A 56,272-nucleotide genomic window follows, 5' to 3' on the forward strand; every position below is an offset into this window, starting at 1 on the left:
TGAAATCGCCTGCCGTGCCCTGGGCCTGAACCCGACCATCATCAAGCTCTCCGCGTTCACCCTGGGTGCCGCGTTCGCTGGTTTTGCCGGTAGTTTCTTCGCCGCCCGCCAAGGCCTGGTGACCCCCGAGTCGTTCACCTTCATCGAGTCGGCGATCATTCTCGCCATCGTGGTGCTCGGTGGCATGGGCTCGCAATTGGGCGTGATCCTGGCGGCGATCGTGATGATCCTGCTGCCGGAAATGATGCGTGAGTTCAGCGAATACCGCATGTTGATGTTCGGCGCCTTGATGGTGCTGATGATGATCTGGCGCCCTCAAGGCCTGCTGCCCATGCAACGTCCACACATGGAGCTGCGCAAATGAGCCGCGAGATCCTGAAAGTCGAAAACTTGAGCATGCGCTTCGGCGGCTTGCTGGCGGTCAACGGCGTAGCCCTGACCGTGAAAGAGAAACAGGTTGTAGCACTGATCGGCCCCAACGGCGCCGGCAAGACCACAGTGTTCAACTGCCTTACCGGCTTCTACAAGCCGAGCGGCGGCAGCATCCTGCTGGACGGCCAACCGATCCAGGGCCTGGCGGGTCACGAGATCGCTCGCAAGGGCGTGGTGCGTACCTTCCAGAACGTGCGGTTGTTCAAGGACATGACCGCAGTCGAGAACCTGTTGATCGCCCAGCACCGCCATTTGAACACCAACTTCTTCGCAGGCCTGTTCAAGACCCCGGCGTTCCGCAAGAGCGAGCGCGAGGCCATGGAGTACGCGGCGTACTGGCTGGACAAGGTCAACCTGACGGAATTTGCCAACCGCCCGGCCGGCACCCTGGCCTATGGTCAGCAGCGTCGCCTGGAAATCGCTCGTTGCATGATGACCCGCCCGCGGATCCTCATGCTCGACGAACCCGCCGCCGGCCTGAACCCCAAGGAAACCGAAGACCTCAAGGCGCTGATCAGCGTGCTGCGTGAGGAGAACGACGCCACGGTGCTGTTGATTGAACACGACATGAAACTGGTCATGAGCATTTCCGACCATATTGTGGTGATCAACCAGGGCACGCCGCTGGCCGACGGCACGCCGGAGCAGATCCGCGACAATCCTGAAGTGATCAAAGCCTATCTGGGGGAAGCGTAAAATGCTGCAGTTCGAAAACGTTTCCACGTTCTACGGCAAGATCCAGGCCCTGCACGACGTCAATGTCGAAGTGCGCCAGGGTGAGATCGTCACCCTGATCGGCGCCAACGGCGCCGGCAAATCGACCCTGCTGATGACCCTGTGCGGTTCGCCCCAGGCCCACGGCGGCAGCATCCGTTACATGGGTGAGGAACTGGTGGGCAAGCACTCCGCCGAGATCATGCGCAAGAGCATTGCCGTGGTACCGGAGGGTCGTCGGGTGTTCTCGCGCCTGACCGTGGAAGAGAACCTGGCCATGGGTGGGTTCTTCACCGACAAGGGCGACTACCAGGAGCAAATGGACAAGGTGCTGCACCTGTTCCCGCGCCTCAAGGAACGCTTCAGCCAGCGCGGCGGCACCATGTCCGGCGGCGAGCAGCAAATGCTCGCCATCGGCCGGGCGCTGATGAGCAAGCCCAAGCTGCTTCTGTTGGACGAACCGTCCCTGGGACTGGCACCGATCATCATCCAGCAGATCTTCGACATCATCGAACAGCTGCGCAAGGATGGTGTAACGGTGTTCCTGGTGGAGCAGAACGCCAACCAGGCGCTGAAAATTGCTGACCGTGCCTATGTGCTGGAAAACGGTCGGGTGGTGATGCAGGGGACTGGCGAGCAACTGCTGACGGACCCGAAGGTGCGGGAGGCGTACCTCGGCGGCTAAGACCCGGTAACTGAGTAAACCGGATCTAAATGTGGGAGGGGGCTTGCCCCCGATGGCAGGCTGACAGTCACTGCATCTGGTGACTGAACCACCGCTATCGGGGGCAAGCCCCCTCCCACATTTTTTGTGTGAACCGAAAGATTCTCGAATTAATTTCGAACTCTTTGTAACGAACTCACCCCCTCCTCTCTCTAGTGGTGCAAGCAGGCAATCAAGCCCGCTCATTCAACCCACTGCTGGAGTTATACCCATGACCACCAAACTGTCCGCCGCCTCCCTCATCCTGGCCCTGGGCTCGGCCCTGAGCCTGTCCGCCCTGAGTACCACCGCCCACGCGGCCGACGAGATGCAGAAATGCTTCGGCGTGGCTGAAGCCGGCAAGAACGACTGCGCCGCGGGTGCTGGCACTTCCTGCGCTGGCACCTCCAAAACTAAAGACCAGGCCAACGCCTGGAAACTGGTGCCCGCCGGCACCTGCACCAAGACCCCAAGCACCACATCGCCGACCGGCTTCGGCCAGGAAGCCCCCTTCACCGCCAAGTCCTGATCCCCCGCAAGCCTGAGTACTGATGATGACGCCAACACCCGACTACACGGTCTCACTGGATCAGGCGCCTGGCCTGCCCTTGCGGGCCGGGCTGGGGCTGAAGGCCGAGCACTTTACCCAGGTGCTTGAGACCCGCCCCGACATCGGTTTTTTCGAAGTGCACGCCGAAAACTACATGGTGGCCGGCGGCCCCTTTCATCACTACCTGGGCTTGATCCGCGCACAGTACCCACTGTCACTGCACGGCGTGGGCCTGTCCATCGGCGGCGAAGGTCCACTGGACCTTGAGCACCTGGCACGCCTGGTCACGCTGATCGAACGCTATCAACCCCAGTCTTTTTCCGAACACCTGGCCTGGTCCAGCCACGGCCCGGTGTTTCTCAACGACTTGCTGCCCCTGGCCTACGACGCCAGCACCCTGAGCCGGGTATGCGACCACGTCGATCAGGTACAAAGCACACTCAAGCGGCCGATGCTGCTGGAGAATCCCTCGACCTACTTGCAGTTCCAGCGCTCTACCCTGGATGAAACCGACTTCATCAGCGAGGTCATCCGCCGTACCGGTTGCGGCCTGCTGCTCGACGTCAACAACGTCTACGTATCCTGCATCAACCACCAGCGCGATCCATCGGCCTACATCGACGCCCTGCCCTTGCACGCTGTGGGGGAGATTCATCTGGCCGGCTTTGCCGAAGACACAGACAGCCTGGGCGACCGCCTGCTGATCGATGACCACGGCGCGCCTATCGATAACGCTGTGTGGCAATTGTACGAACAGGTACTGACACGGACCGGCCCGGTAGCCACCTTGATCGAACGGGATAATCAGGTGCCGGCATTCAGCGTGCTGCAGGCCGAGGCCCGGCAAGCCCAATGGTATTTGTCGCAGGTGGCCAGATGAGTATTCAACACGAATTTGCCCAGGCTTTGCTGGCGCCCGACGCAGTCTGTCCCGAGGGTGTGTTCAGCAGCAATGGTGCCGACCCGGCAAGCCGCTTCGCGGTGTATCGCAATAACGTTCACAGCTCGTTGAACGATGGGCTGGCGGCCGCTTATCCGGTAGTGCGGCGATTGGTAGGCGATGAGTTTTTCCGTGCCATGGCCGGCCTGTACGTCCAGGCTTATCCGCCCACTACCCCGTTGATCAGCGAATACGGCAACTCTTTGGCTGACTTTATCCAAGGGTTTGAGCCGGCTTCGAGCGTGCCTTACCTGGCAGATATAGCGCGATTGGAACGCCTGCGGGTTCGCGCCTATCACGCGGCGGATCGCCAGGCGCTGGACCAGCCCAGCGTTCTTCAACAACTGCAAGGCGCAGAGCAACTGGGACACCTGCGTGTGCAACTGCACCCATCGCTCGCCACGCTGAACTCCCCCTACGCAATCGTCGCGGTATGGGCCGCGCACCAGACCGAGGACGCTATCGCCACGTTGAACCCCTGGCATGCCCAGGGCGCTCTGGTCTTGCGCCAAGGGTTGGCGGTCAAGGTATTTGCCATCGACAGTGGCTCGGTCATCTTTATCAACCGCCTCAAGCAAGGTGCCGGGCTGGAGGCGGCCGTTGCCAATGCGCTTGAAGCCTCGGCCGAATTCGACCTGCACCAATGTCTCAAGCTGCTGATCAGCCACGACGCCATCACTCATTTGCATCTGGAAAGAAAGGTATCGCCATGAACGCGCCCGCCCCCTGCCTGGTAAAACGGGCCATCGCCCTGTTCGAAAACATCCCCTACAGCCTGATCGCGTTTATTGCGCGCTTCTCCATTGCAGCAGTGTTCTGGAAATCCGGGCAAACCAAAGTCGAAGGCTTTGCCATCGATCTGGTCAGCGGCACATTCCAATGGGGCGAGCCCAAGCTTGCTGCGTCGGCGTTGTGGTTATTTCGCAGCGAGTACCACGTGCCGTTGCTGGCGCCGGAAGTGGCCGCGCATATGGCGACCTTTGCCGAGCATTTTTTCCCGGTGCTGATCCTGCTGGGATTGGCTACGCGCTTCACGGCCCTGGCCCTGATCGGCATGACCTTGACCATCCAGTTGTTCGTCTACCCTGATGCCTATCCGACCCACGGCACCTGGATTGCGCTGCTGTTGCTGTTGCTCGCCAAGGGGCCGGGCAGCCTGTCCATCGACCACTGGATTGCCCGTCGCTTGCGTTAAAGCCGATCCAACGCCTCGCCGCTGCGCCTGAACCAGTCCACCAGGTAATCGGCCAATACCTGGGTACGCCGCGGCAGGCCACCCTGGTAGGGGTGCACCAGGTACATCGGCATGCTGCGCGTCTGGTAGTCGCGCAGGAGCCAGCATAACCGGCCTTCGGCCAGTTCCTTCGGTAATACGTAGGACGGCAGCCGCGCGATACCGGCGCCCACCAGCGCGGCTTTTTTCAGCAGGTTGTAGTGGTTGGAGGCAAACGTGCCGCTTACCCGTACCCGCAGCAATTCGTGTTGCTGGTGATACAACCATTCCTCGCGTCCGCTGTAGTGACTGTTGAGCAAACAGATGTGTGTCGCCAGGTCCGCCGGGGTCAGTGGTTCGCCATGCTGTTCCAGATAGGCCGGGCTGGCGCAGGTCATCTCGCGCCACGCCAGCAGAGGCTTGGCCACCAGGCGTTCATGTTCGATGGCACCCGAGCGTACGCCCAAGTCAAAACCATCCCGGGCCAAGTCGCGGTAGCTGTTGTTAAGCTCCAGCTCGATCTGTACCTGCGGATATTGTTTGGAGAACTCCAGCAATAAGCCATCGAAGAAGGTCTCACCTAACGAAACCGGAACGGTCATGCGCACAGGACCGGTCAAATCATCTTTGAGCCGCGCCAATGCCTGGCGCGCGCGCTCCACCTGCACCACCAGCGCTTGTGCCTGGGGCAGCAACGCCGCGCCGGCGGCGGTGAGGCTCAGTTTGCGCGTCGTACGGTGCAACAGCACCACGGCAAACTGCGCTTCCAACTGGCTGATGCGCTTGGACAGCTGCCCCTTGCTGCAACCCAGTTGCTCGGCAGCCAGGGTAAAGCTGCCAGCTTCGATCAGCACCGCGAAGGCCGCCAGGTCATCCATTTCGCTCATGGATTGTTTCCATTTGAAAACCAAAGGTTGCCTATTAGCGCGTTTATCCACTGAAAAAGCCACACTAGACTGAACCTTCACTATCTCTGGAGGAACAGCACGATGAAAATCCTATTGATTGGTGCCAGCGGCACAGTCGGTTCGGCGGTGAAGGCGGAACTGAGCGAGCGTCACGAAGTGATCAGCATCGGTCGCACCAGCGGCGACTTCCAGGTGGACATCAGCGACAGCGCCTCGATCCATAGGCTGTTTGAACAAACCGGCAAGTTCGATGCGCTGGTCTGTGCAGCGGGCAACGTCAACTTCGTAGCCTTGGGCGAGATGAGCGAAAGCGACTTTGAACTGGGCCTGCGTGACAAACTGATGGGCCAGGTCAACCTGCTGCTGATCGGTCGGGAGTATGCCAACGACGGCGCTTCGTTCACCTTCACCAGCGGCATCCTGAACCGTGATCCGATCCGCACCGGCGCCTCGGCAGCGTTGGTCAACGGTGCACTGGACGCATTCGTCAAAGCGGCCGCCATTGAATTGCCACGCGGCCTGCGTATCAATGCTGTGAGCCCGACCGTTCTACTGGAAGCCATGGGCAGCTATGCACCGTATTTCCGTGGCTACAAACCAGCTCCAGCTGCCGATGTGGCGCTGGCTTACGCAAAAAGCGTCGAGGGCCTACAAACCGGTCAGACCTTTATCGTAGGCTGAATTTGATGTCTGTCAGAAACACCTGAAGCCGGCGAGCGGGCTTGTGATGCGGCGCCAGCCTGCGTAACGTGGCGGCACTTGTTTGGAGACCCAATATGCGCGCCGCCCGTACCCTCGCCCTGTTTGCCTTGCTTCCCCTGTTCGCCGCTTGCCAGCTGTTCGAAAGCGAGCCGGCCAAGCCGTCTACCGTCGGGCTGACCCGGATGCAGGGTGAATTGACCGCGGCGGACGGCAAGCTGTTGTTCCAGCCGTGCGGCGACCAACGTAACTACGTGGTCAAGGATACCGGCGGCACCAGCATCCTGCAGGAAGCGGCCTCCCTGGCCGGCCAGCAAGGCGCACTGTTTGCCGACCTGCGCGGCAAGTTTTCCGGGGTTGCCACCGGTACCCAGGGCGAAGTGGAGCTGCAACAGCTGTACCGCGTCGAACGCTCGACCTCTGCCTGTACCGACCCGGACTTCAAGCGCATGATCCTGCGCGCCAACGGCCATAAACCGGCCTGGGCGATGAACGTCACGGCCAAGGGCATGGTGCTGGAACGCGAGGGCCAACCGCCGTTGGCAGTGCCGTACGTCGAAGAACAGCTGGGCGACGGCCGCTTCAACCTGATGACCGAAGCCAATAACCAGCACATCGAACTGTGGGTGGCGCCCCAGCGCTGCGTCGACAGTGTGAGCGGCAGCTTGCAACACATGAGCGCCGAGTTGCGGGTTAACGGCCAGGTGCAGCGTGGTTGCGCAGCCTTTGGCGGCTCGCGGGACGACTGATTCGACCCTGCGCTGTTTTAACCTGACGGAAAGTCGCCATTGGGGCTTATAATCGCCGGTTTGCAAAACAGCCGGCCTTCTCGCCCGCCGCCTACCGGATCCTGTCATGTTACGAATCACCGAACTCAAGCTGCCCATCGACCATCCCGAAGAAGACCTGCGGCCAGCCATCGTGCAGCGCCTGGGCATCGCCAGTGATGACCTGCTCGATTTCACCCTGTTCAAACGCAGCTACGATGCACGTAAAAAATCGTCGGAGCTGTGCTTCATCTACACCATCGACTTGAACGTGAAGGGCGAAGCCGCCCTGCTGCTCAAGTTTGCCGACGACCGCAACGTCAACCCGGCCCCCGACGTCAGCTACAAGGTGGTGGGCCAGGCGCCGGCAGACCTGGTCGAGCGGCCGATCGTGGTGGGGTTTGGGCCCTGCGGGATCTTCGCCGGGCTGCTGCTGGCACAGATGGGCTTCAAGCCGATCATCCTCGAGCGCGGCAAGGAAGTGCGTCAACGTACCAAGGACACCTGGGGCCTGTGGCGTAAAAGCGTGCTCAACCCCGAGTCCAACGTGCAATTCGGTGAAGGCGGCGCCGGCACCTTCTCCGACGGCAAGCTCTACAGCCAGATCAAGGACCCGAAATTCCACGGCCGCAAGGTGCTGCACGAGTTCGTCAAGGCCGGCGCGCCGGAAGAGATCCTCTACGTCAGCAAGCCCCATATCGGCACCTTCCGCCTGACCGGCGTGGTGGAAAACATGCGCGAGCAGATCATCGCCCTCGGCGGTGAAGTGCGCTTCGAGCAACGCGTCACCGACGTATTGATCGAAGAGGGGCAGTTGAACGGTGTGGTCGTCGACGGCGGCGAGCAGATTCTCTCAAGGCATGTGATTCTTGCCCTGGGCCACAGCGCCCGCGACACCTTCCGCATGCTCCATGGCCGCGGCGTTTACATGGAGGCCAAGCCGTTCTCGGTGGGTTTCCGTATCGAACACCCGCAGTCGCTGATCGACGCCGCACGCCTGGGCAAGTACGCCGGCCACCCGAAACTGGGCGCGGCCGACTACAAGCTGGTGCACCACGCCAAGAACGGCCGTTCGGTCTATAGCTTCTGCATGTGCCCGGGCGGCACTGTGGTGGCCGCGACCTCGGAACCCAATCGCGTCGTGACCAACGGCATGAGCCAGTACTCGCGCAACGAGCGCAACGCCAACTCCGGCATTGTGGTCGGCATCACGCCCGAAGTGGATTACCCGGGTGGCCCGTTGGCCGGTATCGAGTTGCAGGAACGCCTGGAGTCCCACGCCTACATCCTCGGCGGCAGCAACTACGAGGCACCGGCGCAGTTGGTGGGCGACTTTATCGCCGGCAAACCGTCCACCGCCTTAGGCAGTGTGGAACCTTCCTACAAGCCCGGCGTATCCCTGGGCGACCTGGCCCTGGCCTTGCCGGACTTCGCCATCGAGGCCATCCGCGAAGCCTTGCCGGCGTTCGAGAAGCAGATCAAAGGTTATTCGCTGCACGATGCAGTGTTGACGGGGATCGAGACCCGCACGTCATCACCGTTGCGCATTACCCGCGATGAGTCGATGCAGAGCCTGAACGTAAAAGGCCTGTTTCCGGCCGGGGAAGGTGCGGGTTATGCCGGCGGGATCCTGTCGGCGGGTGTTGACGGGATTCGGATTGCCGAGGCGTTGGCGCGGGATATGCTCGGCATCAAGGCCTGAGCACACCGCAATACGATGGTGGGAGGGGGCTTGCTCCCCCCTGACGGCCTCATAATCCACAGATATCTACGTGACACACCTCGGTCAAATGTGGGAGGGGGCTTGCCCCCGATGGCGGCCTCACAGCCGACCAGCATGTTGGACTTTGATCGAGTACATATCCGTTATTTAGGTTACGGCCACTATTGGTTCCGCTTTTACAGCGGGTCACTTTTGAAAGAGCCCAAAAGTAACCAAAAGGCTCTTGCCCCACCACTCGGCACCTCGCTTAGGCTCGGTGTGCCCGCAATCCGACAGGGATTTGGGGGGCCGCCGCCACGCGCCATCCATGGCGCGGGGCGGCTAAACCGGCATCCCTGCCGGTTTACCCCCAAATCCCTGTCGAATTCCGGCCAGCGTGGTTTAACGGGGCGCCTAAGATCAAAAGCCAGATCAAGATCAAGAGCGGCTCGCTACGCATCGTGGTTACCGTCGGCTGCTACACAGTTGTGTAGATACCTATGGCTATCGGGGGCAAGCCCCCTCCCACATTTTGATTTGCGCCCGGTCAGATATTGGCGCGCAGGATGCTGGTCGGTAGAGACTCGCCCTGCTCTACGCTCGCAGCCACTGCCGTAACCAACCCATCCAACTCATAGCCCTGCCCCACCAACCACTCCTGATCATAATAGGTCGTGGCATAGCGCTCGCCGCCATCACACAAGATCGCCACGATCGACCCCGACTCTCCCGCCGCTTTCATCTGTTGCGCGGCTATCAAGGCGCCGATCAGGTTGGTCCCGCTGGAACCGCCGACCCGTCGTCCCAAACGCCCAGCCAGGTAATGCATGGCCGCCAATGACAAGGCGTCTGGCACCTTGACCATCGCATCAATCACCGCCGGCAGAAACGATGCCTCGACCCGCGGGCGACCAATCCCTTCGATCCGTGAGCCACACTCCAGGCGCAGGTTGGCGTCGCCGCTCTGGTAGAAGTCGAAGAACACCGAACGTTCGGCATCGGCACACAGCACGCGGGTGCAATGCTGGCGATAACGCACATAACGGCCCAGCGTGGCGGTGGTACCGCCGGTGCCGGGGCTGGAAATCAACCAGCTGGGCTCCGGGTGCTGTTCAAAGCGCATCTGCTGGAAGATCGACTCGGCGATGTTGTTGTTCGCCCGCCAGTCGGTAGCACGTTCGGCATAGGTGAACTGGTCCATGAAATGACCACCACCCTCCTTGGCCAGGCGCTCGGATTCCGCGTAGATCTGCGTCGGATCCTGGGCCAGATGACTCTTGCCACCATAAAAGGCGATCTGGGCGATTTTCTCCTGGGACGTGGAAGCAGGCATGACCGCAATAAACGGCAAGCCCAGCAGGCGGGCGAAGTAGGCCTCGGAAATCGCCGTGGAACCACTCGATGCTTCAACCACCGGGGCGCCCGGCTTGAGCCAGCCATTGCACAGTGCGTACAGGAACAGTGAACGGGCCAGGCGATGTTTCAGGCTGCCGGTGGGGTGGCTGGACTCGTCCTTGAAGTACAACTCGATGCCTGGCAACCCCGGCAGCGGCAACGGAATCAGGTGGGTGTCGGCGCTCCGCTGGAAGTCCGCTTCAATGATGCGAATGGCTTCGCGGGCCCAGGTACGGTGGTCGCTCATGATGGGTTCTCTAAAGGTTTTCAGTCTCGATCTTAGGATGTTTCCTACACTCCACACAGATACAGTAACGACTCAATTGGACACACAATTGCTAGTCTTTGGCGCGTCGACAACCCGGCCAGTTTCTTATAACAAATAAGAATATAACTTTTGTTTTAACAACTAACAGTACGGGTTAGGGTACCCACCTATTGAACCTGGAATGGAGAGCATCCCTTGCCTCTGCGTAGCACTTTCACCCGTTTTTTCCAGCTGGAAGCTGCCAGTGGCCTGTTGTTGATCGCCGCTGCCGCCTTGGCGCTGATCATTAACAACTCGCCGTTGTCGCATCTGTACAACGCCTTCCTCGAGACCCCGGTGGTCACACAGGTGGGAGCGCTGAGCATCGCCAAGCCGGCGCTGCTGTGGATCAACGACGGCCTGATGGCCCTGTTCTTCCTGTTGATCGGCCTGGAGGTCAAGCGCGAACTCCTCGATGGCCATCTGTCCAAGCCCTCCCAAGTGGTACTGCCCGGCGCAGCAGCCATCGGCGGCATGGTGGTGCCGGCACTGATCTACTGGGCGCTGAACAAGGACAACCCCGCCGCCCTCGCCGGCTGGGCGATCCCCATGGCCACGGATATTGCGTTCGCCCTGGGCGTGCTGGCCCTGCTGGGCAAGCGCGTACCGGTGTCGCTGAAGCTGTTCCTGATGACCCTGGCAATCATTGACGACCTCGGTGCCATCATCGTCATTGCGTTGTTTTACTCCGCCGACTTGTCCGGCGCGTCCCTGGCGGGCGCGGGGGCTTGCTTGATTGCCTTGATTGCGATGAACCGTCTGGGCGTGATCAAGCTTGGGCCGTACCTCATCGTTGGCTTGATCCTGTGGGTGTGCGTACTCAAGAGCGGTGTGCATGCCACGCTGGCCGGCGTGACCCTGGCGTTCTGCATTCCACTGCGTACCAAAAATGCCGAAACCTCACCGCTGCTGACCCTGGAACACGCCCTGCACCCGTGGGTGGCCTACGCCATCCTGCCGCTCTTCGCATTCGCCAATGCCGGGGTTTCCTTAACCGGCGTCAGCCTGGAAAGCTTCACCCACCACGTGCCCATGGGCATCGCGGCCGGCCTGTTGATCGGCAAGACCGTCGGTGTGTTCGGCCTGACCTGGCTGGCGATCAAGACCGGTATCGCCTCACTGCCCAGCGGCGCCAACTGGGGCCAGGTGCTTGGCGTGGCGATCCTGTGCGGCATCGGCTTTACCATGAGCCTGTTTGTCGGCTCACTGGCGTTTGTGCCGGGCGCCAGTGAGTTTGCCGGTGAAGACCGCATGGGCATTCTGACCGGGTCGATCCTGGCGGCCTTTATCGGGTACGCGGTGACGGCAATGGCGAGTCGCAAGAAAGCCTGACCCTCTGGGAAAACAGCATAAAAAAACCCCAACCGGTCACCCGGCTGGGGTTTTTCTTTGCCTGCTCGCTAGCGCTTAGCGGGTAACGCGGCTGGTACCGTCAACGGTCATGATGCGTACGCGGTCGCCGATGCGGAAGATTTCATTTTCCTGCACGGCTTGTACGTAGGCACGCATGCTGCCGTCGTCTTCGCGAACGGTGATTTCCACGCCCTGGGTACGGGTCAGGCCTTCTTCGGTGGCGGAGCCCAACAGGCCACCAGCGACCGCGCCGATCACCGCGGTGACGATGCTGCCACGGCCGCCACCGATGGCGCTGCCGCCAACGCCGCCGATGACTGCGCCTGCAGCGCCGCCGATTGGGGTCTTGGTACCTTCGATTTTCACCGGACGCAGGGATTCGATGGTGCCCATGCGCACGGTCTGTACACGACGCGCCTCATCGCGAGAGTACGAGTCGCCGGTCAGACTCGAGGCGCAGCCACCCAAGAGCAACGACAGGGTGGTAAAGCAGGCAACTAGTAAAACGGACTTACGCATAGCATCAACTCCAAAGGACAGGTATTCATTAAACGCTCTGGCTTGGCGCCTGTCACGGCAAGCCAGGCAAAAAATTGTTTTCATTCAGCCTGAGTACAGACTGCCAGCACCAGAAAACTCGACGAACGGTAACCAAGGGTATGGCGCCGAACGATGCCATAACCTGTTTGACCAGTGTAGCCGCGCAGCCGAACGCGCCGAGGTCTCTTGATCAGGGACTCCAGCGCAATAGCTTTGATTCAGGCGGGATGACGAAAGGCGACGCTCAGGGCGCCAGGCGCTCGCGGGACCATTGAGCCTCTTGCAGGCGATAGTTGAGGCGGTCATGCAGGCGGCTGGCGCGGCCTTGCCAGAACTCGATGCGCTCGGGCAACAAACGGTACCCACCCCAATGCTCAGGGCAGTCGGGCTGGGTATCGCTGAAACGCTGTTCAGTGGCCTTGAGCAGTTCCTGCAGTTCTTCGCGGTCACGGATGACCTTGCTCTGCGGGGAAGCCCAAGCCCCAAGGCGGCTGCCCAAAGGACGCACTTGGTAATAAGCGTCCGACTCTTCTGGGGTGACCTTGACCACGCGCCCTTCAATGCGCACCTGGCGTTCCAGGGTCGGCCAGAAGAAGGTCATGGCCGCGAACGGCCGCGCCGCGAGCTGTTCACCCTTGGCGCTTTGATAGTTGGTGAAGAAGGTAAAGCCCTGTGCATCCAGGCCCTTGAGCAACAGGATGCGACAATGCGGGCGACCGTCCTGGTCGACCGTCGCCAGGGTCATGGCATTGGCCTCCACCGGCGGCTGCTCGGTTTTCACCGCGTCGGCAAACCATTGGTGGAACAATGCAAACGGTTCATCCGGGGCCTGGGCCTCGCTCAAACCGTCCCGTGTATAGTCACGGCGCATATCAGCCAGTGCCTGGGTCATGCGGCTTTATCCTTGTGGTTCAACGGCTCAGTTTTTCGCCTGGTCGTTCGAAGCGGGTGCCGCAGCCTTGGCTTTGGCGGCAGCGGGTTTCTTCGCTGCCGGTTTGGCCGCAGCCTTTTTAGCCGCGGGCTTGGCGGCAGCTTTCTTGGCCGGGGCCTTTTTGGCTGGCGCTTTTGCCGCCGGTGCCGGGGCTGGAACGTCCTGCACGGCCACCATTTCAGCAACAGGCGGGGTCTTGCCCGAGTTGTACTTGCTCAGCAGTGCCAACATCGTTGTACGCTGAATGAACATGATTTCCATGCGGCGATTCAGCGCACGGCCTTGATTGCTGTCGTTGGCGGCGCGTGGCATAAGGTCACCCATGCCACGCAGCATCAGGCGGTCCTGCTTCAAACCACTGAGGCTGAAAATCGACGCAATCGACTGCGCACGTTCCTTGCTCAACGCCTGGCTCGCCGGCGCGCTGCCGGTGGCGTCGACGTGGCCCAGGACCAGTACGGCAGTCTTTGGATCAGCTTCGACGGCCTTGGCCACACGGGTGAACGGGCCCAGGGTCACGGGCAGCAACATCGCCGGGCGCTTCGGGTTGTAGGAACCGTCGACCGGGGCAATCACCACCAGCACGTTGTCGCGACGCTCCAGTTGCAGGTTGCTGCCCTTGATGGCCTCGCGCAGGCGTGGCTCGTAGTCGTCCAGCCAGGCCTGGGTGATTTTCGGGTCAGGCATCTGCACGTTGGTCACGTCGACCTTGGCCAAGGGCTTTGGCTTGCTTTCGAACGGCCACCACCAGTGGGGCTCGGTGTCGGTCTTGGCGACCACAGGTGCCGCGTCCGACGTCGGGGTGGCGGCCTTGAGGTCGGCTTTCAGGTCAGCCTTGGCATCAGCGGCCTTTTCTTCAGCACTCTTGGTGGAGAACGGCCACCAGCTGTAACCGGTGTCAGCCTTGGCGGCCGGAGCCGGTGCAGCAGCAGCGGCGACGGGCTCAACAGGCTTGGCGCCTGCAGCAGGCTTGGCATCGGGCTTGGCGTCGGTTTGGGTCACTGCGTCCTTGGTCGCAGCCTTGTCCGATCCGAATGACCACCAATGCCCACCTTCGGCATCATTTTGTGGAGTTTGTGCGCAACCCGTAATAGTGAGGCACAGCGCCAGTGCCAAGGACTTGTTCGATAACATGAGATATCCACAAAATGAGAAAAAACCAGGGGGTCTCGTGACCCGTTAAACCGACGCTTAAAGAACATTTAAGTTACAACGTGTCGTTCAGCATCTTTCTTATACTTGCCTTTGTAACAAAAAATTGTGAAACAGCAAGAGGTTTATAGACAACCGGCCAATATTCCGACCAACTTCTGCGCACGCGGGTCCATAAGTACGTAAGGCCCCAGGGTATTAGTCACAAAACCGAATGCGACATCATGTTCAGGGTCGGCAAACCCGACTGAGCCGCCTGCCCCGGGATGCCCGAATGCGCGTGGCCCCAGGCCGAACGTGGCATTGGGCAACTGCGGTTGATCCAACATGCAGCCCAGGCCGAAGCGGGTTTGGGTCAATAAGGTTTTGTCCAGCCCGATACTGTGTTCACGAGTCAATTGTTCGAGCATGTCGCTTTCCAGCAAACTACCGTCCAACAACCCACTATAAAACCCGGCCAGGCTACGTGCATTACCGTGACCATTAGCCGCGGGCTGCTGCATGCGTCGCCATTCGGGCTTGTTAGTGCTGGTCAGAATAGACGGTGGATTGGCAAATGCACGTGTGGTCATTGCTGCGGGTTCGCGCATCATTACTTGAAGTAACCGCTGTGCCGCTTCATCGCCCATATTGCCTTTACTGCGGGCTACATGGGCAACACGATAAAACTCTTCGTCCGCAAGGCCCACATGAAAATCCAGCCCCAAGGGCCGTGCGACCCGCGCCACGATGGACTCCCCCGGCCCGCGCCCATCGGCACGGCGCAGCAATTCGCCGACCAGCCAACCATAGGTAATCGCCTCATAGCCATGCCCCTCGCCCGGTGTCCACCAGGGAGCCTCGGCCGCCAGGGTATCGACCATCAATTGCCAGTCGTAGAGGGCCTCGGTAGGCAGCATTTCGCGGATGGCCGGCAGCCCGGCCTGGTGACAGAGCAACTGGCGCAGGGTAATCGCTTCTTTGCCCGCCGCGGCAAATGCCGGCCAGTAATCGGCCACAGGCGCATCGAGCTTGAGCTTGCCTTCGGCCACCAGTTGCAGGGCGGTAACGGCCGTGAAGGTCTTGGTGCAGGAGAACAGGTTGACGATAGTGTCGCTATGCCAGGCTTCGGCCCCGTCCTTGTCGGCAGTACCGGCCCACAGGTCGACGACGGTTTGCCCGCCGATCTGGATGCACAACCCGGCACCACGTTCCTGGGGGTCATCGAACAGTGCGGCGAAGGCTTCGCGTACCGCTTCGAACTGGAGCTCGTAATGACCCTGAATCTGCACCTAAGCCGCCTTGAAAATACTGTAGGAAATGGTCGACATTGTTCCAGTCATTGTCGGTTTTGTGAACCCGTCAACGATGAATCAATGACCATTTCCAGAGTGCCCACCGGCCTGACCGGCGCCCTGCCCCGCGCCTTTGCCCGCTTGGGCTGATCGGCCACCTTCGTGCTCTCGCACGGCACCGGCCGCCTTGGCTTTCTCGGCCTCCTTGCCCAATTGGTCGACTGCCGCAAGATTACTTTTACGTACGCTGTCGACGAAACCCTGGAACGGCACATCGGTGATACCGACAAGGCCGAAGTGGCCGTTTTCACCATCCAGCAGGCGCCCGGTCACCGGCTGGTCGAGGTACTGGAACCAATGCACGCCGACAATCGACGGCTCGGCCATGGCCTGCTTGAGAAAGGCGCTGTACGCCGCGCCGCGGTCTTCTTCGCGGGCCAGTTGCGTCACGCCGCCCCAAAACGGGCCACGGTCGGCGGAGCCAAAGTTGAATTCGGTGATCAGTACCGGTTTGTCCAATGCGCGCAGGGCGGCGAAGTCATAACCGTCCTGGGGTTTGAGGGTGTACATGTTGAAGCTCAACACGTCGCAATACTGTGCGCACGACGCCACCGCTTCCGGGGTGCTCACTGCAAAACGGCCGCCCAGCAAGAGTTGGTTGGGCGCGTGCCACTTCAGCGAGTCAGAGATGGTCTTGAAGTAGGCATCGGCAAACGTCTTCTGGAAATACTTGAAGTCGGCTTCGATTTCCGGGTGTTCCGGGTTGGGCATCGGTGGCTCGAAGCCAGGGTCTTCCATCAGCTCCCAGCCCGCCAAATGAATGCCCCAAGCTTTGGACAGGCCTTCTTCGTTGCGGTATTTGTCGCGCAGTTGCTTGAGGAAGGCGCGTTTGGCCGGCACATCGGTGGTCATGCGCAAGGTGCCATAGGCCAGGGCGTAGCGGGACTTCGGATCGTCACCGGGACCTGCCCAGGCCAGTTCGTTGTCGGCAAAGAAGCCGATCAACCACGGGTCATCGCGGTGATCGCGCGCGGCGATAGCCACGGCGCGTTCGGTGGCCATGGCAAAGCGTGGGTCGAACGGGTCGGGCATGCCGCCCCACCAGTCGGTGCCGGTGCTGATGCTGGCGTAGTCACCCACAATCGACAGCGGCAAGGTGTACGGCACGCGGTCGGCCGTGGCCAGGTCCGCATCGCTCCAGTTGCCCACGGTGTTGAAACCCCAGGCTTGCAGGCGGTCGAGGGTGTGGGTAACCCAGCGCTTCTGGTCCAGACCTTCACCGCCATAAGTGCGTTGCAGGTTGGCGCCATAGAAATCGTACCAGCGGCCCGAGCCAAAGCCACGTCCTTCGCCGGCACCGTTGCCGGTGCGGTTGTCGCCGCTGCCGTAATACTTGTCGAAAGGTTCGCCGGCCTTGGGCAGCGCCGCGAACATCCATTCACGCCCCGCCACGTAGGTCTGGCTGTTGTCCGGCGCCACGGTATTGACGCCCAGGGAATAGAACGGATGGCCGTCGGGGGTCACCAGGTACCAGCGGCCATCGCGCTTCTCGGTGCGAAAAAAGCCGCTGGCGTCGAATGCCGGGCCTTTGTTCCAGCCGCCATATGGGTCCAGGGAGGATTTGTCTCGCTCGGCCAGCCAGGTCTTGAGCTGCTGCTGCTCCTTGGCGGCCAAAGCCTTGAGCTGGTCATCGCTGCTGACCTTTTCCGGCCAGCGCGCGCGTGTGGACTGCCCATAGGCGTCGACCAATTCGCTGTAGGCGGCTTTCAACACCGGCTCGCTGTCCTGCACGCCGAAGCGCTCCAGCAGGATGCTTTGGGCGGCGTTGGGCTTGATCATCGACAGGGTCACCGAGACCACTTGGCTGCGGTCGATTTCCCCGGCACTACCGGCCAGCAACACCCGCTGGCCCTCCACGGTGATAGGCATAGGCGGGCCGGCCTTCATGCCCTGGCTCAGTGGCGAGTTGACTTGCAGCGGCACCAGCAGGGTCTGGGCCGGGCCGGCCGGCAGGTCGACGCGGCTGACCAGGGTCTTGCCGTCGGCGCTCTGCACCTTGATGTAGAGAGTCAGCGCCCAGTTCATGGCGCTTTGGATACGCAGGCTCATGGCGCTGGATTGCGACCAGTCCCACACGCCGGTTTGCGGGCTGAGCACCAGGCTCGGCTCGGCCGCCGGGTTGAAGGTGATGCGGCGCAGCACCTCGCCTTCGGGCGTTTGTTCGGCGTTGTATTGCGGCAGGCTGGCGTCCTGGGTCGCCACCTTGACCACATCGGCAGGCCGGACAAAGTTGAACAGCGTTTGTTGCCCCGCTGGTGCGGCCATCAGTGGCGCAGCGAACAGCAAGGCAAACAGGGCGGGCAGCGTGCGAATCATACGAACAAGGTTCTCCCAGACGGCCGATGAATGGCCTGATGATAGTGATGAGATAGACCACGAAGTGGGCGAATTCGCCCACGGTGGCTTAAGAAATTTCGCGCCTGAACGGCGGCAAGGCATTGAGGATAGCCTTGCCATAGCGCTGGGTGACCAGGCGGCGGTCGAGCAAGGTGATGGTGCCCCGGTCTTCCTCGGTACGCAGCAAGCGCCCGCAGGCCTGCACCAGCTTCAGTGAAGCATCCGGCACCGAGATTTCCATGAACGGGTTGCCGCCCCGGGCTTCGATCCATTCGGCCAACGCGGCCTCGACCGGGTCATCAGGCACCGAGAACGGGATCTTGGCGATTACCACGTGTTCGCAGTAGGCCCCGGGCAAGTCCACGCCTTCGGCAAAACTCGCCAGGCCAAACAGCACGCTGGAATCACCGCCATCGACCCGCGCCTTGTGCTTGTTCAGGGTTTCCTGCTTGGACAGGTTGCCCTGGATAAACACCTGCTTGCGCCAGTCGCGATCAAGGCCATCGAACACGTCCTGCATCTGTTTGCGCGACGAGAACAGCACCAGGGTGCCGCGGGAGCCTTCGACCAACGATGGCAGGTCGCGAATGATCGCCGCGGTGTGCGCCGCCGCATCCCGAGGATCGGCCTTGAGGTCCGGAACCCGCAGCACACCGGCGTCGGCGTGATGAAAGGGGCTGGGCACCACGGCGGTTACGGCCTTTTTCGGCAGGCCGGCGCGCATGCGGAAACGGTCGAAGGTGCCCAGGGCGGTCAGCGTGGCCGAGGTCACCAGGCAGCCGTAGGCCACGTTCCACAGGTTGCGGCGCAGCATTTCGGCGGCGAGGATCGGGCTGGCGTTGACCTCGATATCAAACAGCGCACCGCTTTCCGACAGCGTCAGCCAACGGGCCATCGGCGGGTTGTCTTCCGGGTCTTCGACGGTGAAAGCGGTCCACAGCTCCCAGTTGCCCTGGGAGCGGGACAGCAGGCTGCCGAACAGCGGGTACCATTCTTCGGCCTGGTTGCTGGCGATGCCGATATTAACCTCGCCATCCATGCCTTCCTTGAGCAAGTCGGTCAGGCGGGTGAACAGGTCGGTCAGGCGTGAAAAGCCCTTCTTCAACTCGATGCCCATTTCGCGCATGTGCTCGGGAATCATCCCACCGACAAAGCGGTGGCGCGGGCGCTCACGGCCCTCGACGTCTTCACCGGGCTTGAAGTCTGCGACCTGTTCGCAGGCGCTGAACATGAACTGCTGCTGGGTCTTGATCTCGCGCGCCAGTTCCGGCACCTGCTCGATCAGCTTGCCCAGGTCACCGGGCAGCGGATGCTGGGCCAGCAACTTGGTAAGGTTCTTGGCGGTGGTTTCCAGCCAGTCGGCGGTGGAACGCAGGCGTGTGTAATGGGCGAAGTGGCCGATGGCCTTGTCCGGCAGGTGGTGACCTTCATCGAATACGTAGAGGGTGTCGCGCGGATCGGGCAACACGGCGCCGCCGCCCAAGGCCAGGTCGGCCAGCACCATGTCGTGGTTGGTGACGATGACGTCAACCTTGCCCATGCCTTCGCGTGCCTTGTAGAAGGCGCACTGGCCAAAGTTGGGGCAATGGCGGTTGGTGCACTGGCTGTGGTCGGTGGTCAGGCGCGCCCAGTCGGCATCTTCCAGGGCGGTGGGCCAGCTGTCACGGTCGCCGTCCCATTTATTCCCCGCCAGCTTCTCGATCATGCTGGTAAACAGCTTCTGGCTGGCCTCATCGACCTCGATCTTGAAGCCTTCTTCTTCGAACAATGAGGCGGTGGCGGTTTGCGCGTGGCCTTCCTGCAGCAGGACGTCGAGCTTGGACAGGCACATGTAGCGGCCACGGCCCTTGGCCAGGGCAAAAGTAAAGCTCAAGCCGCTGTTACGCATCAGGTCAGGCAAGTCTTTGTAGACAATCTGCTCTTGCAGGGCGACGGTGGCGGTGGCGATCACCAGGCGCTTGCCGGCGGCCTTGGCGGTGGGGATCGCGGCAAGGCTGTAGGCCACGGTCTTGCCGGTACCGGTACCGGCCTCGACGGCCACGACCGCGGGTTCGCCTTCGCGGCGGCCTTCGTCGTCGGTGTCGATATCCCCGAGGACTTTCGCCACTTCGGCGATCATCAGGCGTTGGCCGTAGCGCGGTTTCAAGCTCTTGGCTTCGAGAAAACGCGAATAGGCGCCCTGGATCGTGGTTTTGAGTTCAGTGCTGATCATGGATAGTCGGGCGCAAAAAACGCTGGATAAATTTTCAGTGGTTCGGATCGGCCGCTATCATACCCCGCTAATTAATCCCGCGCAGAACGGAGTACCACAATGACCGCGTTTAGCTTCGCTTACACCCTGCATGTACTGGCTGCCCTGATCTGGGTCGGCGGTATGTTTTTCGCCTGGATGATCCTGCGCCCCGCCGCCATGGCGGCCCTTGAGGGCCCTGCCCGGCTCAAGCTGTGGGCGAATGTGTTTCAACGTTTTTTTGTATGGGTGTGGGTGACGGTGCTGGTTTTGCCGATCAGCGGCATAGGCCTTTTGCACCTGCGCTTCAACGGTTTTGAGACTGCACCGCGCTATGTGCAGGTGATGATGGGTTTGTATCTAATAATGACGGCGCTGTTTATCCGCATCCAGGCGTTGAAGTTCCCGGAGCTTCGCAAGGCGGTGGCGGCCGAGGATTGGCCAGCGGGCGCGGCTGCGCTGGGGCAGATTCGCAGGTTGGTGGGGATTAATCTCATCGTGGGGTTGGTAGTGGTGGCGATCGCTTCGGCTCGGCCGATGTTCTGAGGCGCGCTTATATCGCTATCTGGCTTAGGCACCTACACCACTTTATAGCAGTCAACGGTAACCACGATGCGCAGCGAACCGCTCTTGATCTTGATCTTGATCTTGATCTTGATCTTGATCTGCTTTTGATCTTAGGCGCCCCGTCAAACCACGCTGGCCGGAATTCGACAGGGATTTGGGGGGTAAACCGGCAGGGATGCCGGTTTAGCCGCCCCGCGCCATGGATGGCGCGTGGCGGCGGCCCCCCAAATCCCTGTCGGATTACGGGCACACCGAGCCTAAGCGAGGTGCCGAGTGGTGGGGCAAGAGCCTTTTGGTTACTTTTGGGCTCTTTTCAAAAGTGACCCGCTGTAAAAGCGGAACCAATAGTGGCCGTAACCTAAATAACGGATATGTACTCGATCAAAGTCCAACATGCTGGTCGGCTGTGAGGCCGCCATCGGGGGCAAGCCCCCTCCCACATTTTGGAATGCATTCCAAAATGAGGGAGGGCGGTGCGACGATTGGACTTGCCCCCGATAGCGTCAGACCAGGCGACTCAGAGCCGCTGAATGGTCACAGACCCTGCAGGCCCAGCCGGCCCCGGCTGCCCTTCCAACCCGGCCCGGCCCTTGTCGCCGCCATCAGCACGGTACACCAGGCACCCCTTCGACTGCCCACCCTTCCCGGGTTTGCCCGCTATACCGGCCAAACCGCCGGCGCCACCATCAACCCAGACCTTGATTTTGTCGCCAGGAAAGTCTTGCGGCAACTCCAGCCTTACACTCGCCCCCGAAGCACCCGGCAGGCCGTCGCCGCCGTTGTCACCGTTGGCCCCGCGCCCAGCCGAACCCCACGTACACCCCGGGTCCTCGCCGTTGGCACCATCGAGCCCCGCATACCCCTGGGCACCGGCACCGCCGCGGGCGTCCACAGACAATTCTTCAGCGCTAAGGTCGTTGATCCGCAAGATCAGGTCACGGCCAGCCTTGGCTGGTTTTTCATGGGTGCCAGGGGCCCCGCGTGAAGTGATCTGGCTACCGTGCTCCAGTTGCGCCTGGCGCACTTGCATTTGCAGCGCAGTATTGCCGGGGACAATGGCGATGCGTGCGTCGCGCCCCAGGTGCAGCTCCTCCACCGTGACCTGGCTGATAGTGGACGGAATCAGCAAAGTGCCGTAGTCCGCTACCTCCAGGCGCTCCAGTTGCAGCACGCTGGTACTGCTGGGCAGGCGCATCAACGAGTTGGTTTCGACACTGACGCTCTGGGCCAGGGCAACGGGGCTGACCAACAGGGCCAGCAAAAAAACCTTACGCATCATGGGGCTCCTGAGTGTTTTCAAATTTTTCTTTGGATGCACAGTAACGACTTCTACAGGCGATTTGCCAGTGAAGGATCAAAAAACTTCCGATGAGACGGTTACTGGCAGATAGGTATCGACCGCCGCGCTAGGCCCACGCGCTCAGCCGCGCTAGTCTCTACGGTCTTGATGTGAGGATTTGCAATGACCGCTGGAATTTCTTCCCGTACGCCCCAGCAAGCCTTGGCTGCCTTGCTTGATCTTCAAGGGCCAAAGCGCTTGCTGCTAGTGGGTGCCAGCCAATTCCCGGCGCTGGATGCCTTTGAGCAGGCCCACCCTGACACCCAGGTTTTCCGGGCAGCGCCAGGGCCGTTACCGCCGGAACTGGCGGCGCAGCGTTTTGACCTGGCGTTGGTAGTCGACTGCCTGGAGCACCTGTCAAAAGCGCAGGGTCTGACCTTGCTCGGCGGCATTCGCAACCTCAATGCCAGCCGCATTGCCGTGCTGGTCGACCTGGGCGCCTGCGCCTGGAAGGAAACCGATTTTTTCTCCCTGGCCTTGCAAGCCGGCGAGCGCTTCCAGCGCGATGAGCAGGTCCTGACGCTGTTTACCTATGATCTGCTTGACTATAAACAGGTGCCGGACTGGCTCAACGCCCGCTTCTGGGCCAACCCGGAAAACTTCGGAAAGTATTGGTGGTAACCCGATGAGTACATCCATTTGCCCGTGCGGCAGCGGCAATCTGCTGGATGCCTGCTGCGGCCACTATCACGCCGGCCACCCGGCACCCTGCGCGAGCGCGTTGATGCGCTCGCGCTACAGCGCCTATGTGCTGGGCCTGGTCGATTACCTGGTAGCCACTACCCTGCCCGCGCAACAGGCCGGGCTGGACCGCGACGCCATCGCCGCCTGGAGTGCCCAGAGCACCTGGCTGGGCCTTGAGGTGGAAAGCTCAGAAGTGTTCGGCGGCCAGCCGGAACACGCCTTCGTCACCTTTACCGCACGCTGGCATGACAGCAGCGGCGAACACAGCCACCGTGAGCAATCATCTTTCGTACAGAATGATGGACGCTGGTACTTCATCGACCCGACGGTGGACGTGACGATCGGACGTAATGATGTATGTTTGTGTGGCAGTGGGCAGAAATTCAAGAAGTGTTGCTCCAGCTACCTCTAATCACTCGAAAGGGATAACGCCATGCTTCGGATATACAGCTTGATGCTGGCGTTGACCCTGGGCCTCACCGGCTGCGCGTCCTGGTTCGAAGACGATTCGCCTGCGCCCCACGTATCCCTGGTCAAGGTCGAAGTGGTGCGGGCCAAGCTGCTGGAGCAGAAGTTCAAGCTGTACTTTCGCGTGGACAACCGCGACGACGCCGACCTGACGGTGCGTGGCCTGGTCTATAAGATCAGCCTGGGCAACCTGCTGCTGACCGAGGGCGAGTCCAACGAATGGCTGACCGTACCGCCGCGCAGTCATAAGTTCTTCCGGATTTCGGTACGCACCAACCTCTGGCCGCAGGTACGTGACGTGGTACAGATGCTGAAAAACCCTGACCAGCCCGTGCCTTATCGCCTGGAAGGCGAACTGAAAACCGGATTATTCATCGGTAATGACGTGCAGGTCGCGCACAATGGCGAGATAATCCCCGGCGATTTTATTCCGGAGCAACATCGATGACTCAGCAACCCCATGTCCATGGTCCCGACTGCAATCACGATCATGAACACCATGACCACGACCACGGCCATGTCCACGGCCCGAACTGCGGCCACGCTCACCAGGAGCCCGTGCGCAATGCCTTGAAGGATGTGGGTCGTAACGATCCTTGCCCGTGCGGCAGTGCGAAGAAATTCAAAAAGTGCCATGGTGCATAAGCCACACTGAAGACCAAAATGTGGGAGCAAGCCCCCTCCCACATTGATTTGCACATAGCTTGAGCGCTCACGCAATTACACAACTCCTGCTTGCGTCGTATCGCCGCGCTCACTAACGTAGCGCCTTTACTGACGCTACCCCCGCAGGAGCTTTGCCATGGCTTCGCCAGCCCTCTTTCACTTTATTCCCCGGTTCGGCGTTGCCGCGGCAGTGGCCAGTGCCTTGGGCCTGGCCGGTTGCCAGCTCCAGAGCACCCAGGACACCCTTCCCCCCGTTGCAGGCGTACAGCCGATCAAAGGCCTGGCACAAAATGTGTCGGTGCGCCGCAATGCGCAGGGCATGCCGCTGATCGAAAGCAACACCTTCCATGACGCACTGTTCAGCCTCGGTTACGTCCACGCCAGCGATCGCATCACCCAGATGGTCACCCTGCGCCTGCTGGCCCAGGGTCGCCTGGCGGAAATGTCCGGGCCGCAAGTGTTGGATGTCGACCGTTTCATGCGCGCGGTCAACCTCAAGAAAAGCGCCGGCGAGCTGTACAACGCCTCGTCGCCGCGCCTCAAGCGCTTCTTTGAGGTGTATGCCCGGGGCGTCAATGCCTACCTGTTCCGCTATCGCGACAAACTGCCGGCGGACCTGGCCCAGAGCGGCTACAAACCGGAGTACTGGAAGCCGGAAGATTCGGCGCTGCTGTTCTGTCTGCTGAGTTTCAGTCAGTCGGGCAACTTGCAGGAAGAAATTTCGTCCCTGGTGCTGGCGCAGAAAGTCGGCATCGACAAACTCGCCTGGCTCACTCCAAGTGCGCCGGACGAAGCGATCCCGCAGGCCGAAGCCGACAAGCTCAAGGGCGTGAACCTGGGTCAGATCACCGGCCTCGCGGCGCTGGACACAGTCAGCCAGCAATTGAACAGCCTCAACGCGCTGGCGGTCACCACGTCAAGCAACTGGGCCATCGGCCCGCAACGCAGCCGCAGCGGCAAGAGCCTGTTGGCCAATGATATCGCCGCCCAGCCGCAAGCACCGTCACCGTGGAGCTACGTGCAGATTCGTGCGCCGAAATACCAGGCCGTCGGGGCTTCGATCGCCGGCCTGCCGACCCTGCTGTCCGGCTTCAACGGCAAGGTTGCGTGGAGCATGAGCGCGGTCAAGGGCGACACCCAGGACCTGTTCCTGGAGAAGGTCAAGCGCCAGGGCAGCGCGTTGTACTACGAGAACAACGGCAAATGGCTACCGGCTGGGGTGCGCAACGAAACCTTCTTCATCAAGGGTCAGCGCTCGATTCGCGAAGTGGTGTACGAAACACGCCACGGCGTACTGCTCAACAGCAGCCAGGCGCTCACCAGCGGGCTTGGCCTGGCCTTGCAAACCGCCGATTTCAAGGACGACAAGAGCCTGGATGCGTTCTTCGACCTGTCCCGTGCGCAGAACGCCGGCAAGGCGTCGGATGCCACCCGTGAGATCCGCGCCATCGCGTTGAACATGATCTTCGCCGACGCCAGCAATATCGGCTGGCAGGTCACCGGCCGCTTCCCCAACCGCCGCGAAGGCGAAGGCCTGTTGCCGTCGCCGGGCTGGGATACGCGCTTTGACTGGGACGGCTACGCCGATGCGATGCTGCATCCCTACGACCAGGACCCGGCCCAAGGCTGGATCGGCACCGCCAACCAGCGTACTGCGCCACGTGGCTACGGCATGCAGTTGTCCAACTCCTGGGACGCACCGGAACGTAGCGAGCGCCTGGCGCAACTGGCCAATGCCGGCAAGCATGACAGCCGCAGCCTGATCGCCATGCAATACGACCAGACCACGACTTTCGCCGCCAAGCTCAAGGGCATGTTCCAGGCGCCAGGCATGGCCCAGCCGCTCAAGCAGGCCATCGACGCCCTCCCGGCGGCGGATCGCGCCAAGGCTCGCGAAGCACTGGACCGCCTGCTGGCCTTCGATGGCCGTCTTGCGCCTGCTTCGGCTGACGCAGCGATCTACGAACTGTTCCTGCAGGAAAGTGCCAAACAGATCTTCCTCGACAAGCTCGGCCCGCAGAACAGCCCCAGCTGGACCGCCTTCGTCAGCAATGCCAGCCTGTCCTACTCGTCCATCGCCGATCATTTGCTGGGGCGTGAAGACAGCCCATTCTGGGACGACACCCGCACGCCGCAAAAAGAAGACAAACCCGCGATCCTGGCCCGCACCCTCGCCGCCGCCATCGGCACCGGCGACAGCCAACTGGGCGCCGATCACAAGGCCTGGCAGTGGGGCAAGCTGCACAGCACCAGCTGGAAAAACACTAGCGGCAAGGTTATTCGCGGCCCCCTTGCCAGCGGTGGCGACCACAACACCCTGAACCCGGCACCGTACAGCTGGGGCCAGGATTTCAACACCACCCAAGTGCAGGCGCTGCGCATGATCATCGACTTCGGCCTGGCAGAACCGATGCTGGGCCAGGGTGGCATCGGCCAATCCGGCAACCCGGCCAGCCCGAACTATGCCAACGGCATTGACCCGTCGCTCAAGGCTCAATACCTGAGCTTCCCGATGCAGCCGCAGAACTTTGAAAAGGTGTATGGCAAGACAAGGCTGACCCTGACGCCGGGCAAGTAACCCGGTTTTCCCCAGCAGAAACCGAATCCAAATGTGGGAGGGGGCTTGCTCCCGATAGCAGTAGTTCAGTCAATGAATGTGTTGACTGTCACACCGCTATCGGGAGCAACCCCCCTCCCACATTTGGATCCCATGCATTCAGATAGAACTTCTACACCCAGCCCCGCCTCATAACTAACAAGCCCATCGCCCACGGCAACTCCATGGACCTTGTCATCGCCCGCCCCGAAGGCCTCTATTGCCCTGCCGGTGATTTCTATATCGACCCCTGGCGCCCGGTGGAGCGCGCCGTGATCACCCACGCCCACGGCGACCATGCGCGCACCGGCAACCAGCATTATCTGGCCGCCGCGCCCGGCGAAGGCATCCTGCGCTGGCGCCTGGGCCAGGACATCAACCTGCAAACCCTGGCCTACGGCGAACGTTTGGAGCATCACGGCGTGACCTTGAGCTTTCATCCGGCCGGGCATGTGCTCGGTTCGGCCCAGGTCCGCCTGGAATACCAGGGCGAAGTCTGGGTGGCGTCCGGCGACTACAAAGTCGAACCCGATGGCACCTGCGCGCCCTTCGAACCGGTGCGTTGCCATACCTTTATCACCGAATCTACGTTTGGCCTGCCGATCTACCGCTGGCAGCCCCAGGCGCAGATTTTCGCGGGGATCAACGACTGGTGGCGGGCCAATATCGCCAACGGCAAGGCGAGCGTGTTGTTCTGTTATTCCTTCGGCAAGGCCCAGCGCATTCTCCATGGTCTCGACGCCAGCATCGGCCCGATCCTCAGCCACGGCGCAGTCGAACCGTTAAACCGAGTCTATCGCGAAGCCGGTGTCTACATTCCCGAGACGCTGTATGCCGGCGATTTCAAGAAGACCGACCCGTTGTTGCGCCAAGCACTGATCATCGCCCCGCCCTCCGCCGGCGGAAGCACCTGGATGCGCCGTTTCGGCGACTACAGCGACGCCTTCGCCAGTGGCTGGATGCGTCTGCGTGGTACCCGTCGGCGGCGTGGCGTGGACCGTGGCTTTGTGCTGTCGGACCACGCCGATTGGCCCGGGCTGTTGTGGGCCATCGAACAAACCGGTGCCGAACGGGTGATGGTGACCCATGGCTCGGTCGGCGTACTGGTGCGCCACCTGCGTGAAAAGGGCTTGGATGCCCAGGGTTTCAGCACCGAGTACGGTGATGACGAAGAAGAGGCTACGGCATGAAAGCCTTCGCCGAGTTGTACGCCAACCTTGACGCCACCACCTCCAGCAATGCCAAGCTCGCTGCGCTGCAAGCCTACTTCCTGCAAGCGCCGCCAGCAGATGCTGCATGGGCGGTGTACTTCCTCTCCGGTGGGCGGCCGCGGCAACTGGTGCCCACGCGCCTGCTACGGGACATGGCCACCGAAGCGGCCGGCATCGAACCCTGGCTGTTCGAAGAGAGCTATCAGTCGGTGGGTGACTTGGCCGAGACGATTTCCCTTCTCCTACCCGAATCCACCTACAGCTCCGAGGACGGCCTGGCGGTGTGGCTGGAAGACAAACTGCTGCCCCTGCGCGGGCTTTCGCCCATGGACCTGGCCGAACGGCTGCCGGCGCTCTGGGCGCAATTGGACCAGCCGAGCCTGATGGTGTGTATCAAACTGATCACCGGCAGCTTTCGCGTGGGTGTGTCCAAACTGCTGGTCACCCGCGCCCTCGCCGCCATGGCCAACCTAGATAGCAAGCGCGTGGCCCAGCGGTTGGTGGGCTATACCGACTTGTCGAATCGCCCGACGGCTGCGGGCTATCTCAAGCTGATCGCTGCCGAATCGTCCGATGAGCATGCGCAACGAGGTGGGCAGCCGTATCCGTTTTTTCTTGCCCACGGGTTGGCCCAACCGGTGGCGCAATTCGACACGCTGCTGGGTTCGCCCGCCGACTGGCAGGTGGAATGGAAGTTTGACGGCATTCGCGCGCAACTGGTCAAGCGTGAGGGCCGCCTTTGGATCTGGTCCCGCGGTGAGGAGCTGGTGACTGAGCGTTTCCCCGAGCTGCACAGCCTGGTGAGTGGCCTGCCCGACGGCACGGTGATCGATGGCGAAATCGTGGTGTGGAAAGACTCGGTGCAACCCTTTGCGTTGCTGCAACAGAGGATTGGCCGCAAGACCCTGAGCAAAAAAGTCCTGGAGGACGCGCCGGTCGCGGTACTGGCCTACGACCTGCTGGAATTTCAGGGCGATGACTGGCGCAACCATATCCAGGCAGAGCGTCGTACACAGCTGGAACGCGTGATCGCTGAGTGCAACCAACCCGTATTGCTGCCCTCACCGCTGCTCGAGGGGCCAACCTGGGCAGCGTTGGCCGAGCAGCGCGAAGCCTCCCGCAGCCTTGGTGTCGAAGGCATGATGCTCAAGGATCGCCAAGGCCTCTATGGCGTGGGCCGCACCAAGGACATGGGCCTGTGGTGGAAGTGGAAAGTCGACCCCTTCAGCGTCGACGCCGTATTGATCTACGCCCAGCGCGGCCATGGCCGGCGCGCCAGCCTGTACAGCGATTACACCTTCGCGGTCTGGGATGGCCCGCCGGGCAGCGAGCGCACCCTGGTGCCGTTCGCCAAGGCGTACTCCGGGTTGACCGACGAGGAAATGCGCAGGGTGGACGCCATCGTGCGCAAAACCACGGTGGAAAAATTCGGCCCGGTCAGCAGCGTGACGCCAAGCATGGTGTTTGAACTGGGCTTTGAGGGTATCGCCCTGTCCAAGCGGCATAAGAGCGGGATCGCGGTGCGGTTTCCGCGGATGTTGCGCTGGCGGCAGGATAAGACGGTGGAAGAGGCTGACAACCTCGCCACTCTGCAAGACCTACTGACTTGACATAAATTCCCTGTGGGGGGGGGCTTGCTCCCGATGCAGGCTGTCAGCCAAGCATGTATTGACTGACACACTGCTATCGGGAGCAAGCCCCACATTGGGATCCCCACACGACCTGAAACAGTGCACCCATTTTCTGATGCTCATTTTCGGGCATCTCCTACACTCCGATTTGCCTTATCCCACCTTTTAAAAAGCCCATCCGGAACTATGGTGCAGAAATTGCTACTTGTGATCCGTCTGACACCGCTCAGTAACAGTCCTAAACGCGCCAAAAGCGCTTATCTTGGTTTCCAGGGATTACCTAATGAAAAAAGCATTGCTGACCCTTTCTGCACTGGCTCTGTGCATGGCTGCTGGTGTTGCTAGCGCCAAGGAATACAAGGAATTGCGTTTTGGTGTCGACCCCTCCTACGCACCGTTCGAATCCAAAGCCGCCGACGGCAGCCTGGTGGGCTTCGATATCGACCTGGGCAATGCGATCTGTGCGGAGTTGAAGGTCAAGTGCAAGTGGGTCGAAAGCGACTTCGACGGCATGATTCCGGGTCTGAAAGCTAACAAGTTCGACGGCGTGATTTCCTCCATGACCGTGACGCCAGTGCGCGAGAAGGCGATCGACTTCTCCAATGAACTGTTCTCCGGCCCCACCTCGCTGGTGTTCAAGAAAGGCGCTGGGTATTCGACACCTGAATCCCTCAAGGGCAAATCCGTAGGCTATGAGCAAGGCACCATCCAGGAAGCCTACGCCAAGGCCGTGCTGGATAAAGCCGGTGTGACCACCAAGGCCTACGCCAACCAGGACCAGGTTTACGCCGACCTGACCTCCGGGCGCCTTGATGCTTCCGTGCAGGACATGCTGCAAGCTGAATTGGGTTTCCTCAAGTCGCCAGCAGGTGCCGGCTACGAAGTCAGCGCAGCCATTGACGACCCGCTGCTGCCGTCGAAAACTGCCATCGGTATCAAAAAAGGTAACACTGAGCTGAAGGCCCTTTTGGATAAAGGTATCAAAGCGTTACACGATGATGGCACCTACGCCACCATCCAGAAAAAACACTTTGGCGATCTGAACCTGTACAGCGGCAAATAATGCCTGGGGCGCCCCTCCTCGGTAGGGGCGCTTTTCTATCGCCATAGGTCCTGATTTATGTTCGAAGATCTGTTGCAAACCCTCGGGCTGGGCGCGTTCAGCTTGAAGGGTTTCGGCCCGCTGTTGCTGCAAGGCACCTGGATGACCATCAAGTTATCGGTGCTGTCCCTGGCCGTGAGCGTCTTGCTGGGCCTGCTCGGCGCCAGCGCCAAACTATCCAGCCTGCCCTTCCTGCGCATTCCCGCCCAGCTCTACACTACGTTGATTCGTGGGGTGCCGGACCTGGTGCTGATGCTATTGATTTTCTACAGCCTGCAAACCTGGCTCAGCGGCTTTACCGACTTCATGGAATGGGAATACATCGAGATTGATCCGTTCAGCGCCGGGGTGATTACCCTGGGATTTATCTACGGCGCCTATTTTACCGAAACGTTCCGCGGCGCGATCCTCGCGGTGCCCCGCGGCCAGCTGGAAGCCGCCACTGCCTACGGGCTCAAGCGCGGTCAGCGGTTTCGCTACGTGACCTTCCCGCAGATGATGCGCTTTGCCCTGCCGGGCATCGGCAATAACTGGATGGTGATGCTCAAGGCCACCGCGCTGGTGTCGATCATCGGTCTGGCAGACTTGGTGAAAGCAGCCCAGGACGCGGGCAAGAGCACCTATCAACTGTTCTATTTCCTGGTACTCGCCGCCCTGATCTACTTGTTGATTACCAGCGCCTCCAATTTTGTCTTGCGCCGGCTTGAACGTCGCTACTCCGCAGGCGCCCGGGAGGCAGTGCGATGATCGAACTGTTGCAGGAATACTGGCGCCCCTTCCTTTACAGCGACGGCCAGCACATCACCGGCCTGGCCATGACGATGTGGTTGCTCAGCGCCGCCCTCGTCATCGGTTTCCTGGTGTCGATCCCGCTGTCCATCGCCCGCGTCTCGCGCAAGCGCCTGGTGCGTTGGCCGGTGCAGTTCTACACCTACCTGTTTCGCGGCACGCCGCTCTATATCCAGTTGTTGATCTGCTACACCGGCATCTACAGCATCGCGGCAGTGCGTGCTCAGCCGGTGCTGGATGCGTTCTTTCGCGATGCAATGAATTGCACCCTTCTGGCCTTCGCCCTCAACACCTGCGCCTACACCACGGAGATTTTCGCCGGGGCGATCCGCAGCATGGCCCACGGCGAAGTCGAGGCGGCCAAGGCCTACGGCCTCAGCGGCTGGAAGCTGTACGCCTACGTGATCATGCCTTCGGCACTGCGCCGCTCGTTGCCCTATTACAGCAATGAAGTGATCCTGATGCTGCACTCGACCACGGTGGCGTTTACCGCGACCATCCCGGACATTCTCAAGGTGGCACGGGACGCCAACTCCGCCACCTTCATGACCTTTCAATCGTTCGGCATCGCCGCGCTGATCTACCTCGCGGTGACCTTTGCCCTGGTCGGCCTGTTTCGCCTGGCGGAGCGCCGCTGGCTGGCCTTCCTCGGGCCGAGCCACTAAGGAACCTGCATGCGACATCAGCAACATGACCTGATCGCGCCGGTGCCGGGCACGGCGCGGCAATTGCACAGTTTTCACTTCGGCCCGGAACAGGCCGCGGGCAAGGTCTACATCCAGTCCTCCCTGCATGCCGATGAACTACCGGGCATGCTGGTGGCCTGGCACCTCAAGGCGCGCCTGGCAGAGCTGGCGGCAGCCGGACGCTTGCGCAGCGAAATCGTGCTGGTGCCTGTCGCCAATCCCGTGGGCCTCGAACAAGTGTTGATGGACATCCCCTTGGGCCGCTACGAACTGGAAAGCGGGCAGAACTTCAATCGTTTGTTTGTCGACCTCAGCGAAGCGGTCGGCGACCAAATCGAAGAGCGCCTGGGCGATGATCCCCAACACAATATCCAATTGATCCGCACAGCCTTGTCCAACGCCCTGGCCGCGCAGACGCCCCAGACCCAGCTGCAATCCCAACGCCTGGTGCTGCAACGCCTGGCCTGTGATGCCGACTTGGTGCTGGACCTGCATTGCGACTTCGAAGCCGTAGCGCACCTGTACACCACGCCCCAGGGCTGGCCGCGAGTGGAACCCTTGGCGCGCTACCTCGGCTCGCAGGCCAGCTTGCTGGCCACCGACTCTGGCGGGCAATCCTTTGATGAGTGTTTCACCCTGGTGTGGTGGCAGTTGCAGCAACGCTTCGGCGAGCGCTTCCCGATCCCCATGGGCAGCTTGTCAGTGACCGTCGAGTTGCGCGGCCAAGGCGATGTCACTCATGGCCTCGCTGCGTCGGACTGCCAGGCCATCATCGATTACCTGATCCATTTCGGCGCCATCAGCGGCGACGTAGCGCCATTGCCCGCCCTGGCCTACCCGGCGACTCCATTGGCAGGTGTGGAACCAGTCATCTCCCCGGTGGGCGGCTTGCTGGTGTTCAGTGCCTTGCCGGGTGACTACCTGGAGGCCGGGCAGCTGGTCGCCGACATCATCGACCCCATTACCGACCGTGTGACGCCCGTGCACTGTCAGCACGCGGGCCTGCTTTACGCCCGCTCACTACGCCGCATGGCCACTGCCGGAATGGTGATCGGCCATGTCGCCGGCACGCAGGCCTACCGCAGCGGCTATCTACTTTCGCCTTGAGGATGCACGCCCCATGTACAAACTGACCGTTGAAGGCCTGCATAAAAGCTATGGCGACAATGAAGTGCTCAAAGGCGTGTCGCTCAAGGCCAGGACCGGTGATGTGATCAGCCTGATCGGCGCCAGTGGCTCGGGCAAGAGTACCTTCCTGCGCTGTATCAACTTCCTGGAAACCCCCAACGATGGCGCCATGACCCTGGACGGCCAAACGATCCGCATGGTCAGCGACCGCCACGGTATGCGCGTGGCCGACGATGCCGAGCTGCAACGCCTGCGCACACGGTTGGCGATGGTATTCCAGCACTTCAACCTGTGGAGCCATATGAGCGTGCTGGAAAACATCACCATGGCCCCGCGCCGCGTGCTGGGGTGCAGCAAGAAAGACGCCGAAGACCGTGCCCGTCGCTACCTGGACAAGGTCGGGTTGCCGGCACGTGTAGCCGATCAGTACCCGGCGTTCCTGTCCGGTGGTCAGCAACAGCGGGTAGCCATCGCTCGCGCACTGGCCATGGAGCCGGAGGTGATGCTGTTCGATGAGCCCACCTCGGCCCTCGACCCGGAACTGGTGGGTGAAGTGTTGAAGGTGATCCAGGGCCTGGCCGAGGAAGGCCGCACCATGATTATGGTGACCCACGAGATGAGCTTTGCGCGCAAGGTCTCAAGCCAAGTGCTGTTCCTGCACAAGGGCCTGGTGGAAGAGCAAGGCACCCCCGAGGATGTGCTGGGCAATCCGAAAAGCGAGCGCCTGCAGCAGTTTCTAAGTGGCAATTTGAAGTAAACCTTTGTGACGCCTGGAGGGTCTCTGCAATAGAGCCTCCAGAGCGTCCGCTGCCGCATGGCAAAAAACCCCGATTTCGCCAAACAATGGTTTGCCGCCAAAGGTTGGAAACCGTTCGCCTTTCAGAAACACGTATGGGCAGCGGTCAAGGCTGGCCAGTCGGGGCTGCTGCATGCCAGCACCGGCGCAGGTAAAACCTATGCCTTGTGGTTTGCCGCCCTCAACCGTTTCGCCATCACCCGCCCGCCCGCAACGGGAAAGCGCAAGCCACCCGCTGAGCCGCTGACGGTGCTGTGGATCACGCCGATGCGTGCCTTGGCCGCCGACTCCGCACGCGCCCTGCAGGCACCGCTGGACGCCCTGCAAATTCCCTGGAGCGTGGGCCTGCGTACCGGCGACACCAGCAGCAGCGAACGCGCGCGCCAGACCCGCCGCCAACCCACGGCACTGGTCACCACCCCGGAAAGCCTGACGCTGATGCTCGCACGGGCCGACAGTGAAACGAGCCTGGCGCACCTGCGCATGGTGATCGTGGACGAATGGCACGAATTGATCGGCAATAAGCGCGGCGTGCAGTTGCAACTGGCCCTGGCACGCTTGCGGCACTGGCATCCTGAGCTGATGGTGTGGGGCATTTCGGCGACCTTGGGTAATCAGGCCCACGCGTTGGAAGTGCTGGTGCCACAGGGTGGCGGGGTCAATCTACAGGGGCAAACTGCCAAGGAATTGAGGGTCGACACCTTACTGCCGCCCGTCACCGAGCGTTTTCCCTGGGCCGGGCACATTGGCTTGAAGATGTTGCCGCAGGTGGTCGCCGAGGTGGAGGCCAGCAGCAGTTGCCTGGTGTTTACCAATACCCGGGCGCAATCGGAGATCTGGTATCAGGCGATACTCGACGCCCGCCCGGACTGGGCGGGATTGATTGCCCTGCACCACGGCTCGTTATCCCGGGAGACCCGGGACTGGGTGGAGCGCGCCTTGAAAGACGGCCAGCTCAAGGCGGTGGTGTGTACCTCAAGCCTGGACCTGGGGGTAGACTTCCTGCCAGTGGAGCGGGTATTGCAGATCGGCTCTGCCAAAGGTGTGGCGCGACTGATGCAACGCGCCGGGCGCTCCGGCCATGCGCCCGGGCGGCCATCACGGGTGACGCTGGTGCCGACCCACAGCCTGGAGCTGGTGGAAGCCGCCGCGGCCCAGGAGGCGATTGCCCAACGGCGTATCGAAGCGCGGGAATCGCCGCACAAGCCGCTGGATGTGCTTGTACAACACCTGGTCAGCATGGCCCTGGGCGGCGGATTTACCCCGGATGCATTGCTGGCGGAAGTGCGCGGCGCCTGGGCCTATCGTGATCTCAGCGAGGCCGACTGGACCTGGGCCTTGGGTTTTGTACGCCATGGCGGCCTGTCGCTGACGGCTTATCCGGATTACCGGCGCGTGGAGCCCGACGAACAGGGTATTTGGCGTGTCCCCGACGCACGCCTGGCGCGTCGCCATCGCATGAGCGTGGGGACCATCGTCAGCGATGCCAGTATCCAGCTGAAATTCTGGAGCAAAGGCGGCGGTGGCAAGCACCTGGGCAGTGTCGAAGAGGGCTTTATTGCCCGGCTCAAGCCTGGGGATGGCTTCTTGTTCGCCGGGCGCTTGCTGGAGTTGGTACGGGTGGAAAACATGACCGCCTATGTGCGCCGCAGTAACGCCAAAAAAGCCGCCGTGCCCCGCTGGAATGGCGGGCGCATGCCGCTTTCAAACGAGCTGGCCCAGGCGGTGATCGAGCGTTTTGACGCCGCGGCGCAGGGGCACTTCGAAGGCCCGGAGATGCAGGCGGTACAACCGTTGCTGCAAACCCAGCTGCGCTGGTCCGGCCTGCCCACACGCGAGAATTTGCTGGCTGAAAGGCTGCAATCGCGGGAGGGCTGGCATCTATTTCTCTATCCCTTCGCCGGGCGCCAGGTGCACTTGGGGCTGGCGAGCTTGCTGGCGTGGCGCGTCAGCCAACAGCAGCCGCTGACCTTTTCGATTGCCGTGAATGATTATGGCCTGGAGCTATTGAGCGCTACCGAGGTGCACTGGCCAAAGTTGCTGAATGCAGCGTTGCTGAGCCCCGAGCACTTGCTCAACGACGTGGCCGCCAGCCTCAATGCCGGCGAGCTGGCATTGCGCCGCTTTCGCGAGATTGCGCGGATCGCCGGGCTGGTATTTGCCGGTCATCCTGGCGCACCGAAGAGTACGCGGCAGGTGCAAGCGTCCAGCGGTCTGTTCTTTGAAGTGTTCAAGCAATATGACCCGCAGAACCTGCTGCTGGCCCAGGCCGGGGAAGAAGTGCTGCGCGATGAGTTGGATATTCGTCGGCTGGAGCAGACCTTAAGCCATTTATCGGCGCTGAAGCTGGATCTGCACCTGATCCAGCGGCCTACGCCCCTGGCCTTCCCGCTGCTGGTGGAACGCATGCGCGAGAGCATGAGTTCGGAAAAACTCTCGGAGCGCATTGCACGGATGGTCAAGGACCTGGAAAAAGTCGCAGACAAAGGAACAGGTTGATGCATCGTGCACTGACATTGGAAGGCCAAGAGCTGTGGTTATTGGCGGACAAGGCCGTGTACTGGCCCGACCGTCAGTGCCTGCTGGTTGCCGATGCGCATTTTGGCAAGGCATCGGCCTACCGCAGCCTCGGGCAACCTGTGCCCCAGGGCACCACCACGGCCAATCTGGAACGTCTGGACAAACTGTTAGCGGCCCTGCCTTGCACACAGTTGATCTTTCTCGGTGACTTCCTCCACGGACCTGGCTCCCACGCCAGCGGCACCCTCAGCGCGATCCGAGCCTGGCGTGAACGCAATCCGACCCTAATCATGACCCTGATTCGCGGCAATCACGATAAACGTGCGGGCGACCCGCCTATGGACTTGAGGATTGAGGTGGTGCCTGAGCCGCTGCTGATGGGCCCTTTCGCCCTGCAACATGAACCGACCGACCATCCCACTCATTATGTACTGGCGGGGCATGTGCACCCCGTGTACCACCTGCGCGGCAAAGGGCGCCAGCGTCTGCGCCTACCGTGCTTCCAGATCGGCCGACGGGTCAGCCTGCTGCCAGCGTTTGGCGCATTTACGGGCGGTTATGCCGTGGAGCAGGACGATGACCGCCAAATCTTTGTGATCGGCGATCAGGCGGTCTGGCCGATTCAGTGAAGTGCTGACCGGCCATCCGGGTATCAGGCGACAGGTGCCGGTGGTGGCTCGTCTGGCAGGGTCGGCTCACCGGGTTCGGTAGGCTGTGGATAATCGGGTTCGGGCTGGCCCGGAATGCCGCCTGCATGGGCGGGATTGGCCATCAGGGACCAGGCCAGAACGCCAATCTGGTTGGGTTCAAGCCGGGCAAGTTCTGCGCTGATTCGCGGATCGATCTTCATAAGGTACTCCTCAAGCGTGGCCCGGCGCGTTTTGCACGCGCCGAGGCAGTACACCTAGATAGAGTCACTTTGCGCAGACTAATTCCCTTTACCGGTAGGAGCTTTCGATCAAGCGCGCGGAAGCGTAACGCCACGCTGGCCCTGATACTTGCCGGCGCGGTCTTTGTAGGACACTTCGCAAGCTTCATCGGACTGCAGGAACAGCATCTGCGCCACACCTTCGTTGGCGTAGATTTTCGCCGGCAACGTCGTGGTGTTGGAGAACTCCAAGGTCACATGGCCTTCCCATTCCGGCTCAAGCGGCGTCACGTTGACGATAATGCCGCAGCGCGCGTAGGTGCTTTTACCCAGGCAAATGGTCAACACGTCACGGGGAATACGGAAGAACTCCACGGTGCGCGCCAGGGCGAAGGAGTTTGGCGGGATGATGCACACGTCGCTCTTGACGTCGACGAAGCTCTTTTCATCGAAGTTCTTCGGGTCGACGATGGCCGAATTGATGTTGGTGAACACCTTGAATTCATCGGCGCACCGCACGTCGTAGCCATAGCTGGAAACCCCGTACGAAATAACCCGCTCGTCGCCTTCGCCACGAATCTGGCGCTCGACGAACGGCTCGATCATGCCGTATTCCTGCGCCATGCGGCGAATCCACTTGTCCGATTTGATGCTCATGGCGGTGTCCTGAATAGCGAGGTAGAAAAAACTGTGGGCCATCTTACCGGGGCCGGCGTTGGGGTTCAAAGGCCGCAGGGGTTTTCTTGCTGAATGTACTGCCGTCTATATGCCGCAGCCAGCGGGGCCGGGACCCGGATCGCTGCCAAGGGTGACGGTAAATACCACCGCCAGTCACGAAAATAGAGAAACCTTCGGAAATACCATTGGCACGTTCCGGAAAAAGGGTTAAGGTGGCGCCACTGTGCTGCTTGTGTCACTGAGAATCTCTACACGATATGTTGAATTTCGATCCAACCATCTCCAAGAATTTTTCCTGCTCTTTGCACTCAGTCTCGGCCAGGGCTTTTCCTGAGTCGCAGTTAACTTTGTCCAAGGAGATACACCATGTCTAATCGCCAAACTGGTACCGTTAAGTGGTTCAACGATGAAAAAGGCTTCGGCTTCATCACTCCACAATCCGGTGACGACCTGTTCGTTCACTTCAAAGCTATCCAATCCGACGGCTTCAAAAGCCTGAAAGAAGGCCAACAGGTTTCTTTCATCGCTACCCGCGGTCAGAAAGGCATGCAAGCTGAAGAAGTTCAAGTTATCTAACTTGTACTGACTTAGTCGAAAAAACCCCGCCCTCAAAAGCGGGGTTTTTTTATGCCTGGGATTTGGCGTTAGCACCCATCCACTGCCAGGCACAAAAAAATGTGGGAGGGGGCTTGCTCCCGATTGCGGCAGCCCAGTCGATGCATCTGGCGACTGTTCCACTGCAATCGGGGGCAAGCCCCCTCCCACATTCAAGCGTTCAAGCGTTCAAGCGTTCAAGCAGGATCGTTATTGGAACAACGACTCACTCGACAAGCCATTCTTCTCGAGGATCTCACGCAAGCGCTTGAGGCCCTCCACCTGGATCTGCCGCACCCGCTCACGGGTCAGGCCAATCTCCAGGCCCACATCCTCCAGGGTGCTGCTCTCATGGCCGCGCAGGCCGAAGCGGCGAATCACCACCTCACGCTGCTTGTCCGTGAGCTCCGACAGCCACTGATCAATACTTTGGGAAAGATCATCGTCCTGCAACAGCTCGCAAGGATCTGTCGGACGATCATCTGTCAGGGTGTCCAGCAGGGTTTTATCCGAATCCGGCCCCAGCGAGACATCAACCGAAGACACGCGCTCATTGAGGCCCAGCATGCGCTTGACCTCCCCTACCGGTTTTTCCAGCAGATTGGCGATCTCTTCGGGTGAAGGTTCATGATCGAGTTTTTGCGTCAGCTCACGGGCTGCCCGCAGGTAGACGTTGAGCTCCTTGACCACGTGGATCGGCAACCGGATCGTGCGGGTCTGATTCATGATCGCCCGTTCGATGGTCTGGCGAATCCACCAGGTGGCATAGGTTGAAAAGCGGAAGCCCCGCTCAGGGTCGAACTTCTCCACCGCCCGGATCAAGCCCAGGTTGCCTTCCTCGATCAGGTCCAGCAGCGACAGCCCACGATTGACATAGCGGCGGGCGATTTTCACCACCAGACGCAGGTTGCTTTCAATCATGCGTTTACGCCCGGCCGGATCGCCCTTTTGCGACAGGCGCGCAAAATGGACTTCTTCTTCGGGGGTCAGCAGAGGGGAAAAACCGATTTCATTGAGGTACAGCTGGGTAGCATCAAGCGCCCGCGTGTAATCAATGTACTTGTGTTGCTTTAACGCAGTGGAGTTCCTGGATTTGGTGCGAACTGAAGGCGGTGCAGACCCTTCATCATTCGACATCGATTCCTTATCGGTGAAATTCTCCATTTCAAGGAGAACCTCATCGTCGATGTCAAACTCCGGCGCTTCTTTACTGAGAGCCATTGTTATAGTCCTTTGGTGAGTTCGACCTCAAGCTCAAGCGACGCCTTTATCCTTGGCAACGCTGGAGCCTGTTCCTTCTACGCTAGGAACAGGCTGTGCAACCTATCAACGACGGGGCAGGAATTGCAGCGGATCTACAGGTTTCCCTTGGCGGCGAATCTCAAAGTGCAGTTTCACCCGGTCTGTACCCGTTGAACCCATTTCGGCAATTGTCTGTCCGACCTTGACCTGCTGCCCCTCCCGAACCAACAGCCTGCGGTTATGACCGTAGGCACTGACGTAGGTATCACTGTGTTTGATGATGACCAGCTCGCCGTAGCCCCGCAAACCACTCCCGGCGTATACAACTGTCCCATCAGACGCAGCTAAAACAGGCTGTCCCAAATCCCCGGCGATATCAATGCCTTTATTCAAACTACCGTTTGAAGAGAATTTTCCAATCAACACGCCGTTTGAAGGCCACCCCCAACCCGTCGGCGCAGGCCCTGCAGGGGGCAACGGCGCGGGGGGCGACTTGCTCGCAACCGTAGGCGCAGCGCTGCCGGCCGGCCGGGTTATGACGGTGGTTTTGCTCGAAGACGATGGCGAGGAACCGGACTTTGTCACAACTGCCGTGGGTGCCGACCCGCTGCGACCATCGAAACGGATGGTTTGCCCTGGGTGTATGGTATAGGGCACAGGAATGTTGTTACGGGCGGCCAGTGCCTTGTAGTCCCAGCCGTAGCGGAAGGCAATCGAAAACAGGGTGTCACCTTTGCGCACCACGTATTGGCCGGTGGTCACCGTCGGTCTTTGCGGTGCGGCGTTGGTGCGGTCAACGACACGCGCACCGCCGGATGGCGTGCTCGAACAAGCCGCCAATAAGGAACTCAAGACAAGGCCAAGCACCAGTCGCTGAAAGCTTGTTTTACTCATTCGCTGCGCAGGACCTGTGAGACTCACCCGCCGCTCCCTTTGTGGTGGCTGAACATTAACGCCTGTATCAGGCTTGAAATATGACGCAAGTATAACTGGGCATTGGCCTTCTACTGGCACATGACTGAAACGAAAAATTCATCATGTTTAATACCGATCGCCAAGCATGTTGATTCAATAGACCCCGCCGTAAGACACATACCCGCCAACAGAATTCACTGTTTGCGAATAAATGATCAGGCCAGCGGACCATTGAGCAACGGCACGAAGCGCACCGCACCCAGCACATGCCGGGAAAAACCTTCTTCTTCACGGATGATAAGCATCAACTGTTGCACTTCGCCGGAGCCCACTGGGATGACCAGCCGCCCGCCGGGTGCCAATTGATCCAGCAAGGCTTGCGGCACATCTGTAGCCACTGCAGTGACGATGATACCGTTGTACGGCGCCAATGCCGGCCAGCCTTCCCAACCGTCGCCCCACCGGAACACCACGTTGCGCAGGTTCAGCTCGACCAGACGTTCCTTGGCCCGGTCCTGCAGCACCTTGATGCGCTCCACCGAAAACACCCGCTCCACCAGTTGCGACAGCACGGCCGTCTGGTAGCCGGAGCCGGTACCGATCTCCAACACCTTATCCAGCGGCCCCGCCGCCAGCAGCAGCTCGCTCATGCGCGCAACCATGTAGGGCTGGGAAATGGTCTGGTTGTGGCCGATGGGCAACGCCGTATCTTCATAGGCGCGGTGCGCCAAGGCCTCATCGACAAACAGATGCCGCGGCGTACGCCGGATGACTTCCAGCACCTGGGCGTTGGACAGGCCTTCTTCATAAAGACGCTGGATCAATCGCTCCCGGGTGCGCTGGGAAGTCATGCCGATGCCACGGCGCAGCAGGTCGTCTTGTTCACGAGCCATCAACGCAGTCCCTCCAGCCAGCCATCGAGACCACTGAAGGCATCACTAAAGGTGCGATCAAACTGCAACGGGGTAATGGATACATAACCTTGCATCACCGCATGAAAGTCCGTCCCCTCACCCCCATCCTCGGCATCCCCGGCCGCGGCGATCCAATAGCCTTCCTTACCCCGCGGATCGACCACCTTCAAGGGCGCCTTCGCACGGGCGCGATGGCCCAGGCGCGTCAACTGGATACCGCGGATATGGTCGAGGGGCAAGTTGGGGATATTGACGTTGAGCACGGTACGCGGCGGCAGGTCCAGGGAACCATGGGCCTCCACCAGCTTGCGTGCGAAATAGGCCGCCGTCGGCAGGTTATCCAACTGCCGCGAGGCAAAGGAAAAAGCGAACGCGGTGCGCCCGAGAAAGCGCCCCTCAAGGGCCGCCGCCACGGTGCCGGAATACAGCACGTCATCGCCCAGGTTGGCGCCCAGGTTGATGCCCGAGACCACCAGGTCCGGCTGATGCTCCAGCAAGCTGTTGATCGCCAGGTGCACGCAGTCGGTGGGAGTACCGTTCACGCTGATAAAGCCATTGGCCAGGACCTGCGGGTGCAGCGGACGGTGGAGCGTCAGCGAACTGCTGGCGCCGCTCTTGTCCTGGTCGGGGGCAACCACCACGCACTCGGCATAATCTTGCAGCGCAGCATAGAGCGCGGCAAGACCGGGTGCGGTGGCACCGTCATCGTTTGATATCAGAATACGCATGGGCTGTCCGTCTGCCCCACCGGCACCAGATCAACAAGCTCGCGCACCAAGACAGTGGCGAAGCATCCGGCCGGCAGGACGAATTCCAATTGCAGAATGTCAGGCCCGGGATAATGCCACGTCAACCCGCCAATGGGCAGTCGCAGAATGCGACGTTCCTGGCTCATGCCCGCATTCACCAGCCAATCACGCAGGTCGGCTTCGCTGGCGGCGACAGATTGTTCCAGTTCATGTGTAAGACCTGTCGCTGGCGAATCACCTTCGCCCCATTGCGGACCAGTTGGATGCAGGTCCAGGATCGCCAGGCGCGGGTCGCTGCATTCAGCCTCCCCGGCCGGAAAAAAACTGCGACTGTCGGTAAACGCCAGCAGGTCACCCACCTGGGCGCGCTGCCAGGAGCCGTCGGCGACACGCGCCGCCAAGACTTTGTTGAACAAGTAGCTACGGGCAGTGGACAGCAGCCGCGAGCGCACATTGCGTTGCTCCGGCAGGGCCTTGCGCGCTGCCCATTCGCGGGCATCCACCACATTGCCGCCGTTGTGGCCGAAACGCTGGGCACCGAAATAATTGGGTATGCCGTGCTGGGCAATCAACTGCAAACGTGCGTCGATGGCGGCGGTGTCGCCGGCCAGTTGGGTCAGGCGCAAGGTAAAGCCATTGGCCGAATGCGCGCCACGCTGCAACTTGCGCTTATGTCGGGTGGTTTTGAGGATCTTGAGGGTGTCGTTTTCCGCGCCGCTCAGGTCCGGGTCGGCCCTGCCGGGCAACTGTACGCTGAACCACTGGCGGGTCAGGGCCTGACGATCCTTGAGACCGGCATAGCTGACGGTGCGCAACGGCACGCCGGCAGCCTTGGCGATGCGCCGTGCGGCCTCTTCGGTATTCAAGCCGCGTTTTTCCACCCACAGCCACAGGTGCTCGCCCTCGCCGGTCAGCGGGATGTCCAGCACCTCATCCACCTGGAAGTCTTCAGCCGTCGCCTTCAGTACCGCGCTGCCCAAGGCCTCGCCGTAGGCCCGTGGGCCCAGCAGTTGCAGGTCGTTCATGCGCGCAGCAACAAGGCGACGGAGTGCACCGCGATGCCCTCTTCGCGACCGGCAAACCCGAGCTTTTCGGTAGTGGTGGCTTTCACGTTGACTTGATCCAATTCAATTTGCAGGTCCGCGGCAATCAGTGCGCGCATCGCCTCGATATGCGGGGCCATTTTCGGTGCCTGGGCCACGATGGTGTTATCCACATTGCCGACCTTCCAGCCCTTGGCGTGGATCAAGCCGACCACATGGCGCAGCAATACTCGGCTGTCCGCGCCCTTGAAGCTGGGGTCGGTGTCCGGAAAGTGCTTGCCGATATCGCCCAACGCCGCCGCGCCGAGCAAGGCATCGCTCAAGGCATGCAAGACAACGTCGCCGTCGGAATGGGCCAGCAACCCATGATGGTGAGCAATGCGCACGCCGCCCAAGGTGATGAAATCGCCTTCAGCGAAACGGTGCACATCGTAGCCGTGGCCAATACGCATAAAAAAACGCCCCGATTTAATTCAGGGCGTGATTCTACCTACTTTTGCCTCACATTAACCGAGCAAAGCGCGACCATGATGTCGCAAATGGTCTTCGATGAAGCTGGCGATAAAGAAGTAGCTGTGGTCGTAGCCGGGTTGCAGGCGCAATTCCAGCGGATGGTTGGCCGCCTTGGCCGCTTGCATCAGTGCCTGCGGCTTGAGCTGAACCTCGAGGAAGTCGTCACGATCGCCCTGGTCCACCAGCAGTGCCAGCTTTTCCGAGGCTTCGCTGATCAACACACAGGCGTCCCATTCACGCCACTTCGAACGCTCTTCGCCAAGGTAACGGGAAAAGGCTTTCTGGCCCCACGGACAGTCCATCGGATTAGTGATCGGCGAAAAAGCCGATACCGATTGGTATCGCCCTGGGTTACGCAGCGCACACACCAGCGCACCGTGCCCACCCATGGAATGACCGCTGATGCCGCGTTTTTCCGACGCAGGGAAATGCGCCTCCACCAGTGCCGGCAATTCCTGCACCACATAATCATGCATCCGATAGTGCTTGGCCCAGGGTTCCTGGGTGGCATTCAGATAGAAGCCGGCACCGAGGCCGAAGTCCCAGGCGTTGTCCGGATCGTCCGGTACACCCGGGCCACGAGGGCTGGTGTCCGGTGCGACGATGATCAGGCCCAGCTCGGCAGCCATGCGCTGGGCGCCGGCCTTCTGCATGAAATTTTCATCTGTGCAGGTCAAGCCGGACAGCCAGTACAACACCGGCAGCTTGCCGCCCTGCTCCGCTTGCGGCGGCAGGTAGACGGCGAAGGTCATGTCGCAACCGAGTACATCGGAATGATGCTTGTAGCGTTTATGCCAGCCGCCGAAGCTCTTCTGGCATGAAAGGTTTTCCAGATTCATGGCCGACCTCAGAAGTGGATGACGGTACGAATGCTCTTGCCTTCGTGCATCAGGTCAAACGCTTTGTTGATGTCTTCCAGGCCCATGGTGTGGGTAATAAAGGTATCCAGCGGAATTTCTCCGGTCTGGGCCATTTCCACATAGCTTGGCAATTCAGTACGCCCCCGCACGCCACCGAACGCCGAACCGCGCCAGACGCGCCCGGTGACCAGCTGGAACGGACGCGTGGCGATCTCCTGGCCAGCACCGGCCACACCGATGATCACCGATTCACCCCAGCCCTTGTGGCAGCACTCGAGGGCCGCACGCATCAGCTGCACATTGCCAATGCACTCGAAGGAAAAATCCACGCCACCGTCAGTCAGGTCGACAATCACGTCCTGGATCGGGCGGTCGTAGTCTTTCGGGTTGATGCAATCGGTAGCGCCCAGCTGCTTGGCAATTTCGAACTTGGCCGGGTTGATATCGATGGCGATGATGCGCCCGGCCTTGGCCTTGACCGCACCAATCACAGCCGACAGGCCGATACCGCCGAGACCGAAGATAGCCACGGTATCGCCCGGCTTGACCTTGGCGGTGTTGAGCACCGCGCCGATGCCGGTGGTGACGCCGCAACCGAGCAGGCAGACTTTTTCCAGTGGTGCTTCTTTAGAAATCTTGGCCACGGAGATTTCCGGCAGCACGGTGTACTCAGAGAAGGTCGAGGTGCCCATGTAGTGGAAAATCGGCTGGCCTTTGTAGGAGAAACGCGTGGTGCCATCCGGCATCAGGCCTTTGCCTTGGGTAGAACGGATGGCCTGGCACAGGTTGGTCTTGCCCGACAGGCAGAATTTGCACTTGCCGCATTCCGGGGTGTACAGCGGGATCACATGATCGCCGACTGCGACGGAGGTCACGCCTTCGCCGATGGCTTCCACCACTGCACCGCCTTCATGGCCGAGGATCGACGGGAAAATACCTTCAGGGTCTGCGCCCGACAACGTATAGGCATCGGTATGGCACACGCCGGACGCCACCACCCGCAGCAGCACTTCGCCGGCCTTGGGCATGGCGACATCCACTTCAACAATCTCAAGGGGCTTTTTGGCTTCGAAGGCTACGGCGGCACGGGACTTGATCATCCGGGTTTCTCCATCGGGTTAAAAACTGAGAGAGGGAGTGTAAAACATCACCCACTGATTAATAATCCAGGCAAAAGCAAAACATTATTGCTGTACGGGGACAATGATAATGCTGGAGAACCGCTGGGAAGGCATCGATGAGTTCGTTGCGGTGGCCGAATGCAGCCAGTTCACGGCAGCAGCGGAGCGGCTGGGGGTATCGTCCTCCCACATCAGCCGGCAAGTAGCGCGCCTGGAAGAACGCCTGCAAACCCGACTGCTGTACCGCAGCACACGCAGGGTGACGTTGACCGAAGCCGGCCAGACCTTCCTGCAACACTGCCAACGCTTGCAGGACGGTCGCGAAGAAGCGTTGCGCGCGGTCGGCGACCTCACCAGTGAGCCCAAGGGCATGTTGCGCATGACCTGTGCCGTGGCGTACGGCGAACGCTTTATCGTGCCCTTGGTCACGCGGTTCATGGCGCTCTATCCGCAATTGCGCGTGGATATCGAGCTGACCAATCGTGCGCTGGACCTGGTCCATGAAGGCCTCGACCTGGCTATCCGCCTGGGGCGACTGCAAGACTCGCGCATGGTTGCCAGCCGCCTGGCGCCGCGGCGCATGTACCTATGCGCCTCGCCTTCCTACCTTGAACGCTATGGTCGGCCACATAGCCTGTCGGAACTGAGTCGACATAATTGCCTGATTGGCAGTTCGGATATCTGGCAACTGGCCCAGGACGGGCGGGAATTTTCCCAGCGTGTGCAGGGCAATTGGCGCTGCAACAGCGGGCAAGCGGTACTCGACGCGGCTTTGCAAGGCGTGGGGTTATGCCAGTTGCCTGATTACTACGTACTGGAACATTTGCAACACGGGACGTTGGTGTCTTTGCTGGAGGCCCACCAACCGCCAAATACCGCGGTGTGGGCGCTGTATCCGCAGCAGCGGCATTTGTCGCCGAAGGTCAGGAAACTGGTGGACTTTCTCAAAGAAGGCCTGGGTGACAACGCGGTCTATCGAGCATAAACAACTACCGCCCGTGCATTGCCTGGCTACCGGTAAATAGCCGCTTCCACTGCAAAACCAGGCAAGCCCATGACGTCCAACGCCGAACAACTCCAGCATATCAATCATTTTGTCCGTAAGGTCCTGGCCGACTTTCCGGTGCCGAGCGCCATCGCCGCCCAATTGCTTTACGAGCATCTGCAACCGTTCAGCCAGGAGCCATTGGACCCGGACACCACGCTCCTGACCACCCTTGAATACAACATCGACAACCCCAACACGGCCTACAGCGCACAGATCGTCCAATCCATGAGCCTGACCGAGGCCATGATCTGCAATGCGCCCCCCGCCCCTGGCGGCATGATCAACACTACGGGCTTTTCCACCACCGCGCCGTATTTCAATATCGTTGATGAATTACCGCGCCTGATGGATAACCGCATTCCGCAGATGTTCAACGAAGAGTTCATTACGTCCGGCTGGATCCCGCCCAGACGGTATGAGGCGCTCTACCGGCAAAGCGAGCCTCAGGTCTACGACCCGACCACCCAATTGGAGATGGCGCCTGCCGTTCTCAGGAAGGTCATTGACTCAAGCAACTTCGAACAAACTTACGACAAGGCCGTGACATTGTTCTGGGGCGAACATCGGGACAATTACACCACCCTGATGCGCATCGCATTCACCAAGGCTTACCTCCATCAGTACGAAGAATTCACACTTACCCAAGCAGAACGGCAATTGGCCGCCCGAGCGGCAGGTATCGGCATCGACAGGGACGCCAGCAACCTGACCCTCGAAGACTTCCAGGCGCCCTATCCGTCCGATGCAAACCTGTCCGTGCGCATGTTGCGTATTCATCAATCCGAAGCCACCGACATCCTCACGATTACCGACAACCAGAGCCAGATCACCCTGCTGTACATACCGGGAAACTCCTCGCCCATCCATGGTTTCAACACCCCGGCGGACATGCGCAATGTGCTGGTGAGGCTGGCCAGGGACCCGACCCAGCGCAAAGCCCTGACCAACCACTTTGAACCCGACTCGATTGACTCCGGCCTGCTCTACAGCGGTGTCGAGGAAGCATTGATCGGCATGGCGATGTACCCGGAATCTTCCAGCCCTCCCGGTTTTTTCAATAGTTTGTTGCACAACGGCTACTGGGACCCCGAGCAATACATCAATAATCCGATGTATCCGGCGCTCAGAAGCAATCCATTTGCCTATATCGCGCGGCAGATCCGCACTCGCATTGCAAAGCTGGCGGCAAAAACCATTGTCTCGCCCTTGGACACACTCAAGACCGACACCCTTGACGCGCTGGAAAAGGCTTGTCTGCTGGCGATCCCGGTGGCACTGACCATGGGCACGGCGCTGCTGGCGGAGTTTTGCTTCGTGACATCGGGCTTGACTGGAATGGCTATCGGCGCCGATGACGTGATTAAAGACAAACCCCACGCCGTTGAGCGCATTGTGTTCGGCGCCTTGAACGCCCTCCCGGTGGTTATCCATGGCATCAGTAAAGGCGTGAGCAGTCTTGAGGCGTTGCGCCCTGTGCTTGGCCCGGCCACGCGTGCAGAGGAGGGTCAGATCAGTGCCAGGGTTATCACTGAGCCCCCCGCGTCGATCCAAACTGAGACCCGCCCCTTGGTCGCTGCAACAGCACCCAGCGGTTTGCAGACCGTCAAGATTCAGGGGGAGACCTTCCTGACCTACAAAACCCCAAATTCCTGGGGCTTTTTTGAACTCTTCGTGAACAACCCAGAAGCCCCGGAGACACTCCAATCCACAGGTCTCTACGCTATCCAGAGCACCGACCGACAATGGCGGCGTGCCGGCCTGGCCGGAGGTGGGGCATTTCGCAATGCCTGGCAACGGGTTTACAAACTGTTCGGCGGCACTGAGCAGTCGAGTTTGTTCAGCACCTACCAGATGCCGGCGCCGGTGCGCGAGATCCTCGTGCAGATGCTTACCGACACCAGCTCATTTTCGGAAGACTTCGAGCCCTTCGGCATGGATGCACAATCGATCACCAACGCTCGCCAACTATTCTTTGAGAAAAGAAACCAATTAAACCAGGATTCAGCGATCTTCTTTAACCACCTGCCCTATTCGCCCCTGCAGCCGGTACTCCCCCGCTTGAGCTTGAACGAATCACAGCAGAGCATTATCGAGAAATTGCTACGTGCCAGTGACGGCCTAGTGGTCGGCGAAAGCCACAGCGCCGAATCGAGCAAAGCCTTTCTGATCGACAACATGCAGCTACTCGCCAGCCAGGGTGTCAAACGCATTTACTTCGAACATCTGCTGACAGATGTGCATATTCCAATGCTGAAGGCATTTTACCGGTCCAAGAGCGCCCCCATGGCCGAGGAGCTGACAAACTTTCTGAACGGGATCTACCCACTGCCCCGAAACCACTATTACTCATTCAGAAATGTCGTGACCAAAGCCCGCGACGCCGGGATCAAGATCCAGCCGATCGACTGTACCGTGAGCTACGTACTTCGCGATATGCGCGACAGCGCGGGAACCCTGCGCCAGCGAATGATGAATTATTACGCCACCGAGGTGATCCAGTGGATCCAGACCTCCAAGCGCCAACCAGGTAAATGGGTCGCACTGGTGGGCGATACCCATACCAATACCTTCAAGGACATCCCTGGGGTGGCCGAACTCACCAGCAGCATCGGCTTGCGGATAGAAGATAGAGTGGGCGCCCACCCCTTGGGCATCGAAGTCGATCCGGGGCGCACTGCCAGCCTGGGCCTCAACAAAGGGGAAGCTACGGTCAAAGCCAACCTGGTCTTGCGCGTCGACCCTGCCGTCTTGCAGCATTCAATGGAACCACAGCCCGGCCCTTCCCATAGTCGAGTGGTGAAGTCGGCCCAGACACTGCTGACACGGCCAGGCCAATTCATGCTCACCGAGACCACCCACATTGACTATAGGTCCCGACGTGGGGACCTGCGCAGTTTCAGGATCAACAACCAGGAGGGTCGGTACTTCATCAACGTTGCCGGCTGGCCTATTGATGAGAAGCCATTCGACAGCATTGAGGCATTGGTGAGCGAGCTGAAAACCCTGCCCGGGTTGGAGCAAGTCTACGGCTGAGGGTCAGGAGGCCTGATAAGCCCGGCGCTGACGCAGCCATTCAAGGTCTTCGGGGCGGGTGACCTTGATGTTGTCCGCACGTCCTTCGACCAGCCGCGGCGCCTGGCCGGACCATTCCATGGCCGATGCTTCGTCGGTGATCACGGCGTCTGCTACCAGGCTGTCGGCCAAGGCGCGGTGCAAGGCCCCCAGGCGGAACATCTGCGGCGTATAAGCCTGCCAGATCAGGCTGCGGTCGATGGTTTCCACCACGCGGCCATGCTTGTCGACGCGCTTGAGCGTGTCGCGAGCCGGCACCGCCAGCAGACCGCCCACCGGGTCGTCCGCCAGTTCAGCCAAGAGCTTGTCAAGGTCATCACGGCTCAGGTTGGGACGCGCAGCGTCGTGCACCAGTACCCAGTCGTCATCGCTGGCGCCCAGGGCATTGAGGTGCAGCAGCGCATTAAGCACCGAGCCCGAGCGCTCCGAGCCACCGTCCGCACGCTGGATACGCGGGTCCGTGGCACACGCCAGGGTCGGCCAATAAGGGTCATCCACAGCAAGGCTGACTACCAGGCCCTTGAGCGATGGATGGTCGAGGAAACAGCCAAGGCTGTGTTCGAGAATAGTGCGCCCGCCCAATTGCAGGTATTGCTTGGGACGGTCCGCAGCCATACGGGCACCAACGCCCGCGGCAGGAATCACGGCCCAGAAGGCCGGTATATCACGGTTCATTGGGCCAACTGGTAGAGGGTCTCGCCCTCCTTGACCATGCCCAACTCATGGCGAGCCCGCTCTTCAACGGTCTCGGTACCTTTCTTCAGCTCAAGCACTTCGGCGTCGAGGACGCGGTTGCGCTCCAGCAGGCGTTCGTTTTCGGCACGCTGGTCGGCAATTTGCTGGGTCAGCTCTTCCACCTGCGCAAAGCTGCCATTACCGACCCATAGGCGGTACTGCAGGCCAGCCAGCAACAAGAGCAAGACGAGGAACAACCAATTGGGACTGCGCATCGAAATCCGGATATCCAGTGAAAAAAAACAGTCATGCAAACCTTTTGCAGCAACTGATAGCACAAAGCCTGGAAAAACCAGGCTTGCGCTTGTCAGTCAGCAGATTAGCGCCGAAATTCACACTTTCGTGAAATTTCTGACGCAATCCGCCGACTTTTTACCATTTACTGCTTAGCCGCGAAACTCGCCGCGACCGTTGTACTTGGCTTTACCTGCCAATTGCTCTTCGATGCGCAGCAATTGGTTGTACTTGGAAACGCGATCGGAACGGCACAGGGAGCCGGTCTTGATCTGGCCTGCCGAAGTGCCCACGGCCAGGTCGGCAATGGTGGAGTCTTCAGTTTCGCCGGAGCGGTGGGAGATCACCGCGGTGTAACCGGCGGCCTTGGCCATCTGGATGGCTTCCAGGGTTTCGGTCAAGGTGCCGATCTGGTTGAACTTGATCAGGATCGAGTTGGCGATCTTCTTGTCGATGCCCTCTTTCAGGATCTTGGTGTTGGTCACGAACAGGTCGTCGCCCACCAGTTGGATTTTCTCGCCGATCTTGTCGGTGAGGATTTTCCAGCCGTCCCAATCGGACTCGTCCAGGCCGTCCTCGATCGAGATGATCGGGTAGCGCTGGGTCAGGCCCTTGAGGTATTCAGCGAAACCTTCGGAGTTGAACACCTGGCCTTCGCCGGACAGGTTGTATTTGCCATCCTCAAAGAACTCGCTGGCAGCGCAGTCCAGGGCCAGGGTCACGTCGGTGCCCAGCTTGTAGCCAGCGTTGGCCACCGCTTCGGAAATGACTTTCAGTGCGTCTTCGTTGGAGGCCAGGTTCGGTGCAAAACCGCCTTCGTCGCCCACGGCGGTGCTCAGGCCACGGGCCTTCAGTACAGCCTTGAGGTGATGGAAAATCTCGGTGCCCATGCGCAGGCCTTCGGAGAAGGACTTGGCGCCCACCGGCTGCACCATGAACTCCTGGATGTCGACGTTGTTATCAGCGTGCTCGCCACCGTTGATGATGTTCATCATCGGCACCGGCATCGAGTAGACGCCTGGGGTACCGTTCAGGTTGGCGATGTGCGCGTACAACGGCAGGTCCTGGTCCTGGGCTGCGGCCTTGGCAGCGGCCAGGGACACGGCGAGGATGGCATTGGCGCCCAGGCTGCCTTTGTTTTCGGTGCCATCGAGCTTGATCATCGCGTGGTCCAGGGCTTTCTGGTCCAGCGGGTCCTTGCCCAGCAACAGGTCACGAATCGGACCGTTGATGTTGGCTACAGCCTTGAGTACACCCTTGCCCAGGTAACGGCTCTTGTCGCCATCACGCAGTTCCAGCGCTTCGCGCGAACCGGTGGAGGCACCGGACGGTGCGCAGGCGCTGCCGATGATGCCGTTATCGAGAAGCACGTCGGCTTCGACGGTGGGGTTGCCACGGGAGTCGAGAACTTCACGACCTTTGATGTCGACGATTTTTGCCATTGTTGTAAACACTCCAAAGTTGACGAAAACGACGCAGCTGAAGGAAATCTTTGACCGACCGCAAGGGCGGAACAACGGGGCAGGCTTGCAGAGGGCAAGGCCCAGGCCCGTGGGCCTGAGCTTAAAGCGTGGGAAATTCTACCGGAGAAATGGCAGTTACGCGGTCTCTACCGTCGGAAAACTCTTGACCAGCTCGTCCAACTGCTTGAGCTGGGCCAGGAATGGCTCCAGCTTGTCCAGGCGCAGGGCGCATGGGCCGTCGCATTTGGCGTTGTCCGGGTCCGGGTGGGCTTCAAGGAACAGGCCGGCCAGGGACTGGCTCATGCCCGCCTTGGCCAGGTCGGTGACCTGGGCACGCCGCCCGCCAGCTGAGTCCGAGCGACCACCGGGCATTTGCAGCGCGTGGGTCACGTCGAAGAATACCGGGTATTCGAACTGCTTCATGATGCCGAAACCGAGCATGTCCACCACGAGGTTGTTGTAGCCGAAGCTCGAACCACGCTCGCACAGGATCAACTGGTCGTTACCCGCTTCCACGCACTTGCTCAGGATATGTTTCATTTCCTGGGGCGCGAGGAACTGGGCTTTTTTGATATTGATCACAGCGCCGGTCTTGGCCATAGCGACCACAAGGTCGGTCTGGCGCGACAGGAAGGCCGGCAACTGGATGATGTCGCACACCTCGGCGACCACCGCAGCCTGTTCAGGCTCGTGGACGTCGGTGATGATCGGCACGCCGAAGGCTTGCTTGATGTCCTGGAAGATCCGCATGCCTTCTTCAAGGCCGGGGCCGCGATAGGAGGTCACGGACGAACGGTTGGCCTTGTCGAAGCTGGCCTTGAACACATAAGGGATACCCAGTTTCTGGGTAACCCGCACGTACTCTTCACAGACCTGCATCGCCATGTCGCGGCTTTCCAGCACGTTCATGCCGCCGAACAGCACCATGGGCTTGTCGTTGGCAATCTCGATGTCGCCTACGCGAATGATCTTCTGGGCCATCAGGTTTACGCCTTCTTCTGATGTTGCGTCAGTGCTGCTTTGACGAAACCGCTGAACAACGGGTGACCGTCGCGCGGCGTCGAGGTGAACTCAGGGTGGAACTGGCAGGCCACGAACCACGGATGATCCGGCGCCTCGACCACTTCAACCAGCTTGCCATCACCGGAACGACCGGAAATTTTCAGGCCAGCTTCTTTGATCTGCGGCAGCAGGTTGTTGTTCACTTCATAGCGGTGACGGTGACGCTCGACGATCACGTCCTTGCCGTAGCAGTCGTGCACCAGGGAACCTGCTTCCAGCAGGCAATCCTGTGCGCCAAGGCGCATGGTGCCGCCCAGGTCGGAGCTTTCGGTGCGGGTTTCAACCGCGCCGGTGGCGTCTTCCCACTCGGTGATCAGGCCCACGACCGGGTGGCCGCTGCTGTGATCGAACTCGGTGGAGTTGGCGTCTTTCCAGCCCAGCACGTTACGGGCGAACTCGATGACGGCCACTTGCATGCCCAGGCAGATGCCCAGGTACGGCACCTTGTTTTCACGGGCGTATTGCACCGCGGTGATCTTGCCTTCCACGCCACGCAGGCCGAAACCGCCGGGAACCAGGATCGCATCAACGCCTTCAAGCAGCGCGGTGCCCTGATTCTCGATGTCTTCGGAATCGATGTAGCGCAGGTTGACCTTGGTACGGTTGCTGATACCGGCGTGGCTCATCGCTTCGATCAGCGACTTGTACGCATCCAGCAGCTCCATGTACTTGCCGACCATGGCGATGGTGACTTCATGCTCAGGGTTGAGCTTGGCGTCGACCACGGCTTCCCACTCGGACAGGTCCGCGCCATTGCACTGCAGGCCGAAACGCTCGACCACGAAATCATCCAGGCCCTGGGAATGCAGGATGCCCGGGATCTTGTAGATGGTGTCGGCGTCTTCGAGGGCGATCACCGCACGTTCTTCAACGTTGGTGAATTGCGCGATCTTGCGGCGCGAGGAAATGTCGATCGGGTGATCGGAGCGGCACACCAGCACGTCAGGCTGCAGGCCGATGGAACGCAGTTCCTTGACCGAGTGCTGGGTGGGCTTGGTCTTGGTTTCGCCGGCGGTGGCGATGTAGGGCACCAGTGTCAGGTGCATCAGCATCGCGCGCTTGGCGCCGACTTCGAAGCGCAACTGGCGGATGGCTTCAAGGAACGGTTGGGATTCGATGTCACCCACGGTGCCACCGATCTCGACCATCGCCACGTCGGCATCGCCTGCACCCTTGATGATGCGGCGCTTGATTTCGTCGGTGATGTGCGGGATCACCTGGATGGTTGCACCCAGGTAGTCACCACGGCGCTCCTTGCGCAGCACGTGCTCGTAGACACGGCCGGTGGTGAAGTTGTTGTTCTGGGTCATGGTCGTGCGGATGAACCGCTCATAGTGGCCCAGGTCCAGGTCGGTCTCGGCGCCGTCGTGGGTGACGAACACCTCACCGTGCTGGAACGGGCTCATGGTGCCCGGGTCAACGTTGATGTACGGGTCCAGCTTGAGCATGGTGACCTTAAGTCCCCGCGCCTCCAGGATGGCCGCCAATGAAGCGGAGGCAATGCCTTTCCCCAATGAAGAAACAACACCGCCCGTGACGAATATGTAGCGCGTCATGAAAAACCCTAGAAGTCTGCGTTAAAGCGGTCCGAGCCGCCGGGGAAAGCGAAGGAAGGCCGAAGCCCCCGATCACCTGCATTAATCACAGTGCACCTTTCAAAAAAACCGCCGCGTTGTGACAGACCAGCAATGGAACACCGGTACGTTGATCGCTACACATTTTTTGGAATCGCCCAGCAAAGACTGCTTGGTAATCGGCAACTGCTGCGATTCAGTCGAATCCACAGAAGTTGTATCAAGAAGGGAGCGTAGTCTACCGGAAAGGCTCTATCAGCTCAAACCTTGATCGCAGGTCTGTGGCAACCAATGTAATTGCCAGTCATCCAGCGGGCTGGCCCAAAGCCCAGCAAGCGTCGGCACAGCCAGCAATTGCTCGCCCCGATAGACCAGCGGCAATCTGCCACGCACAAAGCCCGGCAGACCACTTTCATTCAGCAGGCGCTTAAGATCACGCCGGCCTCGACCTGGCACTTCGACGATTTCGCCACCCTGGCGATAACGAATCGACAAGGGTCCCTCGGGAGCCTTGCCGGCAAACATCAATTGGCCGTTCCCGGGTAACTCTAGTGGATTTCGCGGATCGGGCCAGCTCACCGACACGTCGGAAAATTCCGACCAAATGGAAGGCAGCCACCAAATGCGTTCGCCGCAACGATGAAGCTGACCGTCCGCCAGGCGCCATAACGGCTGTGCGTCCACCTTGGCATCGCGCAGGGCGTACCAGCTGGCCCAGTGATCACTGTCGGGCAGTCGAGTCAGCGGATTCAACCAATGACGCAAGGCATTGCGCTGGCGCGCATCGGAAAGATTGCGCAACGGAGCAAGGGCCAGGGAGGGCAAAGGCAACCAGGGAAACGCTGAAGGCTGATCGGCGACGGTCAGATCCATGTGCGCCAGCTCATCGAGCAGGCCCTGGGCTTCACTCAGGTGCTCGGCAGTGCGGGCCAGGCTCGAGACTGCCTGTGGCCAGCGTTGCGTCAGCGCTGGAAAGACCTGATGGCGCAGGTAATTGCGCGAGAACCGTGGATCGGCGTTCGAAGGGTCTTCAATCCACTTCAATTGGTGTTCGTGGGCGTAGCCTTCCAGCGCCTCCCGGGAGACTGCCAGCAGTGGCCGCACCAAATGCCCCGTCGCCAACGGGCGACACTCGGGCATTGCCGCCAACCCACGCACTCCGGCGCCGCGCAACAGGCGCAACAGCAGCGTTTCGGC

General features: G+C 60.5%; 54 protein-coding genes (2 of these 54 running past the window's edge). 29 read left to right on the plus strand and 25 right to left on the minus strand.

Annotation, left to right across the window (positions count from 1 at the left end):
- The 7 genes from BLU48_RS18525 to BLU48_RS18555 all read left to right on the plus strand — a co-directional run.
- Positions 1-364: the 3' end of a high-affinity branched-chain amino acid ABC transporter permease LivM gene (locus tag BLU48_RS18525; protein ID WP_046071337.1), read on the plus strand. 890 nt of this gene lie to the left of the window's left edge; the window shows 364 of its 1,254 coding nt (coding positions 891-1,254); its start codon lies off the left edge, out of view; the stop codon is at positions 362-364.
- Positions 361-1,128: a high-affinity branched-chain amino acid ABC transporter ATP-binding protein LivG gene (livG, locus tag BLU48_RS18530; RefSeq protein ID WP_046071336.1), complete on the plus strand. Its 768-nt coding sequence runs from the start codon at positions 361-363 to the stop codon at positions 1,126-1,128. Before BLU48_RS18525 ends, livG begins: the two co-directional genes overlap by 4 nt.
- A 1-nt stretch (position 1,129) precedes the next feature.
- Positions 1,130-1,831: an ABC transporter ATP-binding protein gene (locus tag BLU48_RS18535; RefSeq protein WP_046071335.1), complete on the plus strand. Its 702-nt coding sequence runs from the start codon at positions 1,130-1,132 to the stop codon at positions 1,829-1,831.
- A gap of 250 nt (positions 1,832-2,081) precedes the next feature.
- The gene (locus BLU48_RS18540) at positions 2,082-2,378 is read left to right on the plus strand and encodes a BufA1 family periplasmic bufferin-type metallophore (protein ID WP_057021953.1); all 297 of its coding nucleotides are present in this window, start codon (positions 2,082-2,084) and stop codon (positions 2,376-2,378) included.
- 22 nt (positions 2,379-2,400) lie between these two features.
- On the plus strand, positions 2,401-3,279 hold the full coding sequence (gene bufB, locus BLU48_RS18545) for an MNIO family bufferin maturase (protein WP_057021952.1): 879 nt from the start codon (positions 2,401-2,403) through the stop codon (positions 3,277-3,279).
- Positions 3,276-4,052, plus strand: coding sequence for an HvfC/BufC N-terminal domain-containing protein (locus BLU48_RS18550; protein WP_057021951.1), 777 nt, complete (start codon positions 3,276-3,278; stop codon positions 4,050-4,052). Before bufB ends, BLU48_RS18550 begins: the two co-directional genes overlap by 4 nt.
- The gene (locus tag BLU48_RS18555; RefSeq protein WP_057021950.1) at positions 4,049-4,534 is read left to right on the plus strand and encodes a DoxX family protein; all 486 of its coding nucleotides are present in this window, start codon (positions 4,049-4,051) and stop codon (positions 4,532-4,534) included. The genes BLU48_RS18550 and BLU48_RS18555 overlap by 4 nt, the downstream gene beginning before the upstream one ends.
- Here the strand turns inward: BLU48_RS18555 and BLU48_RS18560 are convergent.
- A complete protein-coding gene (locus tag BLU48_RS18560) occupies positions 4,531-5,439 on the minus strand; it encodes a LysR family transcriptional regulator (RefSeq protein ID WP_057021949.1) in 909 nt (302 codons plus the stop codon). The two genes, BLU48_RS18555 and BLU48_RS18560, sit on opposite strands and share 4 nt — an antisense overlap.
- A gap of 102 nt (positions 5,440-5,541) precedes the next feature.
- Here BLU48_RS18560 and BLU48_RS18565 point away from each other — a divergent pair, with 102 nt between their 5' ends.
- The 3 genes from BLU48_RS18565 to BLU48_RS18575 all read left to right on the plus strand — a co-directional run bounded on the left by BLU48_RS18565 (position 5,542) and on the right by BLU48_RS18575 (position 8,628).
- Positions 5,542-6,141, plus strand: a complete 600-nt coding sequence (locus BLU48_RS18565) for a short chain dehydrogenase (protein WP_057021948.1) — start codon at positions 5,542-5,544, stop codon at positions 6,139-6,141.
- Positions 6,142-6,236: 95 nt separating this feature from the next.
- The gene (locus BLU48_RS18570; protein WP_057021947.1) at positions 6,237-6,908 is read left to right on the plus strand and encodes a COG3650 family protein; all 672 of its coding nucleotides are present in this window, start codon (positions 6,237-6,239) and stop codon (positions 6,906-6,908) included.
- Between the two features lie 106 nt (positions 6,909-7,014).
- Positions 7,015-8,628, plus strand: coding sequence for an NAD(P)/FAD-dependent oxidoreductase (locus tag BLU48_RS18575; protein WP_057021946.1), 1,614 nt, complete (start codon positions 7,015-7,017; stop codon positions 8,626-8,628).
- Between the two features lie 547 nt (positions 8,629-9,175).
- On the opposite strand, the gene BLU48_RS18585 is transcribed toward BLU48_RS18575, so the two are convergent.
- Positions 9,176-10,273 (minus strand): PLP-dependent cysteine synthase family protein, encoded by a 1,098-nt coding sequence (locus BLU48_RS18585; RefSeq protein ID WP_172833445.1) that lies wholly within the window; start codon positions 10,271-10,273, stop codon positions 9,176-9,178.
- 213 nt (positions 10,274-10,486) lie between these two features.
- On the opposite strand from BLU48_RS18585, the gene nhaA reads away from it, so the two are divergent.
- On the plus strand, positions 10,487-11,662 hold the full coding sequence (nhaA, locus tag BLU48_RS18590) for a Na+/H+ antiporter NhaA (RefSeq protein ID WP_057021944.1): 1,176 nt from the start codon (positions 10,487-10,489) through the stop codon (positions 11,660-11,662).
- A 75-nt stretch (positions 11,663-11,737) separates the two neighbouring features.
- Here the strand turns inward: nhaA and BLU48_RS18595 are convergent, their stop codons facing one another.
- From BLU48_RS18595 to dinG, 6 genes are all read right to left on the minus strand, one after another.
- Entirely contained in the window at positions 11,738-12,202 is a 465-nt protein-coding gene (locus tag BLU48_RS18595) for an outer membrane lipoprotein (protein ID WP_003189251.1), read from the minus strand.
- A 265-nt stretch (positions 12,203-12,467) separates the two neighbouring features.
- A complete protein-coding gene (gene pdxH / locus BLU48_RS18600) occupies positions 12,468-13,115 on the minus strand; it encodes a pyridoxamine 5'-phosphate oxidase (protein ID WP_057021943.1) in 648 nt (215 codons plus the stop codon).
- A gap of 27 nt (positions 13,116-13,142) precedes the next feature.
- Positions 13,143-14,288, minus strand: coding sequence for an OmpA family protein (locus tag BLU48_RS18605; protein ID WP_057021942.1), 1,146 nt, complete (start codon positions 14,286-14,288; stop codon positions 13,143-13,145).
- A gap of 143 nt (positions 14,289-14,431) precedes the next feature.
- Entirely contained in the window at positions 14,432-15,577 is a 1,146-nt protein-coding gene (locus BLU48_RS18610) for a serine hydrolase domain-containing protein (protein WP_057021941.1), read from the minus strand.
- Between the two features lie 81 nt (positions 15,578-15,658).
- The gene (locus tag BLU48_RS18615; protein WP_057021940.1) at positions 15,659-17,956 is read right to left on the minus strand and encodes a beta-galactosidase; all 2,298 of its coding nucleotides are present in this window, start codon (positions 17,954-17,956) and stop codon (positions 15,659-15,661) included.
- An 88-nt stretch (positions 17,957-18,044) separates the two neighbouring features.
- Positions 18,045-20,189, minus strand: coding sequence for an ATP-dependent DNA helicase DinG (dinG, locus tag BLU48_RS18620; RefSeq protein WP_043051579.1), 2,145 nt, complete (start codon positions 20,187-20,189; stop codon positions 18,045-18,047).
- A gap of 99 nt (positions 20,190-20,288) precedes the next feature.
- On the opposite strand from dinG, the gene BLU48_RS18625 reads away from it, so the two are divergent.
- Complete coding sequence (locus BLU48_RS18625; RefSeq protein ID WP_057021939.1) at positions 20,289-20,753, plus strand: CopD family protein; 465 nt, start codon at positions 20,289-20,291, stop codon at positions 20,751-20,753.
- A gap of 538 nt (positions 20,754-21,291) precedes the next feature.
- Here BLU48_RS18625 and BLU48_RS18635 read toward each other — a convergent pair.
- Positions 21,292-22,050: a hypothetical protein gene (locus tag BLU48_RS18635; RefSeq protein ID WP_057021938.1), complete on the minus strand. Its 759-nt coding sequence runs from the start codon at positions 22,048-22,050 to the stop codon at positions 21,292-21,294.
- 186 nt (positions 22,051-22,236) lie between these two features.
- Here BLU48_RS18635 and BLU48_RS18640 point away from each other — a divergent pair, with 186 nt between their 5' ends.
- The 14 genes from BLU48_RS18640 (at position 22,237) to pdeM (ending at position 37,019) form a co-directional block, all read left to right on the plus strand.
- Positions 22,237-22,734 (plus strand): DUF6231 family protein, encoded by a 498-nt coding sequence (locus BLU48_RS18640; protein ID WP_057021937.1) that lies wholly within the window; start codon positions 22,237-22,239, stop codon positions 22,732-22,734.
- Positions 22,735-22,738: 4 nt separating this feature from the next.
- Complete coding sequence (locus BLU48_RS18645; RefSeq protein ID WP_046071318.1) at positions 22,739-23,209, plus strand: YchJ family protein; 471 nt, start codon at positions 22,739-22,741, stop codon at positions 23,207-23,209.
- A 21-nt stretch (positions 23,210-23,230) separates the two neighbouring features.
- The gene (locus BLU48_RS18650; RefSeq protein ID WP_057021936.1) at positions 23,231-23,713 is read left to right on the plus strand and encodes an LEA/WHy family protein; all 483 of its coding nucleotides are present in this window, start codon (positions 23,231-23,233) and stop codon (positions 23,711-23,713) included.
- On the plus strand, positions 23,710-23,910 hold the full coding sequence (locus tag BLU48_RS18655; protein WP_046071316.1) for an SEC-C metal-binding domain-containing protein: 201 nt from the start codon (positions 23,710-23,712) through the stop codon (positions 23,908-23,910). The genes BLU48_RS18650 and BLU48_RS18655 overlap by 4 nt, the downstream gene beginning before the upstream one ends.
- A gap of 157 nt (positions 23,911-24,067) precedes the next feature.
- Positions 24,068-26,509 (plus strand): penicillin acylase family protein, encoded by a 2,442-nt coding sequence (locus tag BLU48_RS18660; RefSeq protein ID WP_057021935.1) that lies wholly within the window; start codon positions 24,068-24,070, stop codon positions 26,507-26,509.
- A gap of 203 nt (positions 26,510-26,712) precedes the next feature.
- Positions 26,713-27,717, plus strand: coding sequence for a ligase-associated DNA damage response exonuclease (locus tag BLU48_RS18665; RefSeq protein WP_057021934.1), 1,005 nt, complete (start codon positions 26,713-26,715; stop codon positions 27,715-27,717).
- Complete coding sequence (locus tag BLU48_RS18670; RefSeq protein ID WP_057021933.1) at positions 27,714-29,348, plus strand: ATP-dependent DNA ligase; 1,635 nt, start codon at positions 27,714-27,716, stop codon at positions 29,346-29,348. The genes BLU48_RS18665 and BLU48_RS18670 overlap by 4 nt, the downstream gene beginning before the upstream one ends.
- Before the next feature lie 304 nt (positions 29,349-29,652).
- Complete coding sequence (locus BLU48_RS18675; RefSeq protein ID WP_046071312.1) at positions 29,653-30,432, plus strand: transporter substrate-binding domain-containing protein; 780 nt, start codon at positions 29,653-29,655, stop codon at positions 30,430-30,432.
- Between the two features lie 57 nt (positions 30,433-30,489).
- Positions 30,490-31,218 carry an ABC transporter permease gene (locus BLU48_RS18680; protein ID WP_057021932.1) on the plus strand — a complete coding sequence of 243 codons (729 nt, stop codon included), beginning with the start codon at positions 30,490-30,492 and terminating at the stop codon, positions 31,216-31,218.
- On the plus strand, positions 31,215-31,925 hold the full coding sequence (locus BLU48_RS18685) for an ABC transporter permease (RefSeq protein ID WP_057021931.1): 711 nt from the start codon (positions 31,215-31,217) through the stop codon (positions 31,923-31,925). Before BLU48_RS18680 ends, BLU48_RS18685 begins: the two co-directional genes overlap by 4 nt.
- A gap of 9 nt (positions 31,926-31,934) precedes the next feature.
- Complete coding sequence (locus BLU48_RS18690) at positions 31,935-33,053, plus strand: succinylglutamate desuccinylase/aspartoacylase family protein (protein WP_057021930.1); 1,119 nt, start codon at positions 31,935-31,937, stop codon at positions 33,051-33,053.
- Between the two features lie 13 nt (positions 33,054-33,066).
- A complete protein-coding gene (locus BLU48_RS18695) occupies positions 33,067-33,831 on the plus strand; it encodes an ABC transporter ATP-binding protein (protein WP_046071308.1) in 765 nt (254 codons plus the stop codon).
- Positions 33,832-33,888: 57 nt separating this feature from the next.
- Positions 33,889-36,369 carry a ligase-associated DNA damage response DEXH box helicase gene (locus tag BLU48_RS18700; protein ID WP_057021929.1) on the plus strand — a complete coding sequence of 827 codons (2,481 nt, stop codon included), beginning with the start codon at positions 33,889-33,891 and terminating at the stop codon, positions 36,367-36,369.
- Entirely contained in the window at positions 36,369-37,019 is a 651-nt protein-coding gene (gene pdeM / locus BLU48_RS18705; protein ID WP_057021928.1) for a ligase-associated DNA damage response endonuclease PdeM, read from the plus strand. The genes BLU48_RS18700 and pdeM overlap by 1 nt, the downstream gene beginning before the upstream one ends.
- Positions 37,020-37,042: 23 nt before the next feature.
- On the opposite strand, the gene BLU48_RS18710 is transcribed toward pdeM, so the two are convergent.
- Positions 37,043-37,240, minus strand: a complete 198-nt coding sequence (locus tag BLU48_RS18710; RefSeq protein WP_005785769.1) for a hypothetical protein — start codon at positions 37,238-37,240, stop codon at positions 37,043-37,045.
- 108 nt (positions 37,241-37,348) lie between these two features.
- Positions 37,349-37,915: a dCTP deaminase gene (gene dcd / locus BLU48_RS18715; protein WP_057022234.1), complete on the minus strand. Its 567-nt coding sequence runs from the start codon at positions 37,913-37,915 to the stop codon at positions 37,349-37,351.
- 387 nt (positions 37,916-38,302) lie between these two features.
- Between dcd and BLU48_RS18720 the strand changes: the two genes are divergently transcribed.
- Positions 38,303-38,512 (plus strand): cold-shock protein, encoded by a 210-nt coding sequence (locus BLU48_RS18720; protein WP_002554837.1) that lies wholly within the window; start codon positions 38,303-38,305, stop codon positions 38,510-38,512.
- A 228-nt stretch (positions 38,513-38,740) separates the two neighbouring features.
- Here the strand turns inward: BLU48_RS18720 and rpoS are convergent, their stop codons facing one another.
- The 8 genes from rpoS to BLU48_RS18760 all read right to left on the minus strand — a co-directional run bounded on the left by rpoS (position 38,741) and on the right by BLU48_RS18760 (position 45,866).
- A complete protein-coding gene (rpoS, locus tag BLU48_RS18725) occupies positions 38,741-39,751 on the minus strand; it encodes an RNA polymerase sigma factor RpoS (protein WP_057021927.1) in 1,011 nt (336 codons plus the stop codon).
- Between the two features lie 105 nt (positions 39,752-39,856).
- A complete protein-coding gene (locus BLU48_RS18730; protein ID WP_057012041.1) occupies positions 39,857-40,693 on the minus strand; it encodes a peptidoglycan DD-metalloendopeptidase family protein in 837 nt (278 codons plus the stop codon).
- A 209-nt stretch (positions 40,694-40,902) separates the two neighbouring features.
- Positions 40,903-41,538, minus strand: coding sequence for a protein-L-isoaspartate(D-aspartate) O-methyltransferase (locus BLU48_RS18735; RefSeq protein ID WP_010176736.1), 636 nt, complete (start codon positions 41,536-41,538; stop codon positions 40,903-40,905).
- A gap of 41 nt (positions 41,539-41,579) precedes the next feature.
- Positions 41,580-42,329, minus strand: coding sequence for a 5'/3'-nucleotidase SurE (surE, locus tag BLU48_RS18740; protein WP_046071303.1), 750 nt, complete (start codon positions 42,327-42,329; stop codon positions 41,580-41,582).
- The gene (gene truD / locus BLU48_RS18745; RefSeq protein WP_057021926.1) at positions 42,317-43,375 is read right to left on the minus strand and encodes a tRNA pseudouridine(13) synthase TruD; all 1,059 of its coding nucleotides are present in this window, start codon (positions 43,373-43,375) and stop codon (positions 42,317-42,319) included. The genes surE and truD overlap by 13 nt, the downstream gene beginning before the upstream one ends.
- Positions 43,372-43,845, minus strand: coding sequence for a 2-C-methyl-D-erythritol 2,4-cyclodiphosphate synthase (gene ispF, locus BLU48_RS18750; RefSeq protein ID WP_057021925.1), 474 nt, complete (start codon positions 43,843-43,845; stop codon positions 43,372-43,374). Before ispF ends, truD begins: the two co-directional genes overlap by 4 nt.
- A gap of 54 nt (positions 43,846-43,899) precedes the next feature.
- Positions 43,900-44,745 (minus strand): S-formylglutathione hydrolase, encoded by an 846-nt coding sequence (gene fghA, locus BLU48_RS18755; RefSeq protein ID WP_057021924.1) that lies wholly within the window; start codon positions 44,743-44,745, stop codon positions 43,900-43,902.
- A gap of 8 nt (positions 44,746-44,753) precedes the next feature.
- Positions 44,754-45,866 carry an S-(hydroxymethyl)glutathione dehydrogenase/class III alcohol dehydrogenase gene (locus tag BLU48_RS18760; RefSeq protein ID WP_043049632.1) on the minus strand — a complete coding sequence of 371 codons (1,113 nt, stop codon included), beginning with the start codon at positions 45,864-45,866 and terminating at the stop codon, positions 44,754-44,756.
- Between the two features lie 109 nt (positions 45,867-45,975).
- Here BLU48_RS18760 and BLU48_RS18765 point away from each other — a divergent pair, with 109 nt between their 5' ends.
- Entirely contained in the window at positions 45,976-46,872 is an 897-nt protein-coding gene (locus BLU48_RS18765) for a LysR substrate-binding domain-containing protein (RefSeq protein WP_057021923.1), read from the plus strand.
- Between the two features lie 69 nt (positions 46,873-46,941).
- Complete coding sequence (locus tag BLU48_RS18770) at positions 46,942-49,968, plus strand: membrane-targeted effector domain-containing toxin (protein ID WP_057021922.1); 3,027 nt, start codon at positions 46,942-46,944, stop codon at positions 49,966-49,968.
- 3 nt (positions 49,969-49,971) lie between these two features.
- Here BLU48_RS18770 and ispD read toward each other — a convergent pair whose 3' ends face one another.
- The 6 genes from ispD to tilS all read right to left on the minus strand — a co-directional run.
- Positions 49,972-50,682: a 2-C-methyl-D-erythritol 4-phosphate cytidylyltransferase gene (gene ispD / locus BLU48_RS18775; RefSeq protein ID WP_057021921.1), complete on the minus strand. Its 711-nt coding sequence runs from the start codon at positions 50,680-50,682 to the stop codon at positions 49,972-49,974.
- Positions 50,679-50,957, minus strand: a complete 279-nt coding sequence (gene ftsB / locus BLU48_RS18780; protein ID WP_003189195.1) for a cell division protein FtsB — start codon at positions 50,955-50,957, stop codon at positions 50,679-50,681. The genes ispD and ftsB overlap by 4 nt, the downstream gene beginning before the upstream one ends.
- A gap of 171 nt (positions 50,958-51,128) precedes the next feature.
- Positions 51,129-52,418, minus strand: a complete 1,290-nt coding sequence (gene eno / locus BLU48_RS18785) for a phosphopyruvate hydratase (protein ID WP_032877366.1) — start codon at positions 52,416-52,418, stop codon at positions 51,129-51,131.
- Positions 52,419-52,574: 156 nt separating this feature from the next.
- The gene (gene kdsA, locus BLU48_RS18790) at positions 52,575-53,420 is read right to left on the minus strand and encodes a 3-deoxy-8-phosphooctulonate synthase (protein ID WP_003189190.1); all 846 of its coding nucleotides are present in this window, start codon (positions 53,418-53,420) and stop codon (positions 52,575-52,577) included.
- A gap of 5 nt (positions 53,421-53,425) precedes the next feature.
- Complete coding sequence (locus BLU48_RS18795; RefSeq protein WP_046071295.1) at positions 53,426-55,057, minus strand: CTP synthase; 1,632 nt, start codon at positions 55,055-55,057, stop codon at positions 53,426-53,428.
- A gap of 273 nt (positions 55,058-55,330) precedes the next feature.
- Positions 55,331-56,272 carry the 3' portion of a tRNA lysidine(34) synthetase TilS gene (gene tilS / locus BLU48_RS18800; protein ID WP_057021920.1) on the minus strand. Its footprint extends 378 nt past the window's final position, so only the last 942 of its 1,320 coding nucleotides appear in the window; its start codon lies beyond the right edge, outside the window; it ends in the stop codon at positions 55,331-55,333.

It is taken from the genome of Pseudomonas synxantha (assembly GCF_900105675.1).
Lineage (GTDB): Bacteria > Pseudomonadota > Gammaproteobacteria > Pseudomonadales > Pseudomonadaceae > Aquipseudomonas > Aquipseudomonas synxantha.

Excerpts from the sequence above, each read along its gene's own strand:
- dcd (WP_057022234.1), bottom strand. The coding sequence starts at position 37,915 with ATGAGCATCAAATCGGACAAGTGGATTCGCCGCATGGCGCAGGAATAC.
- BLU48_RS18565 (WP_057021948.1), top strand. The coding sequence starts at position 5,542 with ATGAAAATCCTATTGATTGGTGCCAGCGGCACAGTCGGTTCGGCGGTG.
- BLU48_RS18640 (WP_057021937.1), top strand. The coding sequence starts at position 22,237 with ATGACCGCTGGAATTTCTTCCCGTACGCCCCAGCAAGCCTTGGCTGCC.
- BLU48_RS18695 (WP_046071308.1), top strand. The coding sequence starts at position 33,067 with ATGTACAAACTGACCGTTGAAGGCCTGCATAAAAGCTATGGCGACAAT.
- ispF (WP_057021925.1), bottom strand. The coding sequence starts at position 43,845 with ATGCGTATTGGCCACGGCTACGATGTGCACCGTTTCGCTGAAGGCGAT.
- ispD (WP_057021921.1), bottom strand. The coding sequence starts at position 50,682 with ATGAACCGTGATATACCGGCCTTCTGGGCCGTGATTCCTGCCGCGGGC.
- BLU48_RS18570 (WP_057021947.1), top strand. The coding sequence starts at position 6,237 with ATGCGCGCCGCCCGTACCCTCGCCCTGTTTGCCTTGCTTCCCCTGTTC.
- BLU48_RS18540 (WP_057021953.1), top strand. The coding sequence starts at position 2,082 with ATGACCACCAAACTGTCCGCCGCCTCCCTCATCCTGGCCCTGGGCTCG.
- BLU48_RS18710 (WP_005785769.1), bottom strand. The coding sequence starts at position 37,240 with ATGAAGATCGATCCGCGAATCAGCGCAGAACTTGCCCGGCTTGAACCC.
- BLU48_RS18650 (WP_057021936.1), top strand. The coding sequence starts at position 23,231 with ATGCTTCGGATATACAGCTTGATGCTGGCGTTGACCCTGGGCCTCACC.
- truD (WP_057021926.1), bottom strand. The coding sequence starts at position 43,375 with ATGAACGACCTGCAACTGCTGGGCCCACGGGCCTACGGCGAGGCCTTG.
- ftsB (WP_003189195.1), bottom strand. The coding sequence starts at position 50,957 with ATGCGCAGTCCCAATTGGTTGTTCCTCGTCTTGCTCTTGTTGCTGGCT.
- BLU48_RS18655 (WP_046071316.1), top strand. The coding sequence starts at position 23,710 with ATGACTCAGCAACCCCATGTCCATGGTCCCGACTGCAATCACGATCAT.
- BLU48_RS18645 (WP_046071318.1), top strand. The coding sequence starts at position 22,739 with ATGAGTACATCCATTTGCCCGTGCGGCAGCGGCAATCTGCTGGATGCC.
- BLU48_RS18555 (WP_057021950.1), top strand. The coding sequence starts at position 4,049 with ATGAACGCGCCCGCCCCCTGCCTGGTAAAACGGGCCATCGCCCTGTTC.
- BLU48_RS18615 (WP_057021940.1), bottom strand. The coding sequence starts at position 17,956 with ATGATTCGCACGCTGCCCGCCCTGTTTGCCTTGCTGTTCGCTGCGCCA.
- BLU48_RS18595 (WP_003189251.1), bottom strand. The coding sequence starts at position 12,202 with ATGCGTAAGTCCGTTTTACTAGTTGCCTGCTTTACCACCCTGTCGTTG.
- BLU48_RS18605 (WP_057021942.1), bottom strand. The coding sequence starts at position 14,288 with ATGTTATCGAACAAGTCCTTGGCACTGGCGCTGTGCCTCACTATTACG.
- BLU48_RS18690 (WP_057021930.1), top strand. The coding sequence starts at position 31,935 with ATGCGACATCAGCAACATGACCTGATCGCGCCGGTGCCGGGCACGGCG.
- BLU48_RS18795 (WP_046071295.1), bottom strand. The coding sequence starts at position 55,057 with ATGACGCGCTACATATTCGTCACGGGCGGTGTTGTTTCTTCATTGGGG.
- BLU48_RS18735 (WP_010176736.1), bottom strand. The coding sequence starts at position 41,538 with ATGACTTCCCAGCGCACCCGGGAGCGATTGATCCAGCGTCTTTATGAA.
- kdsA (WP_003189190.1), bottom strand. The coding sequence starts at position 53,420 with ATGGCCCAGAAGATCATTCGCGTAGGCGACATCGAGATTGCCAACGAC.
- BLU48_RS18665 (WP_057021934.1), top strand. The coding sequence starts at position 26,713 with ATGGACCTTGTCATCGCCCGCCCCGAAGGCCTCTATTGCCCTGCCGGT.
- surE (WP_046071303.1), bottom strand. The coding sequence starts at position 42,329 with ATGCGTATTCTGATATCAAACGATGACGGTGCCACCGCACCCGGTCTT.
- BLU48_RS18770 (WP_057021922.1), top strand. The coding sequence starts at position 46,942 with ATGACGTCCAACGCCGAACAACTCCAGCATATCAATCATTTTGTCCGT.
- BLU48_RS18535 (WP_046071335.1), top strand. The coding sequence starts at position 1,130 with ATGCTGCAGTTCGAAAACGTTTCCACGTTCTACGGCAAGATCCAGGCC.
- eno (WP_032877366.1), bottom strand. The coding sequence starts at position 52,418 with ATGGCAAAAATCGTCGACATCAAAGGTCGTGAAGTTCTCGACTCCCGT.
- dinG (WP_043051579.1), bottom strand. The coding sequence starts at position 20,189 with ATGATCAGCACTGAACTCAAAACCACGATCCAGGGCGCCTATTCGCGT.
- BLU48_RS18700 (WP_057021929.1), top strand. The coding sequence starts at position 33,889 with ATGGCAAAAAACCCCGATTTCGCCAAACAATGGTTTGCCGCCAAAGGT.
- BLU48_RS18760 (WP_043049632.1), bottom strand. The coding sequence starts at position 45,866 with ATGATCAAGTCCCGTGCCGCCGTAGCCTTCGAAGCCAAAAAGCCCCTT.
- pdeM (WP_057021928.1), top strand. The coding sequence starts at position 36,369 with ATGCATCGTGCACTGACATTGGAAGGCCAAGAGCTGTGGTTATTGGCG.
- BLU48_RS18685 (WP_057021931.1), top strand. The coding sequence starts at position 31,215 with ATGATCGAACTGTTGCAGGAATACTGGCGCCCCTTCCTTTACAGCGAC.
- livG (WP_046071336.1), top strand. The coding sequence starts at position 361 with ATGAGCCGCGAGATCCTGAAAGTCGAAAACTTGAGCATGCGCTTCGGC.
- BLU48_RS18635 (WP_057021938.1), bottom strand. The coding sequence starts at position 22,050 with ATGCGTAAGGTTTTTTTGCTGGCCCTGTTGGTCAGCCCCGTTGCCCTG.
- BLU48_RS18660 (WP_057021935.1), top strand. The coding sequence starts at position 24,068 with ATGGCTTCGCCAGCCCTCTTTCACTTTATTCCCCGGTTCGGCGTTGCC.
- BLU48_RS18720 (WP_002554837.1), top strand. The coding sequence starts at position 38,303 with ATGTCTAATCGCCAAACTGGTACCGTTAAGTGGTTCAACGATGAAAAA.
- bufB (WP_057021952.1), top strand. The coding sequence starts at position 2,401 with ATGATGACGCCAACACCCGACTACACGGTCTCACTGGATCAGGCGCCT.
- rpoS (WP_057021927.1), bottom strand. The coding sequence starts at position 39,751 with ATGGCTCTCAGTAAAGAAGCGCCGGAGTTTGACATCGACGATGAGGTT.
- BLU48_RS18550 (WP_057021951.1), top strand. The coding sequence starts at position 3,276 with ATGAGTATTCAACACGAATTTGCCCAGGCTTTGCTGGCGCCCGACGCA.
- BLU48_RS18670 (WP_057021933.1), top strand. The coding sequence starts at position 27,714 with ATGAAAGCCTTCGCCGAGTTGTACGCCAACCTTGACGCCACCACCTCC.
- BLU48_RS18765 (WP_057021923.1), top strand. The coding sequence starts at position 45,976 with ATGCTGGAGAACCGCTGGGAAGGCATCGATGAGTTCGTTGCGGTGGCC.
- BLU48_RS18625 (WP_057021939.1), top strand. The coding sequence starts at position 20,289 with ATGACCGCGTTTAGCTTCGCTTACACCCTGCATGTACTGGCTGCCCTG.
- BLU48_RS18680 (WP_057021932.1), top strand. The coding sequence starts at position 30,490 with ATGTTCGAAGATCTGTTGCAAACCCTCGGGCTGGGCGCGTTCAGCTTG.
- pdxH (WP_057021943.1), bottom strand. The coding sequence starts at position 13,115 with ATGACCCAGGCACTGGCTGATATGCGCCGTGACTATACACGGGACGGT.
- BLU48_RS18560 (WP_057021949.1), bottom strand. The coding sequence starts at position 5,439 with ATGAGCGAAATGGATGACCTGGCGGCCTTCGCGGTGCTGATCGAAGCT.
- fghA (WP_057021924.1), bottom strand. The coding sequence starts at position 44,745 with ATGAATCTGGAAAACCTTTCATGCCAGAAGAGCTTCGGCGGCTGGCAT.
- BLU48_RS18675 (WP_046071312.1), top strand. The coding sequence starts at position 29,653 with ATGAAAAAAGCATTGCTGACCCTTTCTGCACTGGCTCTGTGCATGGCT.
- BLU48_RS18575 (WP_057021946.1), top strand. The coding sequence starts at position 7,015 with ATGTTACGAATCACCGAACTCAAGCTGCCCATCGACCATCCCGAAGAA.